Raw genomic sequence first — 57,671 nt, forward strand, 5'->3', positions numbered from 1 at the left:
ACTGCCGGGCCTGGCGCCGGACCGCGCCAAGTTCACCGCCGAACGCCTGCGCCGCGCCGTGCAGGATCTGCACTTGGCACAAGGCGATGCGCGCCTGCAGATTACCGTGAGCATCGGCCTGGACGGCTGCGACGCCGACACCGTGGCACCCTCGCTGGATACCTTGATGGCCCGCGCCGATCAGGCCCTGTACCGGGCCAAGGCCCACGGGCGCAACCGGGTCGAACAGGCCGAGGCCCAGCGCCATGTGGTCTGAATCAGCCGGCCAGCAAGTCCCAGGACAGCTTGGCGATCAGCACGCACAGCAGCACCAGGAACAACCCGCGAACAAAACCGGCGCCTTTGCGCACTGCCAGCCAGGTGCCGGTCAGGGCGCCGAGAACATTGCACGCTGCCATCGGCAAAGCGATGGCGTACAGCACATTGCCGGACGGCACGAAGAACACCAGCGCCGCGAGGTTGGTGGCGATATTCACCACCTTGGCCGAGGCCGAGGCGTGCAGGAAGTCCAGGGCGAAGAAGCGGATGAACAGGAAGATCAGGAAGCTGCCGGTGCCTGGCCCGAACAGGCCGTCGTAGAAGCCGATGGCGCCACCGATCAGCACCGCCAGGCACTGCTCCTTGCGGCCGATCTTGGCAGGCGTGTGCAAGGTGCCGAAGTCCTTCTTGCAGAAGGTGTAGATCGCCATCAGCACGATCAGCACCAGCACCGCCGGGCGCATCACGCTGGGCGGCACCAGCGACACCGTGGCCGCGCCCGCGAACGACATGACGAAGGCGCTGATTGCTGCCGGCACGATCAGGCCCCAGTCCAGGGTCACCTTGCGGATGAACGAGCGCGCGGCGAATGCCGTGCCGCATACCGACGCCAGCTTGTTGCTGCCCAGCAACGCCGCCGGCTGCGCCGTGGGCAGCACATTGAACAGCGCCGGGATCTGGATCAGCCCACCACCGCCCACGGCGGCATCGATCAAGCCGGCGGCAAAGGCGAACAGGGAAAGTACGGCGATATCCATCATGGCGCGGTTCCAGGCAGTGAAGACAGACTGCAAGGCTAATCAAAGCGCCGCGCTTGTGTTGAAATGCCATATTGCAAAAACTGCAACGAGGAACCCTCCATGGCATTGGACATGCTGCGCGAAATCCAGGCATTCGTCAGCGTTGCGCACAAGCGCAGCTTCGTCGCCGCGGCACGCGCCTTGGGCCGCTCACCCAGCGCCATTACCCGCGCGGTACAAACCCTGGAAGACAACACCGGGTGCAAGCTGCTCATCCGCAACGCCAACACCGTCACCCTCAGCGAAGCCGGCGAACGCCTGCTGCCACATGCCGAGCGCTTGCTGGATGTGCAACGCGATGCCACCGATGAACTGGCCGCGCTCACGGGCAGCGCCCAGGGCTGGATCCGCTTTGCTGTGCCGCAACTGCTCGGCGAGCATGTGCTGCCCGGCATGCTGGCAGCCTTTTCCCGGCGCCACCCGCAGGTGACCCTGGACGTGCAGTACCGTGACGAGGCCATCGACCCGTTGCTGGGCAAGCTCGATTTCGTGGTGCGCGGCGCGTTTGCGCAATCGAGCGAACTGATCGGCTACCCCCTGTGGCGCTACCGCCGGCATCTCTACGCCAGCCCTGAATACCTGGCCCGCGCCGGCACACCGCACGAGCCCGAACAGCTGGCCGACCACGCGCTGATCCTGCACACCGCGCCCCGTATTCTCAAGGCCTGGCACTTCTGCCGCGATGGCCACATCACCAGCATGCGCCCGCACCCCCGCTTGCGCTTGAGCGCGGGCGATGCGGTGTATCACAGCACCCTGGCCGGCGCCGGCATTGCCCGCCTGGCGGACTGGGTAGGCGAAGCCCAGGTACGGGCCGGGCGCCTGGTGCGGGTATGCCCGCAGTACCGGCTGACGTCCAGCACCGGGCAGGACCCACAGATGCACGCGGTGTACCCCGCAGGTGAGCTACCAGCGCGTGTGCGCGAACTGTTGCTGGCCTTGCGCCAGGCCGGTGAGGCGGCCATTGAACAGCCCTCATAAAGGCTGTTCAAATTCTGTCCAATTTAACAGAGCCCGCCATTTTCCTGGCCTACAGCGTTTTATCCACAGACCTACCCACGTTTTTTGTGGACAGATTTCCTCATGTAAAGAAGGACTTATCGCACCTCAAGCAAGGCCGCATTCGCAGCCCTTACCAGCTCGACCCATTCAAGCGCGCTGATCACGCCTGACTGCTCCAGCGCTTCGGCACTGCGCAAGGCTTTATCGTAATCATCCTCGTCGAGGATGCCGGCGGCGAGATAACGGCTACGCCACTCCAACATGGCTGAAGCGCCCTTCTTGCATTCCATCTATGTATCGGCTCCCAGGCAAATGGCCGGCTCGCTGTCGCGACCCATTGTGACGCGGGGAGACTACACGAGCCTTTTGCACTTGAGAACGACTTGCAGCTACCACCGGTCCAGTGGTGCAACCGGGTAGCACTACAGGGTGAAATCAGCTTGGCGGAATGGTGCCGAGCAGACCGATCAGAATGGTCAGCAGCAGAAAACCACCCAGAAACAGCGCGAGCTTGCCCATTGGAACCTCTTCAAAGTGATGTCGGGACACGCTCATTGTCGACCTCAGGCTGATACGGTTACAGATTCAGGTTTGACGAAAAAAAGCGGATCAGATGGCGCGGGGCCGTTCTGCTATCGCGCCTTGAGCGCTTTCTAAAAGGCGGGGGCCTCCTCCGTGTGGCGGTAATTGCTACATAAGGTTTCAGTCATGGCTGCCGCGCCTGGAGGGATGCCAGGGAAGCCTCGGAACGGGTCGGGACGCTGGAAAGCCAGAACATTCGGGGGGTGTGAAGGGGCGCCAGCTTTACGAATTGCAACAACTACCCTTCAAGTTTGTAGGAAGTGTTTCTTACTGCTGTAGGAAAAAGCCAAGCAACTCGCTTTTCCTGTATGAAAGCCCAGTTTGATCAGGGTTTTCGAGCTGCTACGGTCCGGTTTTCCTACAACGGCAAGGACGCCTTCAGCGCTTGAGAAACATATGGATACGTACACAGCCTCTGCCCTAAAGCTGCAAAAGACTCTGCTCACGCTGCGCCAGACGCGAGATCGCCTCAGAGCCGCGGGCAATGTTGAAGAAGCCGATGAACTTGCACTGAGAATCGCGCGCGTCGAAGAAACCCTTGCGCAGATGCCGTCGGCACTGCAATCACTGACCTTGCAATAAGCGCCTGCAGGGGCTGCCGCGATGCCAGCCCCTGCACGGCCGTCGATCAGGCCAAGGCCTCTGTTTGCTGTTGGCTGGCGCGGCGCTTGACCATCCGCTGCAACAGGCCGGACACGCCGAAGCCCACCACCGCCAGCACGCTCATCAGGCTGAACACGTAGGTGTAGCCCAGCTCACCCGGGTAGCGGTCGAGCAGCGAACCGTAGATCACGTAGGCGAACATCCCCGGCGCATAGCCGATCAGGCAACCAATGCCGAAGGCAGACCCGGTAATCCGCGAAGGAATGCCGACCTCGCTCATCGGCGCCCAGAACACCCCGCGCATGGTGAACACCACCAGGGCGAAGGTCAGCGTGGCGGCCATACCGGCATAGATGAAGCTCTCCTGGCGCGGGATGTTGAGGATGATCAGCATCAGCGGCAGCAACGCCAGGAACGCCCACTTCAGGTAACGGCTGGAACTCTTCAGCTGCTTGTCGGCAATGTAGCCGCCGGCCGGGCCGCCGAGCACCTTGAGGAAGTACTGGTTGATGATGCCGTAGGCACCCACCAGCGCCACCGGCAGGTGGTACATGTCCTTGAGGTAGGGAATGAAGTAGGTCAGGCCGCAATACACGATGTAGACCATGAACACGTTCAGGCTCACCAGCCAGATGCCTGGCGAACGCACCGCTTCGAGCAGGGCCTTGCTGCCGACCGGCTCACGGCTGCCTGCCACCTGCGGGTCGCCTTTGAGCAGGAACAAGGTGAGCACACCCACCCCGATATCAATCGACGAATAGAACAGGATGGCGGCCTTGAGCCCCACAGCGCCGGAGCCCAGGGCGACGAACACGCCCAGCGCGGAGAACGCCACCAGGGTGTCGACCACACCGCGCCCGCCTTCGAGGAAGCCGAACATGCGGCTTTGCTCGTTGTCGTTGCCGAGGTTGCGCACGGCCTTGAGCAACGACGGCCAGAACAGGCAGTCGGCACACACCGCCAGCAGGCTGAACACGATCAGCTGCTGGTTGAAGCCGGGGAAGCTGGCCAGGTACACGCCCAGGCCACCGGCGCCGATCAGCCCCAGCGGAATCAGCCGGCGGGTTTCGAAGCGGTCGGCGAGCAAGCCGCCGAGCACGAACAGGGCCGTGGCGACGATCGCGTTGGCACTGAGCAGCGTGCCGATCTGGGTGTGGGTCAGGCCCATGTGCTCTTGCATGGGGATGTAGAAGGCATCCTTGAGGCTGGACAGTTTGTAGATGGTGCCACCGCCAAGGACGAGGACCAGAAAGCGCAGCCACTTGGCTTTAGCCGGTGCTGTCATTGTTGTTCTCCACAGTTTCCGGGGTATGGGCGCCGTCGCCGACGGCGGATCGAATGTGCTCAGTGGTCTGCCAGGGCCAGTTCGGCCAGCAGGCGCAACTCGCCCAGCAGGCCACGCAGGTAGCGCACCTGGTTGTTGGCCCAGCGGTGTTCGTCGGTGAGCATTCGCTCCAGGCTGTAACCCGGCGGCAGCGGGGTTTCGCTCATCTCGCGATAGGGAATGAACGGGTCGCTGGCCTCGCCTGTCTGGCGGAAGGCAGGTGCGATGTAGTGGTTTTCCTGTTCGAGGATGAAGGCCACCACTTGCGGGCGCTGCTCGCCGAGCAACAACAGCTCCAACAGCATGCGGGCGCTGGGCAACTGGTCTTCGGCACTGCCCTGCAGCACCCCGTAGTGGCCAAAGCCGTTGGCCTCGGGCACCACGCGCACACCCTTGAGGTGCACCTGGCGAATGAACGGCGCAAGGTTGGCCAGGGCCGGCAGCGGTTTTTCGCAGGCGTTGATCATGTTGCCGAAATCGAACAGCGCGTTCAGCCGTGGGTGCCCTACCCGGCGCAGCAAGCTGGCGATCTCGTCGCTCTTGAGCTCTTCGTGCTGCTCGAAATCGAAGTGCAGGTCATGCTCATCGGCCAGCTGCGCCAGGCGCTGCAGGTCGTCCTCGATGATGCCCATGACCCGCGACAGGTGCCCCTCGTAACGCGAGTAGATGCGGATGTTGCGGCTGCCGATGGCACGGGCCACGGCCACCGCCTGGTCGACATCTTCGGGCAGCGTGCTGCTGATTTCCAGGTGCACGTCCAGGCCGTAGTCGCGGGCCTTGGCGGCAAAAGCAGCGAGGCGTTCGGCGGGCATTTGCGAGAGGCTGTTGTGCTCGCCGTCGAGCAGGTGCAGGGCCAGGCCGTCAAGCTCGTGCCGGTAGGCGAAGTCGAGCATGTCCTCGGGGCTGACACGGCCGTGGGTCAGGTTGGTCAGCAGTGGGTAGCCATGGGCGAACAGGCGCAGGCTGTCGAGGCGAGCCAGCAAACGCTGGGCAAGGTCTTGGGTGAGCACCGGGGGCGTGGTGGCCCCGGCGTTGTGGCCCATGAGGGCGGCGAAGCGGGCTTGGATAGCTGTCATTATTATCATTCCTGAGCGATGCCGGGGTGGCCGGCTGTGCTTTTATCGCTCTGGAATGGTGCTATCCCTATAGCCATTACTGATTTGTTGATATGACCACTTTGCACGCCCGCCGTCGTGCCCGCTTCACACCCCCAGGCCGAGCCGGCGCATACCCTGAGCCAGTTCCTGTACGCGCTGGCGGGCCTGCGCTTGCGGCGTCGCGGCGAAACCGAGCAGCAACCCCGGCGGCAGATACCGCTGCAGACAGTAGTCGCGCAGCGCGTAGGTGTAGACCTGGTGTTCGGCCAGGCCACGGGCCACGGCGTCGTCATCGACCTCTGCAGGCAGCCAGCCAATCAGGTGCAGGCCCGCCTCCACCGGCGCCACCGAAAGCAGCCCGCCCAGCTCGCTGTGCAAGGCTTCCACCAGGCAGGCCTGGCGCTCCTGGTACAGCGCACGCATGCGCCGGATATGGCCGAGGAAATGGCCGTCCTGCATGAAGTCGGCAGTGGTGGCCTGGTGCAGGGTCGAAGGGCTGCGGTCCATGACCGCGCGGATGGCGCAGAACGGCTCCACCAGGGCCTCGGGCAGAATCACGTAGCCCAGGCGCAATGACGGGTACAGCACCTTGCTGAAGGTGCCGACGTAGATCACTCGCTGCCAGGGGTCCATGGCGTACAGCGCCGGCAGCGAACGGCCCACGTAACGAAACTCGCTGTCGCAGTCGTCTTCGATGACCCAGCCCTGGCTGCGCGAGGCCCAGTCGATCAGCTCCTGGCGGCGTGCATGGCTCATGGTGGTGCCCAGCGGGTGCTGGCGCGACGGCGTGGTGAACGCCAGGCGTGCATCCGGGCATTCGCGCAGCCCCTGCTGCACGTCCAGGCCCTGCTCGTCGATGCGCAGCGGCACCAACTGGCAGCCCAGCGCCTGGAAGGCGATGCGCGCGGCAATGTGCCCTGGGTCTTCCATCCACACGCTGTCACCGGGGTTGAGCAGCAACATGCCGAGCAGGTTGAACGCTTGCTGAGCACCCGAGGTAATGACCACCTGGTCGACGCTGCACTCGATGCCACGGGCATCGAATACATACTCGACGATCGCCTCGCGCAGGCGTTGCAGGCCCTTCACTTCGCCGTAGCCCAGTTGCGCCTTGCCCGGCTTGCGCAGGTGACGGTTGACCAGGCGCTTCCACACCGGCATGGGGAAGGCATCGTAAGCCGGGTGGCTGGGCAGCAAGGACACCGGGCACTCCGGCGCCCAAGCGTTGTAGGACACACCGCTGAAATGCGTACTGCGCAGGGAGTGCACCGCCTGGCTCATGCTCGACAGGCGCGGCGGCTTGGCCGCCGCCCCAGCATCAGGGCCGCGCCCTTCCCACTCGTTGCCAACGTAGGTGCCGGCGCCGGTACGGGAGGCCAGGAAGCCCTCGGCGGTGAGCAGGTCGAAGGCGTTGAGCAAGGTGATCCGCGACAACCCCAGCTCCTTGCACAGGGTGCGGGTCGACGGCAGGCGAGTGCCGCCCGCCAGCCGACCGCTGAGGATCTGCTTGCGCACCTGCAGGTACAGCTGCCGGTACAGCGGCACTTGGCTGGTGCGATCCAGTTCGACGCCGCTGAGCAGCACGCCGCCGGGTGTTTTCATGTTGGCCTGGCCCTGTGGAGATGGTCGGCGGCCATTGTACGCCGGCCTTCACAGGTTGCGCCTCAGCCCACCTGACGCGCAGGCGCATGGCTGCGCTGCTTGTCCTCCCAGTCGCCCACCAGGCCCACCGGCACCTCTGCAGCGGCCAACGGCTTGCGCCCGCGCACCAGGTCAGAAGCGCGCTCGGCGAGCATGATGGTCGGTGCATTGAGGTTACCGTTGGGCTCGCTGGGGAACACCGACGAGTCGATCACCCGCAGGCCTTGCAAGCCGTGCACGCGCAATTCGGAATCGACCACCGCCAAGTCGTCCTCGCCCATGCGGCAGGAACCGCAGGGGTGCATGGTGCTTTCCATGTTGGCGCGCACGAAGGCATCGATCTGCTCGTCGGTCTGCACGTGTGCGCCCGGCGCCAGCTCCTCGCCGCGGAAGCGGTCCATGGCCGGCTGGCCGATGATCTCCCGGGTCAGGCGCACGCAACGGCGGAAGCCTTCGCGGTCTTCTTCGCGCTCCAGGTAGTTGAAGCGGATTTCCGGGTGCTGGTACGGGTCGGCCGACAGTGCCCGGACGTGGCCACGGCTCTTGGGCTTGTTCGGCCCGGTGAGCACCATGAAGCCGTGCCCCTTGAATGGCTTGTTGCCGTCGTAACGCATGGCGGCCGGCAGGAAGTGGAACTGGATGTCAGGCCAGCGCAGCCCCTTGGCCGAGCGGATGAAACCACCGGCCTCGAAGTGGTTGCTGGCGCCCAGGCCGTCCTTGAACAGCAACCAGCGCAGGCCGATCAGGGCCTTGCCCAACAGGCTCATCTTGCCGTTGAGGGTGACCGGCTCCTTGCACGCATACTGGATATAGATTTCCGAATGGTCCTGCAGGTTTTCGCCAACCCCCGGGAGGTCGTGGCGCACCTCGATGCCCGCCTTGCGCAGCACGGCCTCAGGGCCGATGCCGGAGCGCTGCAACAGGTGCGGGGAACCGATGGGGCCCGACGACACCAGCACCTCGCGGTTGCAGTACACCTTGTGGGTCTGGCCGCCCTCATCGTACTCCACCCCTACCGCGCGCTTGCCTTCGAGCAGGATGCGCCGGGTCATGGCGTGGGTGACCACGGTCAGGTTGGGGCGGCTCATGGCCGGTCGCAGGTAGGCGTTGGCCGTGGACCAGCGCACACCGTCCTTGACCGTCATGTGCATGGCGCCGAAGCCTTCCTGCATGTAGCCGTTGCAGTCGTCGGTCTTGATGTAGCCCGCCTCGGCGCCCGCCTCGATCCAAGCGCCGTACAATGGGTTCTGCATGTTGTTGCCGTTGTTGGTGGCCAGCGGGCCGCTGGCGCCGCGGTAGTCATCGCCACCGAACTTGTACTGCTCGGCGCGCTTGAAATACGGCAGGCAGTTGCGATAGCCCCAGCCCTTGGCACCCAGGCTTTCCCACTCGTCGAAGTCATGGGCATGGCCACGGATGTACACCAGGCCATTGATCGACGAAGACCCGCCCAACACCTTGCCCCGCGGGCAATGCAGGCGTCGACCGTCCAGGTGCTTTTCAGAAGCGGTCTCGTAGTGCCAGTTGTACTTCCTGGTGTTCATCGGCAGCGAGAAGGCGCTGGGCATCTGGATCAGCACGCTGCGGTCGCTGCCGCCGTATTCCAGGACCAGCACCGAAGTGCCCGCATCCTCGGTCAGCCGGCTGGCCAGGACACAACCGGCTGACCCGGCACCAATGATGATGTAGTCGTAGTGTTTATTCATTGCTGTAGCCCTTAGCACCAAGGCCCGCTGCCTCATGTGTGCGTTCATTGCCGTGGGGATAGCCGCCCCAGCCCAGCCGGGCGGCCAACATTCGGGTCAACCCGTAGTGGACCAGCCCGGCCAGCAGGCAGGACGGCAGCGAAGCGGTGACGAAGCGGAAGAAGTGGGTATTGGCCAGCGTCTGCGGGTTGAACACCACCACGTAGATCGCGAAGCCCGCCACCAGCGCGACCAGCGCAATGGGGTTGAAGCCCTTGCAGAAGCGCAGCGGCGACTCGCCTTGCGCGGCGTACAGGTGGCGCAGGTTCAGGCGCTGGCGGCGCAGGAAGAAGTAGTCGGCGATGCCGATGCCGGCCAGGGCGCTGTTGAGGGCGGAGGTCCACACCAGGAAGATGAAGAAGCCGTCGTAGATACCTGGCAGCAACAGCACGATGGCCACCGGGATCACGCAGAACAGCGCGATCAGCAAACCCCAGCGCATGGCCCGCAGGCGCTCCCCGGCCAACTGGCGCAGACCGATCACTGCGGTGTAGAGGATGTTGACCATGCCCGTGAGGTTGGCCAGCGCCAGGAAGCTCAGCGCCACCACGCCAAAGCCCAGGCCGCCGGCCAGGCGCATCCAGGTGGTAGGGTCGCTGCTACCCAGGGTCGAGGCAGCGAACAGGCTGACGGTTTCGCCCAGCGACGCCGCGCCGAAGATACCTACCAGGTTGGGCCAGAACGCCGTGCGCTGGTTGCTGCACAAACGCGACAGGTTGCCCAGATAAGGCCACCAGGAGAACCCTGCGGCGATGTTGATTTCGACCGCGATCATGAAGTTCACGTGAGGGTCTTCGAACGGCGGTTGCAAGGCCGGCATGGCCAGCAGCTCGCCGATGCTGAAGCGCTGGGCGATCAAGTACATCAGCGCCAGCATGATCAGGATCAGGCTGGGCGCAATCACCGCGCTCAGGCGCCGGATCATGTCCGGCCCGCGCATGGCCACTGCCGCCGCCAGCACAATGGCCAACAGGCCACCGGCGGTCACGATCCAGCCATCGCCGGCACCGGCCGGGCGCTGCTGCACCAGGGTGTCGAGGTTGTCCAGCGCACGCCCGCACATCAGGCCCAGCACCGCCAGCCAGCCCATGGTCAGCACCACCACCGACAGTACATAGACCAGCCGGCTGCCATTGATGCCGAACATGCTGCGCAGGAAGGTGAACTGCTCCAGCCCGTACTTGCCGCAGGGCAAGCTGGTGGAACTGGCGGCGAGGATCACGCCGATGATGTTGCCGATGACCACGGCGCAGATGCCCTGGCGCGGCCCGACGAACAACGCCGTGGCGCCACCGATCAGGAACACCCAGGTGGCCACGGCCAATGCCGAGTTGGCGTAGGCGAAGCCCCAGAAGCCCCAGACCCGTTCGCTGGGCAGCAAGGGTGTGTCGCCCCGCTCGGCGCCCAGGCGAAATTCCTGCTCACGGGAAGCGTTCATGGCTGGCCTCCCCACAGGTAGAAGCCGACGACCACGGCCACCGCCAGCAGCGCCACCGCGAAGCAGTCGGTGGCGGTCAACGCCCCCGGCCAGCGCTGGCCGGCTTGCAGTTCTTCATAGGCGCGCAGGCGCCGGTCCAGGTCTTGCGCACGCTCCACATCGACTTCGCTGCTCATGGGCATCACCTCGTAGGTTCTTGTTCTTGGAATATGATGCAAGCCGATTCGGCAGCGCCGCTGCCATGCGGCTACGGCGCTGCCGCCCTGTCGCTAGGGCAAGGTGATCCACACGGCTTTGGTTTCCAGCAGAAACTCCAGTTGCTCCGCGCCCATGTCCTTGCCATAGCCCGATTGCTTGTAGCCACCGAACGGCATGGACGGGTCCAGGGTGCTGTGCGCATTGACATACACGGTGCCCGCGCGCAGTTGCGGGATCAGGCCGTGGACGCGGCCAAGGTCATTGGAGTACAGCGCCGCCGCCAGGCCGAACGCCGAGTCGTTGGCCAGGGCCAGCGCCTCTTCCTGGCTGTCGAACGGTTGGGTCACCAGCACCGGGCCGAAGATCTCTTCCTGCACCACGCGCATGTCGTTGCGGCAGTTGGCGAAGATGGTTGGCTGCACATAGAACCCCGGGCCCGCGACAGGTTCGCCGCCGTAGTACAACTGCGCGCCCTCTTCTTTGCCCAGGGCGATATAGCCGAGCACGCTTTGTTGTTGCTTGCGCGACACCATCGGGCTGATGAAGCAGTCCGGGTCCAGGCCGGGTGCGATCTTCAGTGTCGCGGTGTATTCGGCCAGCGCCTGCAGAAACTGTGGGTAGATGCTGCGCTCGATGTAGGCACGCGTGCCCGCATCACACACCTGCCCCGAGTTGAAGAACACGCCGTTGGCCACCGCCTGCGCTGCCGCCGGGATGTCGGCATCGGCGAACACGATCACCGGCGACTTGCCGCCCAGCTCCAGGGTCAGGCGCTTCATCTGGTCCATCGAGGCCTTGCCCACCGAACAGCCGACCGGGGTCGAGCCGGTGAAGCTCAGCTTGTCGATACCCGGATGGCTGGACATCGCCGTGCCAACCACACTACCGCGCCCGGTGACGATGTTGATCACGCCTGCTGGAATGCCGGCTTGCTCGACCAGTTCGGCAAAGCGCAAGGCCGACAACGAGGTCAGCTCGGCCGGTTTCACCACCACCGTGCAGCCGGTCGCCAGCGCGGCGCCGAGCTTCCAGGCCATGGTCTGCAACGGGAAGTTCCAGGGCACGATCACGCCCACTACCCCGACCGGCTCCTTGCGGGTGTAGGCGAGGTAATTGCCTGGCAGCGAAGGCTCCACAGTGCGCCCGTGAATCTTGCTGGCCCAGCCGGCGAAGTAGCGGAAGGTGTCGATAGTGCCCTGGATGTCCACGGCGCGCGCCTGCTCCACCGACTTGCCCATGTCGATCGATTCGATCTGCGCCAGCTCGTCGCCATTGCGCTCGATCAGGTCCGCCAAGCGATGCAGCAGGCGTTCGCGCTCCAGGGGTTTGAGCTGGCTCCACGGCCCGCCGTCGAACTGCGCACGGGCAGCCTGCACTGCACGGTCGAGGTCGGCGGCGGTGCCCATGGGAATGCGCGTCAGCACAGCTTCGGTGGAGGGTTCGATCACCTCGCTGGTGGCGCCGTCGCTGGCCTCGACCCAGGCGCCGCCGATGAACTGGCGCTGGGGCTTGGACAGGAAGCGCTGAGTAGCCTCCAGCACACCGAATGCCTGCAGATAGTCTTTAACCTTGTTGTCCACGGTGTGTCCCCGATCAGCGAGCGCGGGCGCGCTCATGGAAGATGAAGCCGATGCTGTTCATCAGCAGTTGCGCGGCGAGGATCGAGGTAACGCCGGCCGGGTCGTAGGCCGGGGCCACTTCCACCAAGTCCATGCCCACTACCCTGCCCTGGCTGCGGCGCGCCAGGGCCTGGATGATTTCCAGCACCTCGTAGTAGAGGAATCCGCCGTGGCTGGGCGTGCCGGTGCCGGGGGCGATGGACGGGTCGAAGCCGTCGATGTCGATGGTGATGTAGTAGTCACGGCCTTCGGGAATCTTCGCCAGCACGCCTTCCGGGCCCAGGCGGCGCACGTCGCGCACCGAGAGGATCTGCGAACCGGCGTCACGCGCCGCGTCGTAGTCGTCGCGGTTGGACGACGACACATTACGGATGCCCATCTGAGTCATGCCAACGATGTGATCCAGCTCCGAGGCACGGCGCAGCGGGCTGCCGTGGCCATAGCGCACGCCATGGCGCTCGTCGACGAAATCAAGGTGGGCGTCGAAGTGGATGATGTGGATCGGCCCGCGCCCCTCGAACGCCTTGATCACCGGCGCGTGGATCGAGTGGTCGCCACCCAGCACCACCGGCATGGCGCCCGAGGCGAGAATCTGACGCACGGCAGCTTCGATATTGGCGTTGCTGCTGGCCATGTCGGTGTGGACGATGTCGGCATCGCCCACATCGACCATGCGCACCTGCTCCTGGGTCAGGTAGGTGACGTCATCCTCGTGGTCATATGCACCACTGTGGCCGAACGAGAACAGCGTGGATGCCTCGCGGATGCCGCGCGGCCCGAAACGTGCGCCGGAACGCCACTGGGTACCCATGTCGTTGGGTGCGCCGAGGATCGCCACATCGGCGTCGATGGCGTTCCAATCGGTACAGATGGGCGATTTGGCGAAAGTGCAATGCCCCACGAAGGGCAGGTTCAGGCGGCCGGATTCATAACCGTGCTTTGCCATGTTCGGGCTTCTCCACTTCTTGTTCTGTTCAGGAGACGGCGCCCGTGCAGGGCCGCCGTTGCAGCCACTATGGGCGCAGCCCGTCAGCGGAAAAATGCGCAACTGCAGATGCATACATCGGAGAAACCGAAGTATTGAAGGCTTTTGAAATCTGCAGGAGACCGGCATTGCGGTAGCACGCCCTGGCATGCTTACCTTGGCCAAAAACAATCGATCGGATGCTCATATCAGCTTCACCGATGTGACGCACCGACAGGAGGCCAGGCGTGATCCAGCTCCACGATGTCGATCTCAAGCTCCTCAGGGTGTTCGCCACCATCGTCCGCTGCGGTGGCTTTTCCGCCGCGCAGGCCGCGCTCAACGCTGGCCAGTCGACCATCAGCGAGCAGATGACCCACCTGGAAACGCGGCTGGGCGTGAAGCTTTGCCAGCGCGGGCGCAGCGGCTTTCGCCTGACCGAGCAAGGGGTGGCGATCCACGAAGCGGCATTGCGCCTGCTGGGCGCGGTGGAAAGCTTCTGCCTCGACGCCGATGTGCTCAAGCAGCACATCAGCGGCAAGCTCAATCTCGGCATCATCGACTCCACCCTCACCGACCCCGACTCCCCCGTACCGCGCACCACGCAACGCTTCGTCTCGCGTGGCCACGATGCTCACCTGAACGTCTACATCGGCACGCCTGCGGAGCTGGAAGAACGCGTGCTCGACGGCCGCCTGCACCTGGCCATCGGGCACTTCCCGATGCGCGTGCCAGGGTTGTCCTACCTGCCCCTCTACGACGAGGCGCTGGGCCTTTACTGCGGCCGCCGTCACCCCCTGTTCGGCAGCAAAGCCAGCAATGGCCGGCTGCTGGAAGACGTGCGCGCCTGCCGCCTGGTCGCCCGCGGCTACATGCAGCAGTACGACCTTGACCAGCTGGGCATGAGCAAGGCGGCGGCCACCGTGGAGAACATCGAGGCCGCAGCGATCCTGATTATTTCCGGGGCTTACGTCGGGTTTCTGCCGGTGCATTTCACCGAGCAGTGGGTGAAGAGCGGCGAGATGTGCAGGCTGGGCGCGAGCACCCTGGACCTGAGCTCGCCCTTCGATGTGATCACCCGCCGCGGCGTGGCTGCGCCGCCGATATTGCAGGCATTCATGGAAGACCTGGGGGCTTGCATGCAGCCGGTGACTTGAACCGGGGTTTGTATCTTCTTGTGTTCAAAGTGCGAGCTGATACACAAGTACGCGTGTTACCCGGCGCCACGACACAACCCGGATACAACGGTCTTCTTTACTGGCATGCATCCAATCAGCGCCAACGGTCATGCCAAGGAGACGCCCCATGCTCACTTCCCAACGCTTCAAACGTTCCGCCCTGCTCGCCTGCGCCCTGTTGCCAATAGGCCTGGTGAGCACTGCCGGAACCTACGCCGCCCAAACTGCGCAGCCCGAAAAACACGTAGCAGTGGCCGATGATTTCGGCCCTTTGAAACACATCAAGGCCGGCGTGCTCGACGTGGCCTACGTCGAACAAGGCCCGGCCGACGGCCCCGTGGTGATCCTGCTGCACGGCTGGCCTTACGACATCCACAGCTTCCAGGACGTCGCCCCGGCACTGGCCGCCAAGGGCTACCGCGTGCTGGTGCCGTACGTACGCGGCTATGGTGAAACCCGCTTCCTCTCTGCCAACACACCGCGCAATGCCCAACCTTCAGCGCTGGCCAGCGACGTCATTGCCTTCATGGACGCCCTGCAGGTCAAGCGTGCCGTGCTCGCCGGCTTCGACTGGGGCGCCCGCACTGCCGACATCGTCTCGGCCCTGTGGCCTGAGCGGGTGAAAGCGCTGGTCTCGGTCAGCGGCTACCTGATCAGCAGCCAGCAGGCCGCCAAGGCGCCCTTGCCGCCCAGCGCTGAGTTGCAATGGTGGTACCAGTACTACTTCGCCACCGCGCGCGGTGAGCTGGGCTACAGCAACAATCGCCATGCCTTCGCCAAGCTGATCTGGCAAACCGCATCCCCCCAGTGGGCCTTCGACGACGCCACCTTCGAACGCAGCGCCAAGGCGCTGGACAACCCCGACCAGGTCGCCATCACCGTGCACAACTACCGCTGGCGGCTGGGCCTGGCCCAGGGCGAAACCCGCTACGACCCGCTGGAAGCCAAGCTGGCTCAGTTCCCCAGCATCAGCGTGCCCACCATCACCCTCGAAGGTGACGCCAACGGCGCCCCGCACCCGCCCGCCGAGGCCTATGCCCAGCGTTTCACCGGCAAGTACGAATATCGCCTGCTCAAGGGCGGCATAGGCCACAACCTGCCGCAGGAAGCGCCCCAGGCCTTCGCCCAGGCGGTGGTCGATGCCGACCACCTGTAAGCGCAATCAATTGGCGGCGGGCAACACGCCCAACGGATCGACCGGTTTACCGTTCTGGCGAATCTCGAAGTACAGCTGGGTGCGGTCGGTATCCAGGTCACCGGCTTCGGCAATCTTCTGGCCCTTGCTGACGGTCTGGCCTTCCTTGACCAACAGCTTGCTGTTGTGGCCGTAGACACTGGCGTGGGCAGTGCCGTGCTGAAGGATGATCAGGTTGCCGTAGCCGCGAATGTTGGTGGCGAACGCCACCTTGCCGCCGAGGCTGGCAAACACCGGCTGGCCTGGGCTGGCAGCAATGCGGATGCCCTTGCTGAGTTTGTCGGCGGGCGCATAGCGGCCGATCACCACTGCGTTCTTGATCGGCCAGTCCCAGCCGCGCAGGGTCACCTTGGTGGCCGGAACGGTCGCGGTTCTGGATGCGCTACTGCTGGTGGTCTTGGCCGTGGCGGTGCCTGGGCCGAAGCGAATGCTCTGGCCCACGTTCACCGCATAGGGCGGGCTGATGTTGTTATAGCGCGCCAGGGCCTTGAAATCCCAGCCGTGCCGGGTAGCGATCGAGTAGAGGGTATCGCCGCGCTTGACCTTGTAGACGCCACTGACGACCTTGTTGGCAGATACGCCGGTGCTGGGTGGTTGAGAACTGCACGCGGAAATCGACAGCAGGACAGCGATTACAATGAACCTGAAAAACACACCACACCCTTTGAACAGAGACGCGATTGACGAAGCTGCTCACTATAAAGCACTGGGCGGCGTGTGCATGCCAGGTGATGTCAAGAAAAGTACACCTCTGGGCTAATCCTTAACCTGACAGACCCCATTGGCCCGGTTCTTACCGGTGTACGAAACATCCGGCGAGCCATCCGGGTTGATCGACAGCGAGATCGTCACACCGCTGCCCTTGGCTTCGAAGTAGTTGTCGTTGAACTTCTTCAAGGATGCTTCCTTGCCATTGATGTAGATCGGGCCACCCTTGTCGGCGTGGACTTCGATGTTTCCCGGGCAGGTGGCGTTCAGGAGGGGGATCTGCGCCTGGGCGATGGCGGGGGCGGCCAGCAAGAGGGCTAGCAGTAATGGCTTCATGTGATGCTCCTTGATCTGCGTACGCGAAAAAGAAAGTTATAGCGCATGAATGCCCTGCCCTGTGCTGCAACAGGCCGCTGTACGGCCTGTCGCGGCACAGGGTCGCGCCTGCCGCACGCATGCGGCGGCAACGGCTTTACCAGTTGTAGGTCACTGTCCCATACACGGTGCGCTGCTGCCCATATTGGCAACCCATGTTGCTGAAGCATCCGGACACGTACTTCTCGTCGAACAGGTTGGTGGCGTTCAGCGAGACCTCCATCCCGTCCAGCGACTTGTCTACCTTGCCCAGGTTGTATGCAACCAACGCGTCGACCACGCTGTAACTGTCAACCTTGAAGCTGTTGGCCGAGTCGCCATAAGTGCTGCCCACATAGCGGGCACCAGCGCCCAGGCGCAAGCCCTCCATCAAGCCGCTCTGGAAGATGTAGTCACCCCAGATCGAGGCCATGTGCTCGGGGATGCGGAACGGCGTGTTGCCCTTGTTGCCAGCCTCCGACTTGGTGACTTCGACATCGTTCCAGGTGTAGCTGCCGATCACATTGAAGCCTTTGGCAATCTCTGTCTTGCCCTCCAGCTCCACGCCCCGGGAGCGCACCTCGCCTTCCTGGCGCGAGAAACCGTTGACGTTCTCGGTGGCGTTCTGCTTGGTCAGGTCGAACACCGCCAGGGTGTACAAGCTGTTGGAACCTGGGGGCTCGTACTTCACACCCACTTCGTACTGCTTGCCGATCTCAGGGTCGAGTTGCGAATTGTTGGCCGTGACGCCCATGACCGGCAGGAACGACTCGCTGTAGCTGGCATACGGGGCAATGCCGTTGTCGAACAGATAGACGATACCGGCGCGGCCGCTGAACTTCTCGTCCTTCTGGGTCTGCGGGTCACGGTCGTCCTTCTGGTTGCTGGCCCAGTCGTAGCGGCCACCCAGCAGGAATACCCACTTGTCCACCTTGAGCTGGTCCTGCAGGTACACGCCGGTCTGCGAGAGCTTCTGCTCGTAGCTGGCCTGGCTGAACGGGATGAAGCTCAGCGGTTGGCTGTTGTTGGGATTGAACACATCGAAGGTGCCATTGATCAGGTTCAGCGCCTGATCCTGGTCGAACTTGCCGTTGTTGTAGTCCACGCCGGTCAGCAAGGTGTGCTCCACGGCGCCGGTGGCGAAGTTTGCCTGCACTTGGTTGTCCATCGTGAACAGGCGCCCGTCGCCCTTGCGCTCGTCTGCATAGCGCATGTATTGGTCGCCCACCGGCATCAGCAGGGCGATTTCTGCGCTGGACTGGCGGTAGTCGCTGTAGCGCACGTTCTGGCGAAGGGTCCACACCTCGTCCAGGTGGTGCTCGAAGACATAGCCCAGCGAGGTCTTCTCGTTGGTCATGTGGTCGAAGCCGGTGTCGCCGACGTAGGTGTCACGGTCGAGCCGGCCGCGCGGGTCATGGAACACGGTGCCTTGGGCCGGCAGCGGGTTGGCGAAGTTGCCGGTCTGCTTCTGGTACTCGGCCAGCACGGTCAGCTCAGTGTCGGCGTTGGGCCGAAAGCTGATGGCCGGGGCCACGTACTCGCGGCGGTTGGTGATGTGGTCAGCCTGCGCATCGGCCTCGCGGAACAGGCCGGTCAGACGGTAGCTCCACACACCCTCCTCGTCCAGCGCGTCGCCCAGGTCGAAGGCTGCCTGGTTGTAGTCGTGGTTGCCCGCCTGCAGTTGCACCTGGCGCAGTGGCTCGGTGGTCGGGCGCTTGCTCACCAGGTTGATCTGACCACCCGGATCGGAGGCGCCATAGAGTACCGAGCTGGCCCCGCGCAGCACTTCGATGCGCTCCAGACCATAAGGCTCGGGGGCGTCCCAACCGAGGAAGTCCGGCAGAAAGGTACGCGTGCCGTCGCGCAGCATGCGTCCGGTGCCCTGCTGGAAGCCGCGGATGGTCAGCTGGTCAGTCACGAATTGCGGGCCGGCCAGCTCGGCGTTGATGCCAGGGCTGTAGCGCAGGGCTTGGGCCACGGTCTTGGGCTGCTGGGCCTGGATCTGTTCACGGGTGACCACCGACACCGAATAGGGCGTCTCGAGTATCGGCGTGTCGGTCTTGGTGCCGGCCGATGCGCGCTTGGCCACGTAGCCGTCATCCGGCGTCACCGAACTGTAGGCCTGGCCAGAGATGCTGGTGCTAGGCAGCATCATTGCCGAATCGCCGCTGCTGCCCTGCAAGGTCACGTGGTTGCCGTCGATGCTGTAGGCGATCGAAGTGCCCTGCAGCAGTTGGCGCAGGGCCTCCTCTGGCTCCATCTGTCCCGACACGCCGCGGCTGCGCAGGCCCGACACGGTGTCCTGGTTGTAGATGATCTGCAGATTGGCCTGGTTGCCAAGGTCGTTCAGCGCCGAGGCCAGAGGCTTGGCCGGGATGTCGATGCGCACGGGCTCGGCCTGGACCGGCAGCGCGGCCACGATGGCCAGACCCAAGGTGGCGGCGGCGATGCACCGGCGCAGTCGGTGTGCCGGTAGATTCAACGTGAAGGCGCTCATGATACTCCTGATGATTATGGTTATGTTGGCATGTTGATTCGATTCTGCCGCCTGGCCAGCGGGCAGACCCCGCAGCGCTGCAACGGTAGGCGCTCACGCAGGCAACAGACTCGCCGCATGGCCCCGGCAGCATCGCGCCGCAAGGCTGCACGCATGGCTGTGCATGCATCCTGCCGATGGCAATCGCGAACATGCGCGCGTGCTTCCCCAAGCGCGCGGTCGGGCAGGTTGGCCTGGGCCATCTCCAGCACCCAGTCGATGCAGAGCGCCACGTTGCCCCACAGCAGCCGTGGGGCCAGCCCGGTGTGGGCGGCGAAGCGGCCGACCAGCGGGTGCAACAGCTGCTCGTGCAGCCGGTCCAGCAGGCGCGCGCCACTGCGTTCGGCGGGCGCTTCTTCCGTGTCTAATGGCAGGTGCAGCTCGGTCGGTGCACCTTGGGCGTCGATGGTCATGCGCAAACGGGCCGGGTCCAGGGTCGGTGGTTCGACATCGAAAAGACCGCCCAGCAGCAATGGCGGCAGCACCAACGCACAGCCCTCCTGGTGCCACTGCGAGGCAACCGCACGAGGGTCAGCCTGTGGCCAGTTGCGGGCATAGCGCGCCAAGGCGCCGCTCAGCAACTCAGGCTCCAGCCAGCCGCTGAGCGACGGTGCGTCGCTGTGCGGCAGCCTGCGCCAGCGAGCCGCCAGCGGCTGCATCTGGGCAGGCAGGCGCGCGAACAGCGCCGGGCTCACGTCAGCGCGGACTCGGCAGCGCCGACCGGCTGGCGCACGAGCCTGCCCTGCTCGATGCGCAGCAGCGTGTCGGCGGCATCGAAATAGCGGTCGTCGTGGGAAATCACCACGATGGTCTTGCCCAAGCGCTGCAGGTCAGGCAGCAGCTCGGTGTAGAAAATGCGGCGGAAGGTAGGGTCCTGGTCGGCGGCCCACTCGTCGAATACCAGCACAGGGCGCCCCTCGGTCCAGGCCTGCAACAGCGCCAGGCGCTTGCGCTGGCCAGTCGACAGGTCGAGGGTGGAAAAACGCCCATCCTCGATGCTCACCTTGTGAGCGATCTCCAGGCGTTCCAGGTAGCCCATGGCATCGGCCGGCACCTCGCCGCCGGCCTGCACAAGGTCGTCGAACAGGAAGAAGTCCGACAGCACGGTGGTGAACAGCTGGCGGTAATCGTCGCGTTGCAGCTCGCCGACCGGCGCGCCATCGAGCAGCACGCTGCCGCTCTGCGGCACGTACAGGCCCAACAGCAACTTGATCAGGGTGGTCTTGCCACCGCCGTTCTCGCCGACGATGAACACGATCTCGCCCTTGCGCAGCGACAGGTTCACAGGGCCGATGGCAAATCCTTGGGTGCCGTCGTCGGTGGCGTACTGGTAATGCACATCGCGCAGTTCAATGCTGTCGATGGCAGTCCGTGCAGGCGTGTCCTTGGCCTCGCGCAGGCAGGGTTCGGGCGAGGTGAACTGCTCCGAAAGTTCGGCCACCCGGCGAAACGCCACTTGTGCCCGACCGATGTTCGGCAACGTGCCCAGCAGGTGTTCCAGCGGGCCTTTCATGTACAGCAGCACCAGAATGAAACCACTGAGCGTGGCGGTGCTGGTGCTCGGCCAGAACGCCTGGAAGGCCAGTGCCACACCAATGACGATGAAGAACAGGGTCGAGCCGACCCCCTTGGCCACGACGAACTGGTTGATCGAGTTGACCTGTTTCTTGCAGATGGCATCGGCAGTGCCCTCGATGCTCTCGCCCAGCAGGCGCAGACGGCGCGGGCGGTTGATGCGCAGCTCCTTGGCACCTTCGGCGATGGAGCGGTAGTGCTTTTGCAAGTCGTCTTCCAGGTCGCGGGCTTCGAAGAAGCCCTTGATACCGCGGGACCGGGCATAGTACTGCGCCACCGAACCCAACAGGATGGCCAGGGTGGTGGTAAGGAACATCGCCGGAGACAGTTGCACCAGGTACACCAGGCAACCGAGGGTCACGCTGGCCGACACCGCCAACGGCGCGAAGGCGAAGGCGAAATCGCTGATGGTGTCGACGTCGTGGGTCAGCACCGGAATCAGCCGGTGGCTGCGGTAGCGCTCCAGTTGGTCGATCGGTGCGCTGAGAATCTTCAGGCCCAGCGACTTGCGCAGACGCGCGATCACATGTTGGCCGACGTAGTTGGTGCCGATGTCCGAGATGACCGAACCCAGCAGCGCCAGCAGGCACAACCCGGCAAAGCCCAGCAGCACGCCGCGGCTGGCACCGCCTTCGGCGTGCAGGGCGTGGTTGATGGTCGCCAGCAGCCCAGTGATGCTCAGGCCGCCGAGGATGCCCAGCACGGTAGAGACCAGCAGCAGCGGCCAGAACGGGCGCAATACCTGGGTCAGTTCATGCAGGTTGGATTTTCGGGGAGTGCTCATCGTCGCGGGTTCCAGGCAGGTCTTGCCCGAATGACGAATGAGGTTGTTGTTTGTTCAGCAAATTTTCAAAGTTTGCGGTCAACGCGCGGAAATCATGATCACGCCATCACCCCGGTGCAGCTTGACCGGCAGTACCCGTGGCAGGGCATTGACCAGCTGGCTCAGGTCGCGGGTATCGTAGATGCCGCCAAGACGCAGTTCGCCGACCTCGCTGCTGGCGTCCAGTTGCAGTGGCACATCGAGGTAGCGGTTGATCTGCGGCAAAGCGTCACGCAAGTTGATGTCATTGAGCATCAGCTTGCCATTGCGCCAAGCCTGGGCCCAGGCCGGGTCGGTGCGGCCCAATTGCAGCATGCGCCCATGGCGCACCACTGCCTGCATGCCGGCGGTCAGCTCGGCCCCCTGGTTGCGCCCCTCGCCGCCGTCGTTGCGGGTTACCAGCACAGTGCCTTCGGAGACGGTGACGGTGGTCTGCATCGGGGCGGTCCACACGTTGAAATGCGTGCCCGTGACCCGCACGCGGGCATTGTCGGTGCTGATCACGAAGGGCTTGTCGAGGTCGCGGTGCACGGCAAAGTAGGCCTCGCCATCATTGAGCAGCACCTGACGCTGGCCGCGGTAACCCAGGTACAGCAGGCCGGTGCGACGGTTGAGCTCTACCTCGCTGCGGTCCGGCAACTGAACCTGGCGTTGGCTTTGCTCGGCCATGTAGTAACGCACGCTGTCCGGTAACACACCCAGCGACCAGCCTGCGGCCCAGGTTCCGCCTACGGCCAGCAGCAACACCGCGGCGCGTGCCAGCCAGGCAGTCGGCCGACGTTTGCGCGCAGGCAACGCCACCGGCGTGGCGGCACGCGGTGGCAACTGCTCGCTTACCTGCCACACCCGGCACATTTTCAAGTATTCCTCGGCGTGCACCGGATCGGCGTCGTACCAGCGCAGAAACTCGCTGCGATCGGCATCGGTGCATTCATCGAAATGCAGACGTACACACCAGTCGGCGGCCATTTCGACGGGGGTCTTCGGGGCTTTGTCAGGCGCTTTCTCAGGGGCTTTCTTCGGAGCTTGGGGAGGGGTTGGCATGTGCGGTTGGCGGTGAAGAAATTTGCCTTAGCTTACTCCATGTCACTGCAGGTTGGTGGCCCAATGCCCCAATTTCGCGTTTTTGAGAATCAGCCCTGCATCCATTGCTGAACATCCCGTCGGCTCATTCGTCAACGCAGATGAACGCTCCTGCACCGCCTCTGCCGGCGGCGCAGCGCACCCCATCAAAGGAGGATTCGCGCATGCCCAGCACCAAGCCCTTCGACGTCATCGGCGTCGGCTTCGGCCCATCCAACCTGGCCCTGGCCATCGCCCTCGAGGAGCAGGCCGAGAACGGCGCCCGCCGGGCCCGCAGCTTGTTCCTCGACCGTCAGACCGACTATCACTGGCACGGCGACACCCTGGTCAGCCAGAGCGAACTGCAGATTTCTTTCCTCAAGGACCTGGTGACCCTGCGCAACGCCACCAGCCGCTACAGCTTCGTCAACTACTTGCAGCAGCATGGTCGCCTGATCGACTTCATCAACCTTGGCACCTTCTACCCCTGCCGCATGGAATACAGCGACTACCTGCGCTGGGTAGCCACGCACTTCAGCGACCAGTGCCAATATGGCGAACGCGTCGAGCGTATCGAGCCGGTGAACGCTGCGGGCGGCAACATCGAGCTGCTGGACGTGATCTCGGTCGACAGCCACGGCCGCGAGCATCGCCGGCGTACGCGCTCGGTAGTGGTTGGCACCGGAGGCACGCCGCGCATCCCCGCGGTGTTCAAAGACCTGCGCGACGACACCCGCGTGTTCCACCACTCCCAGTACCTGAGCCGCATCAACCAGCAGCGCTGCGCACGTGGCGAGCCGATGCGCATCGCCGTGGTCGGGGGTGGACAAAGCGCCGCCGAGGCCTTCATCGACCTCAACGACAGCTTCCCGAACGTACGCGTCGACCTGGTGCTGCGCAGCGAGGTACTCAAGCCTGCGGACGACAGCCCGTTCGTCAACCAGATCTTCGCCCCGGAAAACACCCACCTGTTCTTCGACCAGCCCGAAACCGAGCGCGAACGGCTGATCAACGAGTTCCATAACACCAACTACTCGGTGGTGGACCTCAACCTGATCGAGCAGATCTACGGCATCTTCTACCGCCAGAAAGTCTCGGGCAAACAGCGCCACGCCTTCCGTTGCCGCACCCAGGTGCTCGATGCCAGCAGCCAGGAGCACGGCGTGCGCCTGCATCTGCGCGATATCGCCACCGGCCAGGAAGAGGCGCACCACTACGACGCGGTGATCCTCGCCACCGGCTACGAGCGCAAGTCGCACAAAGCACTGCTGGCCCCCTTGGCCGACTACCTGGGCGACTTCGATGTCGAGCGCAGCTACCGCGTGCGCGCCACCCCGGCACTCAAGGCCGGCGTGTTCGTGCAAGGCTTCTCGGAGGCCAACCACGGCTTGAGCGACACCCTGCTGTCGGTGTTGCCAGCACGCGCCTGGGAAATCTCCGAAGCCCTGCTGGCGCACGCCGAAGCCGCCGAACAGCGCGCCGAGCACCAAGGCCTGAAGGAGACCGCTGCATGAACATGAGCACCGGCCAGCTTCACCCGGCCCAACCCCGGAGCAAGCCCAAAGGCGAGTTGTACCGGCGCTTCGACGAGCAGGTGGGCGCGTGGTTCTCGCTGCGCACCCTCGACATCGATGCGGACCTGCAGCGCTTCAATCGCTGGCAGAACAGCCCTCGGGTGGCTCATTTCTGGGAAGAAACAGGCAGCCTCGAGGCACATCGCGAGTACCTGCAGAAAGTCGCCGACACGCCGCACATCTTCAGTGTGATCGGTTGCTTCGACGACGAGCCGTTCGCGTACTACGAGGTGTACTGGGCCCAGGACGACCGCATCGCGCCGTTCTACCCGGCAGGCGAATTCGACCGCGGTATCCACATGCTGGTGGGCGAGGAGCATCATCGCGGGCCTGCCAAGGTCGATTGCTGGCTGCGCTCGCTGGTCAGCTGGCTGCTGCTGGACGAGCCGCGCACCACCCGGGTGGTGGCCGAACCCCGCGCGGACAACGCGAAGATGATCGGCTACATGGAGTCGGTGGGGTTCTCCAAGCGCAAAGAGTTCGACTTCCCCCACAAGCGCGCCGCGCTGATGCTGCTCGAGCGCAGTGATTTCGGGCCTTTGCTGGCGGGCTGACCCCCAGGAGCGAGGGCTGCCTGGCAGCCCTCGCCCACCGATCCCGCCATACCTGCCCAGGTTCAATCGCGCAACGCTTCCCCCAGGCTCTGCGCCAACTGCGCATACACCTGATCAATCCCCGGCATCACCGCCCCCATGCGCAACAGGTCGTGGGTCGCCGCATAACGCCGGCAGGTCACCGCCACCCCCGCCTGATCCAGACGCTCGGCATAGGCCTGGCCCTCATCCAGCAGCGGGTCGTATTGGGCCAACGCCACGAACGCCGGTGCCACGCCTTGCAGGTCGTTGCACAGCAACGGCGAGAAGCGCCAGTCAAGGCGATCATCCGCCGTCCGTTGGTAGTGGCTGTAGAACCACTCCAGCGTCGCACTCTCCAGCAGGTAGCCCTCGTCGAACAGCGCGTTGGACACCGTGGTGCGCGAAGCATCGGTGCTGGGGTAGCACAACAGCTGCAGTCGAATCTGCGGCGCGCCCGCCCTCGCCGCCTGGATCGCCAGCACCGTGGCCAAGGTGGCACCGGCACTGTCGCCGCCCACCGCCAGCCGCCCCACATCCAACCCATGGGCCGGGCCCTCGGCCAGCAGCCAGGCCAGGGCGTCCTCGGCATCGTGCACGGCGGTCGGGAAGCGGTGCTCAGGCGCCCGTCGGTAGTCCACCGCCACTACCGCGCAAGGCGTGCGCCAGGCCAGCTCGGCGCAGATGCCGTCGTGGGAATCCAGGCTGCCGACCACGTAGCCGCCACCGTGGAAATACAACAGCACCGGCCACGGCCCCTCATTGGCCTGTTGCGGCAGGTACAGGCGCATACCCAACGCCGCGCCGTCGCGGCTGCGGGCGCTCAGCTCATGGCGCTCCACCTGCTGCGGCCAGGCCCACACCAGGCCACGGGAGGCCTGCTCGAAATCCGCGCGGGCCGCCTCGGGCGTCAGCGCATGCAGCGGCGGGCGGCCGGCGAGCCGGCCCTCCTCCACCAGGTCCAGGAACGCGCTCAACTCAGGGTGCAGAGACATGCTTGTAAGTCCTTGAAGGGTGAGCGAGCGGCTCATGCCGGCCGCTCGCACAGGTTGATCAGTTCGTGCAACTGGGCCTGGAAGGCATCCATCAGGCCTTGCACGGTTTCCGGGCGGTAGCGCTTGCAGCTGTAGATGCAGCGCATGTTCAACTGGCCGTGCTCGACCTGGCCGATGATTTCCAGCCAGTTGGCCAGCGGTGCCAGCGGGCTGTGGAAGTCGCCCAGGCTTTCGGGGGCGGCACCGAACAACGCCTGCCCGTCGGCCCTCTGGTCCAGTTGCCCCAGGTAGTTGAAGGTAATACGCGGCTGCGCAAGGCCTGCCAGGGCTTCGCGCACCTCGGTGCGGCCCAGGTAGCGCAGCACGCCATAGCCCAGGCCGCGCCCCGGCACCCGCGCCAGTTGCTCGCGCACTGCCCGCAACGACTCGCCCGGCGTGCCGCTGCCCGGCTGCAGGTGCAACGGGAACAGGCTGGTGAACCAGCCCACGGTGCGGCTCAAGTCCAGTTCGTCGTACAGGTCTTCGCGGCCATGCCCCTCAAGCTGCACCAGCATGGAACCGGCCTGGCTCCAGCGGCACACTGCCCGCGACAGCGCCGTCAGCAGCAAGTCGTTGATCTGCACCTGCAGGGCCGCTGGCGCGGCCTTGAGCAAGCGCTGGGTCGCTTCGGCGTCCAGGTGCATGTGCGCCTCGGTCCGCGTGCCCACCAGGTTGCGCCCGCGCGGGTTGTCCACGGGCAGCTCGGCCGGCACATCGCCGCCCAGTTGCTGCTGCCAATAGCCCAGCTCGGCTTCGCCCTCTGGGCTGCGCGCCAGCTGTTGCAGGCGTTGGGCCCAATCGCGGTAGCGACTGGACGGCGTTGGCAGCTGGGCCGACTGGCCGCTGCTGGCGGCCTGGTAAGCCGCCAGCAGGTCTTCGACCAGTACCTGCCACGACACCCCATCCACTGCGAGGTGGTGCACCACCAGCAGCAGCCGCTCGCCGCCTTCGGCCAGGCGTGCATGCAACACCCGCAACAGCGGCCCCTGGGTCAGGTCAAGGCTGCGCTGGGCGCGCTGGATAGCAGCCTCCATCGCGGCGCTGTCGGCCAGTTGTTCCTGCCACAACACCGGCACCTGGGCAGCCTCCTCGAGGCTGGCGTAGCGCTGCGACCAACCGCTTGCGCCTTCGACGAAGCGCAGGCGCAGTGCCTCGTGGCGCACCAGCAGTTGCTGCACGGCCAGTTGCAGCGCGTCCTCTTGTAGCGGTTGCAGCACGTCCAGCAGCAGCGCCTGGTTGAAGTGTCCGCGCTCCGGCATCGGCACCTCGAACAGCCATTGCTGGATCGGCAGCAGGTTGAACAGTTCACCCTCGGGCAATACCACCTCGGCCACCGGCGCGACCGCAACTTGCTCGGCCTCGAGCAACTGGGCGATCGTCGGCCGGCGCATCAGGTCGCGCAAGCGGATTTCCCGCTGCAACCCTGGGTGGTTACGCACCCTCGACACCACTTGCAGGCTGAGGATCGAGTCGCCGCCCAGCTCGAAGAAGTTGTCCTCGACCCCGACCCGCTCGACACCCAGCACCGCTTGCCAGATACCGGCCAGCACGTGCTCCTCTTCGGTGCGCGGGGCGACGAAGGTGCTGTCCTGGCCGATCACTGGCGCCGGCAGGGCGAGCCGGTCGACCTTGCCGTTGGCGTTCAGCGGCAGTGCCTCCAGCACCACCACGTGGGCCGGCACCATGTAGTCGGGCAAGCACGCACGCAGGCGCTGGCGTAGCGATTCGCCCAGCGTTTCGCTGGCCTCGGCAGCCACATAGGCCACCAGTTGCTTGCCACCCTGGCTGTCGCGGGCCACCACCACCGCACTGTGCACGTCCGGTTGCTCGCGCAGGCGTGCTTCGATCTCACCCAGCTCGATGCGGAAGCCGCGTACCTTGACCTGGTGGTCGAGGCGGCCGAGGTAGTCGAACGTGCCATCGGCGCGGCGACGTACCAGGTCGCCGGTGCGATACAGCCGCCCGCCCGTGCTGAACGGGTCGGCGACGAAGCGCTCGGCCGTCAGGCCAGGGCGGCCATGGTAACCGCGGGCCAGGCCTTCACCGCCGATGTAGAGCTCGCCCGCCACCCCTTCGGGCACCGGGTTGAGCTCGACATCCAGCACGTGCAAGGTGCGCGCACCGACGCGCTCGCCGATGGGAGCGTAGGCGGCGCCGCAGACGGTATCGCCCTCGGCCTTCCACAGCAGCGGCGTGATCACCGTTTCGGTCGGGCCATAGCCATTGATGATCGCCCGCGGGCGCAAGGCTGCGCGGGCACGCTCGAAGGCTGCATCCGGCACCGCGTCGCCACCGAAGCAGTAGACCCGCACCGGTGGCGCCGTGCCGTCGGCCTCGGCCTGGCTGGCCAGGGCCTGCAGGTAGGCCGGTGGGAACGCTGCCACGGTGACGCCGTGGCGGGCCATGGCGGCCAGGGTCTGTTCCGGGGTCCACAGCTCGTCGTCGCGCACCAGTACGCTGCCGCCGAACAGCAGCGGCACCAGCCAGCGCTCATGGGCGCCGTCGAAGGCAAACGACATGAAGTGCAGCTCGCGGTCCGACGGGCTCATGCCGTAGCGCTCGCCGATCGCCTCGCAGTGCATGGCCAGCGGGCCGTGAGCCACGGCCACGGCCTTGGGCTGGCCGGTGGAGCCGGAGGTATAGATCAGGTAGGCCAGGCTGTCGGCATGCAGTGCTACGTCAGGGGCCGTGGCCGGCAGGTCATCCAGCAGCAGGCTGTCGAGGTCGGCGCGGGGCACGTCGGCCAGTGCCGGCAACTGCTCCTTCAGGCTGGAATGGGTCAGCAGCAGGTGCATGCCCGAATCGCGCATGATGAACGCAAGGCGCTCCACCGGGTGACGCGTGTCCAGCGGCAGATAGGCAGCGCCGCACTTGAGCACCGCCAGCAGCGCAACCGGCCAGTCGGTAGAGCGCGGCAGCGCCACGCCCACCACTGTTTCCGGCCCCGCCCCTTGTGCGCGCAGCCAGTGCGCCAGGCGGTTGGCCCTGGCCTCCAGCGCGGCGAAGCTCAGGCGCTGCTCGCCGCACAGCACGGCGTCCCAGTCAGGGCTGCGGCGTGCCCATTCGGCGATGCCCTGGGTCACCCTCGGCAGGTTGCGTCGGGCCGGCAGGCGATTGGCCTCGGCCCGCGCCTGCAGTTCGTCCTCATCGAGCATGGCCAATGCGCCCAACGGGCGGTCGGCGCCCTCGCAGAAGCCTTCGAGCAACTGTTCCAGATGGCGCCGTATGCCCTCTACCTCGGCCAGGTTGAAGTGCTGGCGCAGGAACATGTACTCGATTTCCAAGGTGTCACCGAGGGTGACCATGAGGTCCATGGCGTAGTTGGTCACGCCATGGCCGCGCACGGTTTCGAACTGCAACTCACCGTCGTCCCACTCGCTGAGCAGGCTGTCTACCGGCTGGTTCTCGAACACCACGATGCTGTCGAACAGCGCCTGTCCGCCGCGGCCGGCCCAGCGCTGCACTTGGCTCAGAGGCGTGTGCTCGTGCTCCCGGGCTGTCAGGTTGTAGGCCTGCAGTTCCTGCAGCCAGTCGCCCAACTGCTGCTCGGGGCGTGGCGCCTGGACGATCGGCACGGTGTTGATGAACAGCCCCAGGGTGTCCTGGGCCCCCGGCAGCTCTGCCGGGCGGCCCGACACGGTGGCACCGAAGGCCACGCAGCGCTGCCCGGTGTAGCGCTGCAGCAACAGCAACCAGGCCGCCTGCACCAAGGTGTTGAGGGTGACACGCTGGCTGCGGGCGAACTGTTTCAGGCGCTCGCTGCGCACCGAATCCAGGTGGCTGTAGATCGCCTGGTGGCCTGACTCGCCACGCTCACCGGCCAATGCCTGGGCGAGGAAGGTGGGTTCTTCCAGCGCTTGCAGGCGCTCACGCCAGAATCGCTCGCTGACCAGCGGATCGCGGGTCTGCAGCCAGTCAAGGTAGTCGCGATAGCGGCCTGGGGCCGGTAGTGGCTGGCCCAGGTAGCGACGCAGCACCTGGCCGATCAGCAACGACAAGCTCCAGCCGTCCAGCAGCAAGTGGTGGTAGGTCCACACCAGCCGGTAACGACGCGGGCCCAGTTGCACGAACAGCAACCGCTGCAATGGCGCCTGGGCCAGGTCGAAGCCACGTTCGCGCTGCTCGCGAGCGACCGCCTCGGCCTGTTCGGTGGTGGGCGTGCGGCCTTGCCAGTCAAGCTGCTCCACCGGCAGGCTGACGCTGCGGTGGATCACCTGCATGGCATCGGCGAAGCCTTGCCAGACGAAGCTGGCACGCAGGCTGTCGTGGCACCCGCTGACCTCGTTCCAGGCGGCGATGAAGCGCGCGGCGTCCAGGCCGTCGATCACTACATCCAACTGGTTGACGTACAGGTCGGTGCCACTGTCCAGCGCGTGGAACAGCATGCCTTGTTGCATCGGTGACAACGGCATGATGTCTTCCACAGTGTCCAGCGAGGCCGGCAGTGCCGCGCGTTCGGTTTCGCTCAGGCTGGTGAGGTCCAGGCGGGTCACGGACAACGCGGTGGCGTGCTCCAGCGGCTGCGCCTGGGCGGCCAGGGCGCGCACGCTCTGGTGCATGAACAGGTCGCGCGGGGTCAGTGCCAGGCCCACTTCACGGGCGCGGGCAACCACTTGCACCGAGACGATGGAGTCGCCGCCCAGCTCGAAGAAGTTGTCCTCGGCACCTACCTGCGGCAGGTTCAGCACCTGTTGCCAGATCGCGGCCAGGGTGCACTCCACATCGCCCTGCGGCGCCACGTGCGCGCGCACCTGCAGCTCCGGCTCAGGCAGTGCCTTGCGGTCGAGCTTGCGGTTCGGCGTCAGCGGCATGCGCTCCAGGCGCATCAGCCGCGCCGGCACCATGTAGTCTGGCAGTTGCGCCTGCAGCCGCTCGCGCAGGGGCGCCAGCAGCGCCTCGTCGTCGGCCACCACGTAGCCCACCAGTTGCCCCTGGCGCGCCACCACGGCGGCTTCGCGCACACCCGGTGCGGCCAGCAGGCAGGCTTCGATTTCCCCCAGTTCGATACGGAAACCGCGGATCTTCACCTGCTGGTCGATGCGACCCAGGTATTCCAGTGCGCCATCGGCGCGGCGGCGCACCAGGTCGCCGGTACGGTACAGGCGCTGACCGCTGCCGAACGGGTCGGCCACGAATCGCTCGGCGGTCAGGCCTGGGCGGTCGTGGTAACCACGGGCCAGGCCTTCGCCGCCGATGTACAGCTCGCCCGCCACACCCAACGGCAACGGTTCGAGGTCGTCATCCAGCACATGCAACGCCGTGTGGGCCAGGGCTTCGCCCAGCATCACCGGCTGCTGCCCTTGCAGGTGGCAGCGGGCCGACCACACCGAAGTTTCGGTCGGGCCATAGAGGTTCCACAGGCCGCCCGCCACGGCGATCAGACGCTCGGCAAGGTCCGTCGGCAGCGCTTCACCGCCACACAGCACCTGGCGCCCGGCCAGCGCCGGCAGGCGTGGGTGGTCGGCCAGCATGCGCCAGGTCGAGGGCGTGGCCTGGATCGCGGTGACCTGCTGCTGTTCGATCTGCGCCCACAGGCGCTCCGGGTCGCGCGCCGTGTCACGGTCCACCAGCACCACGCTGGCGCCGAGTGTCAGGGGCAGGTACAGCTCCAGCACGGCAATGTCGAACGACAGCGACGTCAGCGCCAGCATGCGCCCATCGGCGGCCAGGCCCGGGGCCTGCGCCATGCTGGCCAGGAAGTTGCCCACGCCCGCGCGGCGCACGGCCACGCCCTTGGGCTTGCCGGTGGAACCGGAGGTGTAGATCACGTAGGCCAGGTGGTCGCCCCGGGCCTGCAGCGACGGGTTGCTGTCACGGCCATCTTCGGCCATTTGATCCAGCCACCAGCACTCGGCTGCGGCGCCCAGCGCCTGCAGCGCCGGTTGCAGTGAGCGTTGGCTCAGCAGCAGCGGCGCGCGGCTGTCGTCGCGCATGTGACGCAGACGTTCGGCCGGGAACTCGGGGTCCAGCGGCACATAGGCGCCACCGGCCTTGAGCACCGCCAGCAACGCCACCAGCAGTTGCGGGGTACGTTCCAGGCAAACACCTACGCGCACATCCGGGCCTACGCCGGCAGCCTGCAGGCGGTGGGCCAGCTGGTTGGCGCGGCGGTTCAGCTCGGCGTAACTCAACGCCATTTCGCCCTGACGCACGGCAATGGCTTCAGGCACACGGGCAGCCTGCTGCTCGAACCGCTCGACCAGGTCGAAGGCGCCGATGCCGTGGCTGCTGGCAGCACCCGCCGCCAATAGCGCCTGGCGCTCGGCACCGGTCAGCGAAGACACCTGCGCGAGCGGCAAGCCCGGCTGCTCCAGCAAGGCTTCCAGCAGGTGCAGGAAGTGTCCGGCCAGGCGTTCAACGCTGGCCCGCTCGAACAAATCACTCGCATAGTTGAAGGTGAAGGTGAACGCCCCCTCCCCCTGCTGGTCGACGAACAACCCCAGGTCCACCTGGGCGGTGCGTCGCTCCTGATCCAGGCTGCTCATGCGCAGCCCGGCCAGCTGGTCGCGCAGTGCCACGTCGTGGCGTTGCAGGCTGAACAGCACCTGGAACAGCGGGTTGTGGCTGAGGCTTCGCTCCGGTTGCAGCGCCTCGACCAGTTGCTCGAAGGGCAGATCCTGATGGGCCTGGGCCGCCAGCACGGTATCGCGCACCTGCTGCAGCAGCGCACTGAACGGCTGCGTCGTGTCGATGCGGGTGCGCAGCACCTGGGTATTGACGAACAGGCCGATCAACCCCTCGCACTCGGCGCGCGTGCGGTTGGCCACCGGCACACCGACGCACAGGTCGTCCTGGCGGGAATGGCGCTGCAGCAGCACATTGAAGGCCGCCAGCAGCAACATGAACGGCGTCACCTGCTGCGCCTGGGCCTGCTGCTGCACGCGCGAGGCAAGGCCGGCCGCAAGTGTCTGGCTGACGCTGGCGCCGCGGTAGCTCTGCTGTGCCGGGCGCGGGTGGTCGGCGGGCAGTTCGAGGATGCGTGGGGCATCTGCCAACTGCGAGTGCCAGTATTCCAGCTGGCGTTTGCCTTCTCCGCCCGCCAGCCAGTCGCGCTGCCACAAGGCATAGTCAACATACTGGATCGGCAACGCTGCCAGGTTGGCCGGCTGGCCGCTGCACTCGGCCGCGTAGAGCTGGCCCAGTTCGCGTACCAGAATGTCCATCGACCAGCCATCGCCGACCATGTGGTGCAGGGTCAGCAGCAGGTGGTGGCGCTGGCGGTCCAAACGCAGCAAGCGGCCACGCAGCACCGGGCCGTGCACCAGGTCGAACGGTGCCTGGGCCTGGGCTGCGCGCAATGCCTGGGCCTGGCTGGCCGGCTCGGCGGCGCCGCGCAGGTCGCTGTACGGCAGCTGGAAGTCGCCCGCCGGCAATACGTGCTGATACACCTCGCCGCCCTCGCTTGGGAAGCAGGTACGCAAGGCCTCATGGCGCGCCAGCAAGCCGTTGAAGGCGCGCTCCAGGGCCGTGCGGTCCAGTTCGCCGTCCAGCTCCAGGGCCACCGGCATGTTGTAGGCATCGCTCTGTGGGTCCAGCTGCCAGAGGAACCACATGCGCTGCTGGGCAAACGACAGCGCCGGCTGTGCCGTGCGCTCACGGCGTTGCGGCCCACCGGCCACCTGACCGCGGCTGCGCGCCAGGACCTGGGCCAGGCCGGCCACCGTCGGGGAGTCGAACACTGCACGCAGGGCCAGCTCCACGCCGAACACTTCACGCACCTTCGATACCACGCGCACGGCCAGCAGCGAATGCCCGCCGATCTCGAAGAAGTCGTCGTCACGCCCCACCCGCTCCACACCCAGCAAAGCCTGCCAGATGCCCGCCAGGGCCGTTTCGCGTTCGCCCTGTGGGGCACTGAACTGACGCGCCTGCCATTGCGGGGCCGGCAATGCCTTGCGGTCCAGCTTGCCGTTGGGGCTCAGCGGCATCGCCTCCAGGTATACCAGCAGCGCCGGCACCATATAGTCCGGCAGGTGCTCGCGCACGCCTTCGCGCACCGCATCCAGCAGGCCCTGTGGCTCGGCCTGCGGCGCATCGCTGGTGAGATAGGCCACCAACTGCGCACCACCGGCCTGCTGCCAGGCCAGCACGACTGCCTCGCGCACCCCCGGCTGCTCCAACAGACGCGCCTCGATCTCGCCCAGTTCGATGCGCAGGCCGCGCAGTTTGACCTGATGGTCGATGCGACCGACGTAATCGATCACGCCGTCCGCACGCCAGCGCGCCAGGTCACCCGTGCGGTACATGCGCTCGCCCGGTGCGCCGAACGGGTTGGCGACGAAGCGCTCGGCGGTCAGCCCGGCGCGCCGCAGGTAGCCGCGGGCCAGGTTGTGGCCGGCGATGTACAGTTCGCCCGCCACCCCAACCGGCACCGGCTGCAACTGGGCGTCCAGAATCATCAGCTGGGTATTGGCGATCGGTCGACCGATCGGCACGCTGTGCCGGCCCGGCTCATCCAGGCAATGCCAGTAGCTGACATCGATGGCCGCTTCCGTGGGCCCGTACAGGTTGTGCAGCGCGCCGCCATGGTGCTGCTGGAATTGCTGCTGCAATTCATGGGGCAACGCTTCGCCGCTGCACATCACCTGGCGCAGGCTGGTGCAGGCCGCCAGCTCGCCGGCAGCGATGAACGCCTGCAGCATCGACGGCACGAAGTGCAACGTGGTGATGCCCTGCTCGACGATCACCTGGCGCAGCTGAGCCGGGTCGCGGTGGGCGCCGGGGGCAGCCATCACCAGGGTGGCGCCGGTGAACCAGGGCCAGAAGAACTCCCACACCGACACGTCGAAGCTGAATGGGGTTTTCTGCAGCACACGGTCGTCGCCGCCCAGCGCGTAGGCGTCCTGCATCCATTGCAGACGGTTGAGCAGGCCGGCGTGATGGTTGCCCACGCCCTTCGGGCGGCCGGTGGAACCGGAGGTGTAGATGCAATAGGCCAGGCTGTGCGGCCGGTAGTCGATGACCGGTGGGTGATCAGGCTGGGCATCGACCTCTGCCCAGTCGCGGTCCAGGCACCACACCTTCGCCTCGCTGGCCGGCAGGCGGCTCAACAGCGCGTGCTGGGTCAGCAACAGCGGCACCTGGCTGTCTTCGAGCATGAAGGTCAGGCGCTCGGCCGGGTAGTCTGGGTCCAGCGGCAAGTACGCGCCGCCGGCCTTGACGATGGCCAGCAGGGCGATAGCCAGTACCGCCGAACGCTCGGCGAACACCCCGACTCGCACATCGCAGCCCACTCCTTGGCTGCGCAGCCAGTGGGCCAGGCGGTTGCTGCGGGCTTCCAGCTCGGCGTAGCTGAAGCGGCGTTCGCCATCGACCAAGGCGCAGGCCAGTGGCGTGCGTTCGGCCTGCTGGCGGATCAGCTCGGGCAGCATCGGCCGGTCGGCGTAATCGCGGGCAGTGGCGTTCCAGCCGTGCAGCAACTGCTCGCGCTCGCCTTCGGCCAGCAGCGCCAGGCGCTCCAGGGCCTCGTCCGGGTTCTGGGCGATGGCCGCCAGCAAGTGCTGGAAGTGCCCGGCCAGGCGCTCGATGGTGGCCTGCTCGAACAGGTCGGTGGCATAGCCGAAGCTACCCGACAGCTGGCCGTCGGCGTGCTCGCGGGTGTCGAGGACCAGGTCGAACTGGGTGCTGCGCCGGGCGCTGTGCAGCGGCTCGACGCCAAGGCCAGGGAGCGCCAGGCTGTCCAGCCCGATACTGCGGTCGTGGTTGAACAATACCTGGAACAGCGGGTTGTGACTGAGGCTACGCTGCGGTTGCAGGGCCTCCACCAGTTGCTCGAAAGGCAGGTCCTGATTGGCCTGGGCATCGAGCACATGCTCGCGGGCCTGGGCCAGCAACTGATTGAACGAGCCCTCGCCGTCCACCTGCAAGCGCAGCACCTGGGTGTTGACGAAGAAGCCCACCAGGTGCTCGGTCTCCTGCTGCTGGCGCCCGCCAATGGGCAGGCCGATGCGCAGGTCGCACTGGCCGCTGTAGCGCATCAGCAAGGTGCCGAAGGCCGCCAGCAGCAGCATCGAAAGCGAACTGCCGCGTGCCTGCGCCAATTGCTGCAGCTGTTGCGCCAGGGCCGGTGCCACGGCAAATCCGACACTGTCGCCGCGCAGGCTCTGCTGCGCCGGGCGCGGATGGTCCAGCGGCAGCTCCAGCAGCGGGTGCTCGTGGCCCAGATGGGCGCGCCAGTAGGCCAACTGACGCTCGCATTCGCCGCTGGCCAGCCACTGACGCTGCCAGACCGCGAAGTCGGTGTACTGCACGGTCAGCGCCGGGAGTACCGCGTCTCGACCTTCTTGGGCGGCCTGATAGCAGGCGGCGAACTCGTCCAGCAGCAGCTTGACCGAAGCGCCGTCGGCGATGATGTGGTGCAGGGTCAGCACCAGCACATGCTCTTCGCTGCCCAGTCGCAGCACCTGAATGCGCATGAGCGGGCCACAGGCCAGATCGAAGGGCGCAGCGCCCTCCTCGGCCAGGTAATCCATCAGCCGTGCTTCGCGGGCATCGGTCGGCAAATGCTCAAGGTTCACCTCCTGCAGCGCCAGCGCAGGGTTGGCGAGCACCTGCTGGCGCACCTGCTCGCCATCGTCGATGAACACCGTGCGCAACGCCGCGTGGCGCGCCTGCAGCTGCTCGAACGCCGCACGCACTGCAGCCAGCGCAAGCGGGCCACGCAGGCGCAGGCCGCCGCTGATGTTGTAGGCCGCGCTCTCCGGGGCCAATTGCCAGAGGAACCACAGCCGCTGCTGGTTGAACGACAGCGGCACACCGCCTTCGTGGGCCACGGCCTGCAACGCCGGGGCACGGGCCTGGGTGCCTGCAGCCAGCATGGCCAGCGCCAGGTCACGCAGGCACGGGGTGTCGAACAGCTGGCGCACCGGCATGTCGATGCCCAGGCGCTTCTTCACCCGCGCCACCACCTGCACCGCCAGCAGCGAATGGCCGCCCAGCTCGAAGAAGTGGTCCAGCGCACCGACCTGCTGCAACCCCAGGACCTCGCCCCAGACCTGGGCCAGCAGTTGCTCGTGCTCACCCTCGGGGGCCTGGTAGCCGTTGTTGTCGCGCTGCCATACCGGCTCCGGCAGTTGGTTGCGGTCCAGCTTGCCATTGGCATTGCGTGGCAGCTGGGCCAGCACCATCACCCGCGCTGGCACCATGTAGTCGGGCAGTTGCTCGCGCAGCAGCTGGCGCAGTTCGCTGCCCAGCTGCGGGTCGTCGGCGGCCACGTAGGCCACCAGTTGCTTGCCGCCCACGGACTCGCGGGCCACCACCAGCGCTTCGCGCACCCGCGCATCGGCGCGCAGGCGCGCCTCAATCTCGCCTGGCTCGATGCGAAAACCACGCACCTTGATCTGGTGATCCGCGCGGCCCAGGTAGTCGATGATGCCGTCGGCACGCTGGCACACCAGGTCGCCGGTGCGATACAGCCGCCCGCCCGGGGTGCCGAACGGGTCGGCGATGAAGCGCTCGGCGGTCAGTCCCGGGCGCTGGAAATAGCCCCGGGCCAGGCCTTCGCCCCCCAGGTAGAGCTCACCGCACACGCCGGTGGGCACCGGGTTCAGGTCGCCATCAAGCACCCACACGCTACGTGCGCCGACGCGGTCGCCGATGGGCGCGTAGCCGGCCTGGCAGTGGTCGGCGGGGCCGGCCTTCCAGATCATCGGCGTGACCACGGTTTCGGTGGGGCCATAGCCGTTGATGATCCAGGCCGGACGCAGCACCTGGCGCACCTGCTCGAAGCTGGCATGGGGCACGGCGTCGCCACCGAAGCAGTACACGCGCACCGCCGGCACATCGTCGCGGCCTTCGGCGTGCTCGGCAATCTGTTGCAGGTAGGCCGGCGGGAACGCCGCCACTGTCACGCCGAAGCGGCCCATGGCCTGGTAGGTCTGTTCCGGGGTCCACAAGCTGTCATCGCGCAGCACCAGGCTGGCGCCATGGGTCAGGGCGGTCAGCCAGCGCTCGTGGGCACCGTCGAAGGCGAACGACATGAAGTGCAGCTCGCGGTCGGCGGGGGTCATCTCGTAGCGCACGCCGATGGTGCGGCAGTGCATGGCCAGCGGGCCATGGGCCACGGCCACGCCCTTGGGCAGGCCGGTGGAGCCGGAGGTGTAGATCAGGTAGGCCAGGTTGCCTGGGTGCGGCGCCACGGCCGGTGCTTCGGCCGGCAGCGCGTCCAGGTCGAGCAGGTCGAGGTCGAGCCGCTGTACACCTTCGGGCAACGCTGCTCGGCGCGGATCGCGGCTGTCACTGATCAGCCAGGCCAGGCCCGCGTCGCGAATCTGATAGGCCAGGCGCTCCTGGGGGTAGTCAAGGTCCAGGGGCACGTAGGCGGCGCCGGTCTTGAACACCGCCAGCAGCGCCACCAGTAGCTGTGGCGAGCGCGGCAGGCCCACGCCCACGCGCAGCTCCGGGCCGACGCCCTGGGCGCACAGCTGCTGGGCCAGCTGGTTGGCACGGCGATCCAGCTCGGCGAAGCTCAGTACCTGCTCGCCACAGCGCACCGCCGGTGCGTCGGGTGTGCGCTGGGCCCAACCGGCGATCAGTTCGTGGACCAGCGGCTCATGGGCCGTGACTTCGGGCAGGGCGTTCCACGCCTGCAACTGCGCCCAGGCCTCTGGTTCGTGCAGTTCGAAGTCACACACCCGGGCTTGGGGTTGCTCGGCGATCTGCGCCAGCAAGGCCTCGAAATGCCGGCGCCAGCGCTCGATGCTGGCGGCGCTGAACAGGTCGGTGGCGTAGCTGATCTCGCAACGCAGCCGGCCGGCGGAATCCTCGGCGGTGTCCAGGGCCAGGTCGCAATCCACCGCGCGCATCAGCGGTGCCAGCGACTCCATGGCCACGCCATCGAGGGCCTGCAGGGCATCGGTGTCATGCCACTGGTGGTTGTAGATCACCTGGAACAGCGGGTTGTGGCTCAGGCTGCGGGTCGGCGCCAGGGCCTCGACCAGCTGTTCGAACGGCAGGTCCTGGTGGGCCTGGTCGGCCAACGCGCCCTGGCGCACCCGGGCCAGCACACTGTCGAAGCTGTCGCGGCCATCGAGTTCGGTACGCATCACCAAGGTGTTGACGAAGAAGCCGATCAGGCGTTGGCTTTCGCCGTTGCCACGCCCGGCCACCGGCACGCCGACGCGCAGGTCGGGCTGCCCGGTGTAGCGGTACAGCTGTACCTTGAACGCCGCCAGCAACAGCATGAACAGTGTCGCGCCATGGGCCTGGGCGACCTTGCGCAGCGCCCCGGCCAACGCCTCGGGCAGGTCGAAGCAGAGCACCGCGCCCTGCCCGCTGGGGCGCGCCGGGCGTTGGTGATCGGCGGGCAGTTCCAGGGTCGGCGCCTCGCCACCCAGGCGCTGCAGCCAGTATTCCAACTGGCGCTCGCCCTCCCCGGCCGACAGCAGCTTGCGCTGCCAGGCGGCGCAATCGGCGTATTGTGCGGTCAGCACCGGCAGTTCGCTGCCAGTGCCACGGCAATGGGCGTTGTAGCCGCGGGTGAACTCATCCACCAGCAGGTTCATCGACCACCCATCGGCGACGATATGGTGCACGCCCAGCAGCAAGCGGTAGTGCTCGGCGCCCAGGCGCAGCAAGGTCACCCGCAGCAAGGGGCCCGCCGCCAGGTCGTACGGGGTGATGGCGCAGGCCATGCCCAGTTGCTCGGCACGGGCCTCGCGCTCGGGCGCCGGCAACGCGGTCAAATCTTCATAGGCCAAATCCAGCTCGGCCTCGGGCTCGATCAGCAACTGCGGCTGGCCTTCCACCTCGTGGAAACGGCTGCGCAGGTTCTCGTGACGGGCGACGATGGCGCGCAGCGAGGCGGCCACCGCCTCGGGGTCTACTGGCCCGTTCAGTTGCACGGCGCGGTGCAGGTTGTAGGTCGCTGCCTGGGGATCGAGCTTCCAGATGAACCACTGCCGGCTCTGCGCCGCCGACAGCGCCAGGGCGCCATCGCGGGGCAGGCTCGGCACCGGCAGCCGGCGCACGTTGACACCGGCGGCCACCAGCTTGGCCAGGAACAGTTGCTGCTTGTCCTGCGGCAGTTGCGACAGGCGAGCGCCGATGGCCAGCAACTCGCGGTCCTGCGCCGCTACCTTGGGTTCGAGGACACTACTCATTCAGCCTGCTCCAGTTCTTCCAGCAAATCGTTCATGAAATCCACTTCCAGCAAATCGTCAGCGGCCGGCGGCGCGCTCTCCAGCCGTGCGGCAAGGGCGCCGACGCTGGGGTGATCGAAGAACTCGTGCATCGCCAGGTCCACGCCCAGCACCTCGCGCACCCTCGACACCAGCCGGGTGAGCAGCAGCGAGTGGCCGCCCAGTTCAAAGAAGTCGTCGGTGCTGCCCACCCGCTCCAGCCCCAGGACTTCGCACCAGATCGCCGCCAGCTGGCGCTCCAGCGCGGTGGCCGGCTCCACGTGCTGACGGGCCTGCCAGTCGGGGGCAGGCAGGGCCTTGCGGTCGAGCTTGCCGTTGGGGGTCAGCGGCATCTGCGCCAGCACCAGCACCTGGGACGGCACCATGTAGTCCGGCAGCGCCGCCTGCAGCGCCTGCTTGAGCTGTGCCGCCAGCTGCGGCGCATCGTCCGCCTCTGCATAGCCCACCAGCACCGTACCGGCCGGGCCCGGGCGCGCCACCACCGCCGCCTCGCGCACACCGGCGCAGCGACGCAGGCAGGCCTCGATCTCGCCCAGCTCGATACGGTGGCCGCGGATCTTCACCTGCTGGTCGATACGCCCGATGTACTCCAGCGCTTTGCCGCGCCAGCGCACCAGGTCACCGGTGCGGTACAAACGCCCGCCCGCGGTACCGAACGGGTCGGCGACGAAGCGTTCGGCGGTCAACCCCGGACGGCGGTGGTAACCACGGGCCAGGCCCGCACCGCCGATGTACAGCTCGCCGGCCACGCCGTCGGCGGCCGGCTCCAGGCTGTCGTCCAACACATGCAGCGAGGTGCCGGCGATGGCTTCGCCGAGCAACACCTGCGCTGCCTGCTGCCCCAGACGCATGCGCGCCGACCAGATGGTGGTCTCGGTGGGGCCGTAGAGGTTCCACAACTCCCCCACCACGCCTTGCAGCCGCGCCGCCAGGTCACCGGCCAGTGCCTCGCCGCCGCACAAGGCGCGCAGCCCTTGCAGGCTGGCGAAGCGCGGGTGTTCGGCGAGCATGCGCCAGTTCGACGGCGTCGCCTGCACGCAGCCCACGCCCTGGGCTTTGATGAAGTCCAGCAGCCGGCCGGCGTCGCGCGCCATGGTACGGTCAGCCATGACCACGCTGGCGCCTTGCAGCAGCGGTAAGTACAGCTCCAGCGCGGCGATGTCGAACGACAGCGAGGTCAGCGCCAGCATCTTTTCGCCGCTGGCCAGCCCTGGCGCCTCGGCCATGCTCAGCAGGAAGTTGGCCAGCGCGCCGTGGCGCACCGCCACACCCTTGGGCAGGCCGGTGGAGCCGGAGGTGTAGATCACATAAGCCAGTTGCTCGGGGTCGATGCTCGGCAACGCTGTCGACTCGTCGCCAGCCAGTGCCAGCTGATCGAGGCACCAGCGTTGCTGGCCGGCGGCCGCCTCTGGCAGTTGAGGGAGCAATGCGCTGTGGGTGAGCAGCAGCTGTGCGCCACTGTCGTCAAGCATGTGACGCAGGCGCTGGGCCGGGAACTCCGGGTCCAGTGGCACGTAGGCGGCGCCAGCCTTGAGCACGGCAAGCAGGGTCACCAGCAGCTGCACATCGCGCTCCAGGCACACCGCCACCAGGCTGTCGGCACTCACACCGTGGGCCAGCAAGTGCCGGGCCAGGCGTGTGGAGGCTTGATCCAGGCTGGCATAGTCAAGGCTTGCCAGCCCATCGCTCACCGCGCACGGCGCGCCGGCACGGCGCACTTGGTCAGCGAACAGTGCTGGCAGCGTCAGCCCGGCACCCAGCACCGGCTGTTGCACGCTACGGGCCAGGGCATGGCTGCGGGCCTCTGCCGACAACATGGCCAATTCGCCCAGGCGCCGCTGTGGATCCCCCGGGATGCTGCGCAGCAGCTCGCCCAGGTGCTCGGCCAATTGCGTCAGCGTGGCGTGGCTGAACGCCTCGGCGCGTGCCGCCAGGTTCAGTTGCAAGCGCTCACCCGGGTTGACGGTCAAGGTCAGCGGGTAGTGAGTGGACTCGCGCTGGCTGACGCCAGTGATGCCCAGGCGCTGTATGGCCTGGCTGCGCAGGGCCGCATCCACCGGGTAGTTCTCGAACACCAGCAAGGTGTCGAACAGCGATTGCCCGGCAGTACCGGCCCAGCGCTGCACGTCGTAGAGCGGCACATGGGCGAGCTCTTGCAATGCCAAGGTTTCGTTCTGCAAGCTCTGCAGCCAGTCGCCCAGCGAGTTGTGCGCCACCGGCTCTGCGATCAACGGCAGGGTATTGATGAACAGCCCCAGCATGTCGCCGCTGCCGGCCAGTTCCGCCGGGCGCCCCGACAGGGTGGCGCCGCAGCAGACTACGCGTTGCCCGCTGTGGCGTTGCAGCAACAGCAGCCAGGCGGCCTGGACCAGGGTGTTGAGGGTGACCCGCTGGTTGCGGGCAAAGTTTGTCAGGGCCTCGGTCAGCGCCGCGTCCAGCTGCACGTCCAGGCTGTGGTAGCCGGTGCTGCCCGCAGGTACCGATGCGTTGCCGGCCAGCAGGGTCGGTGCATCGAGCTGCGCGGTGCGGGCTTTCCAGAAGGTTTCGCCGCGTTGCGAGTCCTGACGCTGCAGCCAGGCGATGTAGTCGCCATAGCGGCCAGCCGGTGCTTGCGGGGTTTCGCCCACGTAGTGACCCAGCCATTGCTCGATCAACCGCGCGCTGCTCCAGCCGTCCAGCAGCAGGTGGTGGTAGGTCCACACCAGCCGATGGCGACCGTTGGCCAGGCGCAGCAGCGCCACCCGTTGCAGGGCCGGCTCGGCCAAGTCGAATGGCAGGGCCCGCTGCTGGCTGGCGAAGGCTTCCAGTGCCTCGGGGCTGCAATCGTGGCCGCGCCAGTCATGCTCTTCCCACCGCTGGGGCACCTGGCGATAGACCAGTTGCAGCGGCTGCGTCAGGCCTTCCCAGGCGAAACCGCTGCGCAGGATGGGGTGGCGCTCGATCAGTTGCTGCCAGCCCGCGCGCAGCTGCTGCGGCTCGACATCGTCCAGGTCGAAGGCCAGCTGGTTGATGTATACGCCCTCACCGGCGCCGCTCAGGCCATGGAACAGCATGCCCTGCTGCATCGGCGACAAGGGGTAGGCGTCTTCCAGGTCTTCGCGGGCCATCGGCAACCGCGCCCGGTCGGCGGCGCACAGCTGCTCCAGACCGTTGCTGACCACGGCCGTACCGGCGGCGGTCAATTGCCCGGCCACCTTGGCCAGGCGGCGGATAGTCTGCTGCTCGAAAAGATCACGCGGGGTCAGTGCCAGGCCCGCTTCACGGGCGCGGGCAACCACTTGCACCGAGACGATGGAGTCACCGCCCAGCTCGAAGAAGTTGTCCTCGGCACCTACCTGCGGCAGGTTCAGCACCTGTTGCCAGATCGCGGCCAGGGTGCACTCCACATCGCCCTGCGGCGCCACGTGCTCGCGCACCTGCAGCTCCGGTTCAGGCAGTGCCTTGCGGTCGAGCTTGCGGTTCGGCGTCAGCGGCATGCGCTCCAGGCACATCAGCCGCGCCGGCACCATGTAGTCCGGCAGCTGCGCCTGCAGGCGCTCGCGCAGGGGCGCCAGCAGCGCCTCGTCGTCGGCCACCACGTAGCCCACCAGTTGCCCATGGCGCGCCACCACGGCGGCTTCGCGCACACCCGGCGCGGCCAGCAGGCAGGCTTCGATTTCCCCCAGCTCGATACGGAAACCGCGGATCTTCACCTGCTGGTCGATGCGACCCAGGTATTCCAGTGCGCCATCGGCGCGGCGGCGCACCAGGTCGCCGGTACGGTACAGGCGCTGACCGCTGCCGAACGGGTCGGCCACGAATCGCTCGGCGGTCAGGCCTGGGCGGTCGTGGTAACCACGGGCCAGGCCTTCGCCGCCGATGTACAGCTCGCCCGCCACACCCAACGGCAACGGTTCGAGGTCGTCATCCAGCACATGCAACGCCGTGTGGGCCAGGGCTTCGCCCAGCATCACCGGCTGCTGCCCTTGCAGGTGGCAGCGGGCCGACCACACCGAAGTTTCGGTCGGGCCATAGAGGTTCCACAGGCCGCCCGCCACGGCGATCAGACGCTCGGCAAGGTCCGTCGGCAGCGCTTCACCGCCACACAGCACCTGGCGCCCGGCCAGCGCCGGCAGGCGTGGGTGGTCGGCCAGCATGCGCCAGGTCGAGGGCGTGGCCTGGATCGCGGTGACCTGCTGCTGTTCGATCTGCGCCCACAGGCGCTCCGGGTCGCGCGCCGTGTCACGGTCCACCAGCACCACGCTGGCGCCGAGTGTCAGGGGCAGGTACAGCTCCAGCACGGCAATGTCGAACGACAGCGACGTCAGCGCCAGCATGCGCCCATCGGCGGCCAGGCCCGGGGCCTGCGCCATGCTGGCCAGGAAGTTGCCCACGCCCGCGCGGCGCACGGCCACGCCCTTGGGCTTGCCGGTGGAACCGGAGGTGTAGATCACGTAGGCCAGGTGGTCGCCCCGGGCCTGCAATGGCGGGTTGCTGTCACGGCCATCTTCGGCCAGTTGATCCAGCCACCAGCACTCGGCTGCGGCGCCCAGCGCCTGCAGCGCCGGTTGCAGTGAGCGTTGGCTCAGCAGCAGCGGCGCGCGGCTGTCGTCGAGCATGTGACGCAGACGTTCGGCCGGGAACTCGGGGTCCAGCGGCACATAGGCGCCACCGGCCTTGAGCACCGCCAGCAACGCCACCAGCAGTTGCGGGGTACGTTCCAGGCAAACACCTACGCGCACATCCGGGCCTACGCCGGCAGCCTGCAGGCGGTGGGCCAGCTGGTTGGCGCGGCGGTTCAGCTCGGCGTAACTCAACGCCATTTCGCCCTGACGCACGGCAATGGCTTCAGGCACACGGGCAGCCTGCTGCTCGAACCGCTCGACCAGGTCGAAGGCGCCGATGCCGTGGCTGCTCGCCGCGCCGGCTGCCAGCACCTTGGAGCGCTCGGCAGCGGTCAGCAGCGGCAGTTGGCCCAGCTGTCGCTCGGCGCTTTCGCACAACGCCCCCAGCAATTGCTGCAGGTGCCCGTTCAGCCGCTCGATGGCCGGCGCGTCGAAGCGCGCGCGGTCATAGCTGTAGCAGAAGCTCAATGCCTCGCCCTGGTTGACCAGCAGCATCAGCGGATAGTTACCCTGCTCACGGCTGACCAGATTGGCGAACCGTGGTCCGTCGCCCTGGCCGCCCAGCATGGCAGTGTCCAGCGGGTAGTTCTCGAATACCAGGACCTGGTCGAACAACCCCTGCCCGGCCTGACCGGCCCACCGCTGGATATCGTACAGCGCGCTGTGCTCGTGCTCGCGCACCGCCACGCCCAGGGCTTGCACCTGCTCCAGCCACTGGCCGACGGTGAGCTGCGCCACGGGGCTGGCCACGACCGGCAGGGTGTTGATGAATAGGCCCAATTGCTGCTCGATGCCCGGCAACTGCGCCGGGCGCCCGGCGACGGTGGCGCCAAAGGCCACGCAGTCCTGCCCGGTGTAGCGCTGCAACAGCAGCAGCCAGGCGGCCTGCATCAGGCTGCTCAAGGTCACCTTGTGCTGGCGGGCGAACTGCCGCAGGCGCTCGCTGGCAGTGGCCGGCAAGGTCGAGCGGTGCTCGGCGGTGCCGCTACCCGGCTGCTCCAGCGCCACGGCACCGGCCAGGGCGGTCGGCGCCTGCAGCGGCGCCAGTTGGCCGCGCCAGAACTGCTCGCTGGCATCCGCGTCGCGTTCGGCCAACCAGGCGATGTAGTCGCGGTACTGGCCCAGCGGTGTCGGCAGCGCCTGGCCTGCGTAACGCTGCATCACTTCGGCGAACAGCTGCGCCTGGCTCCAGCCGTCCAGCAACAGGTGGTGGCAGGTCCACACCAGGTGATGGCGGCCGGCGCCGGTGGCGACCAGCAGCAGGCGCATCAGCGGGGGATGCTGCAGGTCGAAGGGGCGTCGCTCGGCGACAGCCAGGGCTTCCAGGTCGCCACCACTGGTTTCGTGCCAGGCCAGCTCGACATGGCGCAGCACGGCTTGCAGCGTTTGACCCGCCGCGGTACCGACAAAGACGGTGCGCAGCGCAGCATGGCTGTCCAGCGCGGCCTGCCAGGCCGCGCGCAGGCGCGCCGTGTCCAGGCCTTCGGCATCCATGCGCACCTGGTTGATGTAGCTGCCGTCGCCAGGTTGATACAGGCTGTGGAACAGCATGCCCTGTTGCATCGGCGACAATGGGTAGAGGTCCTGCACCTGGTCGATCGGCAGCTCCAGGGCGTCGAGCTGCGCCTGGTCGAGGCCGGCCAGGGGGAAGTCCGACGGCGTGGCACCGCCGGCACCGGGGGCCAGGCAGTGGGCGACCAGCGCCTGCAATTCGTCCTCGAACAGCGCCACCAGTTGCGTCAGGCCCTGGGCATCGAGCTGTTGCGGGCTGAAGGTGAAGCCCATTTGCAGGCGGCCGTCGTTGACGCCGCCGTCGATGGACAGCCAGTTACCCAGCGGCGCGCCAGGGTCCTGGCTGTCGCCGCAGGACTGGTCGGCCCGGCGCATGCCGGCGCCGAAGCTGGCATCGAACTGCCCCAGGTAGTTGAAGGTGACGCGTGGCTGCGGCCGCGCCGCCAGTTGCGCGCGCACTTCGGCCGGAGCCAGCTGTTGCAGGAGGCCGAAGCCCAGGCCGTTGTCCGGAACCTGGCGCAACTGCTCCTTGAGGGTCTTGAGGGTGTGGCCAAGGTCGTCGCCGGCGGCCAGGCGTACCGGATAGGTCGCGGTGAACCAGCCTACGGTGCGGCTCAGGTCGAGACCGGCCAGGTGCTCTTCGCGGCCGTGGCTTTCCAGCTCCACCAGCAGCTCGTCCTGCGCGCTCCAGCGCCGCCAGGCCCGCGCCAGGGCGCACAGCAGCAGGTCGTTGACCTGGGTGCGGTAGGCGCCCGGGGCATCGCGAAGCAGCTGGCGCGTCAGTGGCTCGTCCAGTTGCATCGGCAGCGTGATGGCTTCGCCCGCCGGCGCAGGGCCGTCATGGCGGATACCGGGGAAGTCGGCCGGGGCTTCGCCCAGTTGCGCCAGCCACCAGGGCAGTTGCGCCAACGTCTCGGCAGCCTGGGCGCGCTGGCCCAGAAAGCGCGTCCAGTCGCCGAAGGCATGGCTGCGCCGTGGCAGGCTGGCGGCCGGGTTGGCCAGCAGCTGTTGCAGATCCTCCAGCACGATGCGCCACGACACACCGTCCACCACCAAGTGGTGCGCCACCAGCAGCAGTCGCTGGCCGGCGCCGCGCACGTCGATCAGCACCGCGCGCAGCAGCGGGCCGGTGGTCAGTTCGAGGCTTCGCTGGGCCTGGTCGGCAATGGTCAGCATGGCCTGCTCGTCCTCGGCCTCGCGTACCCACAGCTCGACCGCCTCGGCTTCCTCGTAGGCGGCCTGCCAGCCTTGCTCACCCTCGGTGAAGTGCAGGCTGAAGGCGTCGTGGTGGGCAACCACGGCGTTCAGCGCATGCGCCAGCTGCGTGGCAGCCAGTGGCACCTCGAGGGCCAGCAGCAGGGCCTGGTTCCAGTGCCCACGCTGCGCCATCGGCGTTGCGAAGAAGCGCTGCTGGAACGGCGTCAGGGCAATAGCCCCGCGCTCGGCACGCGCCACACCTGCACCCTGCTCTGCCAAGGGCGTCACTACCTGGGCCAGCTGGCGCAAGGTCTGGTGACGGAACAGCTCGCGGGGACCGAACTGCCAGCCAGCCTGGCGTGCGCGGCTAGCCACCTGGATAGCGATGATCGAATCGCCGCCGAGCTCGAAGAAGTTGTCCAGGGCGCCCACCGGGTCGATACCCAGCACTTCGCTCCAGATGCTGGCCAGGGCCTGCTCCACTTCGCCCTGCGGGGCGTCATAGGCTCGCTCGACCAGCACCGGTTGCGGCAGGGCCTTGCGGTCGAGCTTGCCGTTGGCACTCAGCGGCATCTGCGCCAACACGATGACCTGCGCCGGCACCATGTAGTCGGGCAGCGCTTCGCCCAGGCGCAAGCGCAAGGCATCGGCAAGACCGTCAGCGGCGTCGGCCACCACGTAGCCCAGCAGTTGTTTGCCGCCAGCAGTGGCCTCGCTGACCACCACCACCGCCTCGCTGACGGCCGGATGCTCGAGCAGGCGAGCCTCGATTTCGCCCAGCTCGATGCGCAGGCCGCGGATCTTCACCTGGTGGTCGATACGCCCCAGGTACTCCACGGCGCCGTCGTCGCGCCAGCGCGCCAGGTCACCGGTGCGGTACAACCGCCCGCCGTGGCCGAACGGGTCGGCAACGAAGCGTTCGGCGGTCAGGCTTGGGCGGCCCAGGTAGCCGCGAGCCAGGCCCACGCCACCGATGTACAACTCGCCTGGCAAGCCGCTGGCCACGGGCTGCAACTGACCGTCGAGCACGTACAGGCGCAGGTTGGCGATGGGCCGGCCGATCGGCACGCTGCCCAGGCCCGGGGCGTCGTGGCAGGCCCAGTGGCTGACGTCGATGGCCGCTTCGGTCGGGCCGTAGAGGTTATGCAGGCCGGCGTCGCTCTGGGCCAGGAAGCGCTGTTGCAGATCCAGCGGCAGTGCCTCGCCGCTGCACATCACCAGGCGCAGGTTGGGGCAGCCGGCGAGGGATTCGCTGGCCATGTAGGCTTGCAGCATCGACGGCACGAAGTGCAGCACGCTGATGCGATGGCCTGCGATCAGCGCCTTGAGCTCGGCGGGGTCGCGGTGGGCACCGGGCGGCGCCATCACCAGGGTGGCGCCAGTCATCAACGGCCAGAAGAACTCCCATACCGAGACGTCGAAACCGAACGGCGTCTTCTGCAGCACCCGGTCGCGAGCATCGAGGGCGAACGTGGCCTGCATCCACTGCAGGCGGTTGCACAGGGCGGCGTGGCTGTTGCCCGCGCCCTTCGGCCGGCCGGTGGTGCCGGAGGTATAGATGCAGTAGGCGAGCTGGTCGGGCTGGCTGAGCAGGCTCGGGTTACTGTCGGGGCTGTCGGCAAAGCGCGCGGCGTCGCCGTCCAGGCACAGTACTTCGCGATCCCCGGCTGGCAGGCGTGCCAGCAGGTGCTGCTGGGTGAGCAACAGGCTCGCACCGCTGTCCTCGAACATGAAGGCCAGGCGCTGGTCGGGCTGGTCCGGGTCCAGCGGTACGTAGGCAGCGCCGGCCTTGAGCACGGCCAGCAGGGCCACAACCATTGCCTGCGAACGCTCGGCGAAGATCCCCACCAACTGCTCAGGCCCCACCCCACGGCTGCGCAGGTAATGGGCAAGGCGGTTGGCCTGGGCGTTGAGCTCGGCGTAGCTGAGTTCGACGCCGTCGGCGATCAGTGCCGTGGCCTGTGGCGTGGCGGCCGCCTGACGTTCGATGAGCACCTGCAGGGACTGGGGCTGGCGGTAGTCGACGGCGGTAGCGTTGAAGTCTTCGACCACCTGGCGCTGCTCGTGGCTGTCGAGCATGGCCAGGTCGCCCAAGGCGGTATCGGGGCGCGCGGCGCAATCGGACAGCAGGCGCAAGAAGTGCCCGCGCAGGCGCTCGATGCGCGCCGCGTCGAACAGGTCGGTGGCGTAGGTGAAGGCGCCGCGCAGCAGGCCGCCGGCCATTTCCTCGGTGTCCAGGCTGAGGTCGAACTTGGCCACTTCGGGGGTGGCCACCTCAAGCCAGGCGTTCAACCCAGGCAGACCGGCAAGGGTAGCTTCGCCGCGCTGCTCGTGGTTGAACATCACCTGGAACAGCGGGTTGCGGCTCAGGCTGCGCTCCACGCCCAGGGCATCCACCAACGCTTCGAAGGGCAGGTCCTGGCAATCCTGGGCGGCGGCCGCCGCCTGGCGGACGTTGTCCAGCAGCGTGCGAAACGGCAGGCGCGCGTGGGGCGTGCTGCGCAGCACCTGAGTGTTGACGAAGAAGCCGATCAACCCCTGGACTTCCGCACGTTGGCGGTTGGCCACCGGTACGCCGACCAGCAGTTCCTGCTGGCCGGTATAGCGGTGCAGTACCGCCTTGAAGGCCGCCAGCAGCACCATGAACAGGCTGGTGCCGCTGGAAGCGGCCAAGGCCTTGAGCTGTGCGCTCAGCGCCTGGGGCACCTCAAAGCCCAGGCTCGCGCCACGCTGGCTGATTTCAGCCGGGCGCGCGCGGTCGGCGGGCAACTCGAGGATCGGCGGGCGCTCACCCAGCGTGGCACGCCAGTAGGCCAACTGCCGCTCGCCCTCACCGGCTTCCAGCCAGTTGCGCTGCCACAGGGCGTAATCGGCGTACTGCACGGCCAGCGCCGGCAACTGCGGCGTTTGGCCCTGCAACTGAGCGGCGTAGCCTTGGGCAAGCTCGTCGAGCAGGATCTGCATCGACCAGCCGTCAGAGATGATGTGGTGCATGGCCAGCAGCAGGCCGTGGCGCTGCTCGCCCAGGCGCACCAGCGTGACGTGCAGCAGTGGCCCCTGGTGAAGGTCGAAGGCCTGGCCGGCGGCAACCTGCAAGGCGGCTTTCAAGGCCGCTTCAGGGTCGGCGCTGGCGCTGACGTCGCGCTGAGCCAGGGCAACGCCTGCGGCGGCGCTCACCACCTGGGTCAGCTGGCCGTCCGTTTCGGCAAAACGGGTGCGCAGGATTTCGTGGCGCGCCACCAGGGCATCCAGGGCTGCTTGCAAGGCAGTGACATCCAGCGCGCCGTCCAGGCGCAGGACACCCGCCTGGTTGTAGGCTGCAGAGCTGCGGTCGAGCTGCCACAGGGTCCACAGGCGGCGCTGGGCATAGGAGGCAACCACGGGTGCCTGGGCGTCCGCGCGCGGCGGGATCGGCAGGCTTTCCAGGCTCATGCCCTGGGCCTTGAGCTTTTCGCCCAGGGCGCGGCGTGCGGCCGGGTCCAGCTCGGCGAAGCGCCGGGCCAGGGCGAGGGAACGGTCCGCGACAGTCATGGTGCCTCCACTTCGGCGAACAGGTTTTCCAGGGCGTCCAGGTCGTTGCCTGGGGCCTGTTGCAGCTCGGCGACCTTGGCGGCGAAGCGCTCCAAGGTTTCGCCCTCGAAGAACAACCGCAGCGGCAGTTCGATGCCCATCTGCTCCTGCAACCGCGCACGCAAGCGTGTGGCCAGCAGCGAGTGCCCGCCCAGGGCGAAGAAGTTGTCCTGCAGCCCTACCCGCTCGACCCCGAGCGCCTCCTCCCAGACACCGGCGAGAAGGCGTTGCAGCTCAGTCTGCGGCGCCTGGTAGGACTGGCCAGCCACGGTCTCGGCAGCCAGCGCGCGGCGGTCGACCTTGCCGTTGGGCATCAAGGGCAGGCGTGCCAGGCTGCGCAGCGCAGTGGGCACCATGTGCGCCGGCAGGCGCCGGGCCAGTTCGGCCTGCAGGCGGCCGGCCAGGTGCCCGTCGTCGTCACCGACCACGAAGGCCACCAGTTGCGCACCACCGGCGCCCTCGCGGACCACCACCGCCGCCTCGGTAACGCCGGCGCAGCTGGCCAGCACGGCCTCCACCTCGCCCAGTTCGATACGGAAGCCGCGGATCTTCACCTGTGCATCCACCCGCCCGAGGAATTCCAGCTGGCCATCGGCGCGCCAGCGCGCCAGGTCGCCAGTCTGGTAGCCACGGCTGCCATCGGCCAGGGTCGGGAAGCGCTCGGCGGTGAGTGCCGGGCGGGCCAGGTAGCCGCGGGTGACGCCGGGACCGGCCACGTACAATTCGCCCACCTGCCCCACGGCGACCGGCTCGCGGTTGGCGTCGAGCACCAGCACGCGCATGCCCGGTGCCGGGCGGCCGATGGCAACCGGGCCTTGGTCGGCGTTCCACGCCGTGCACCAGACGCTGCCTTCGGTGGGGCCGTATTCGTTGCTCAACAGCACGCCGGGCAGGCGCGCATGATGGCGCGCCAGTAGCGTCGGCGTGCACGCTTCGCCAGCCACCACCACGGTGCGCAGGGCATGCTGGCCCAGGTGTTCGAGCACTTCGGCGTGCAGGCCCGGCAAGGCCAGGTAATGGGAGATGCCGTGTTCGCCCAGCAGCGCGGCGATGGCTTGTGGATCCTTGGCCTGGGCAGCGGTCGGCAGGTGCAGGCAGCCGCCTTGGCCAAGTGTCCAGAACAGCCCGGCCACCGAGCTGTCGAACGACAGCGACGACAGCAGCAGGAAGGATTCGAGCGGCGCTCGGTAGTGAACGAAACGCGCCAGGGTCGAGGCCAGGGCGTTGGCATGGCTGACCGCGACGCCCTTGGGCGTGCCGGTGGAGCCAGAGGTGTAGATGACATAGGCCAGATCGTCGCCGGCGACTGCCGCCGACAGCGGCTCAACCGGCCCCTGCCAGACCGGCGAAGCATCGGCCAGCGACAGCACTGGCAGGCCGGACGGCAACGCAATGTCGGCGGCCGGTGCGTCCAGGGCCAGCAGGCAATGGGCGCCGGAATCGGCCAGCATGAACCCCAGGCGCTCGGCCGGGTAGTCCGGGTCCAGCGGCAGGTAGGCGCCTCCGGCCTTGAGGATGCCGAGCAGCGCCACCAGCGCCGCCAGCGAACGCGGGGCGTACACGGCGACGATGCTGTCGCGCCCGACACCCTGCGCCTGCAGCGCGTGGGCCAGTTGGTTGGCGCGATGGTCGAGTTGCGCGTAGCTCAACACCTCATCGCCCTGGCGCACGGCGGCACGCTGGCCTTGCCGACCGACCTGCTGCTCGAACAGGCGGTGCAGCGCACCTGGGGATTCCAGCGGCATGTCGGCGCCACGTTCGAAGGCTTGGATGCGCGCACGACCCTTTTCATCCAGGAGGCTGACCTGGGCCAGACGCTGCTCGAAGTCGCCAAGCGCATGAGCGGCGAACACCCCGAATTGCTCGAGCCACAGCGCGGCCACCTCGGCTTCCAGCGAGCCTGTGGCGTAGTGCAGATGCAGGTCGCCGGCTACGCGGGTGAGGCTCAGCGGCGCCAGCATGCAGTCATCCAGTTCCAGTTCGACGCCATCGAGTACCGCAACGCTGGCAGCGAAGCCGTAGCGGGCGGCGGGGTTTTCGATGGCCACTTCGTCAAGGCATTCCAACCACGAGCGGGCCTGTTCCAGGCGGCTGCGGAACTCTTCAAGTGCCTGGGCCAGGCTGGCGTCTGCGGGGAACGCCAGGTTCACCGGCAACTGGCGCTCGAAGCGCCCGAGCATGCCATCGACTTGCGCGTTGCGCCCATCCACGCTGACCAGCAGCGATACTTCGTTCTGTTCGCCAAGGCGGCACAGCAAACCTGCCCACAGGAACAGCAGCAGGTCGTCGGCGGCCAGCCCTCGCTCGGTGGCGCAGGCGTCAACGGCCTGCAGCAGGGCATCGGCTGCCAGTTGTACCTGCGCGACGTTCAGCGACTTCTGGCCGGGCAAGCCGGTTTTCTCGGCGCCACAGGCCAGGGCATCGCGGCTGCGCTCGAACGGCAGCGGCGCCCGCGGCGCGGTGGCGTCCAGCACGCCGCGCCAATAGGCGCCACCGCGAACGCCCATGTCCTCGCCGGCCAACTCGCCCTGCCACGAGGCATAGTCGATGTACTGCAACGCCTCCTCGTCGACCGGCGCCAGGCGACCGGCGTAACCTTCGCGCAGTTCGCGGGCCAACTGCTGCAACGCCTGCCCGTCGACGCTGGCCAGGGCCACCCCCAGGCGCACGACGAAGCTGTCGCTGCCAACCTTCTCCACGGCGGCAACGAAAGGTACCTGCTCCAGCGTTTCGCGGTCGGCAGATGCCTGCAATGGCACCGGGGCCTCCTGCTCCACCACCTGCACCGGGCGGCGCAGGCCGTCCAGGCGCAGGTAACGGGTGCGCAGCACTTCGTGGCGGCGTTGAAGCTCGACGAGCACCTGGCCCAGGCGGGCCTCGTCGAAGTTACCCGGCACGCGCACGCGGGCGAAGGCCGCCAGTGGCTGGTCGTTGCGGGTGAAGACGGCGCCCTGCTGGGCTGACAGGGGGAAAGCGTCTTGATGGGCAGGCAGTTGCATGTGGGGGAACCTCAATCTTGTGCCAGGTCGGCGCTTTTCTGAGCAATCGCCATGGCGGTGAGAATCTTGCGCGGGCCGGTGAATGCGTTACGGGCATGCAGCGAGAGCATGTTGTCGAGCAGGACCACATCACCCTTCTGCCAGGGGAACTCCACCATCACGTCCCGGTAGGCTTGCTGCAGGTGGAGGATGACGTCGCCTGGGATCGGCGCGCCGTCGCCGTAGAAGGTGTTCTGCGGCAGGTCGTCGGCGTCGAACTCGGCAATCAGTGCGGCGCGCAGGGTTTCGGGCAGCGTCAGGGCATTGAAGAAGGTGCCGTGGTTGAACCACAGCTGCTCGCCACTGCGCGGGTGACGGACGATGGCCGGGCCCACCTGGCGGGTACGCAGGCGGTTGCCGGGCTTCCATTCCGGGCGGATGCCGATCCGTGCACAGTAAGCTTCCACCTCGGCGCGGTCTTCGCTCTGGAACACGGTCTGCCAGGGCAAGCCCATGCCGTCGCCGTAGTTGCGCACGTACATGATGCGACGCTGGCGGAATTCCTCGCGCACCGCCGGGTCGATGCGCTGCAGCAAGGCGCGGGTGTCACCCAACGGGGTCTCGCCACCGGTCAGCGACGGCAGGTCGCAGTAGAAATACAGGTGCAGCGGGAACACCGGCGAGTAGGAGTGCTCGTTGTGCGGGAAGATGCGCTCGTCACTGGGATAGTCGGTGGAGCTGTAGACATTGAACTGGCGGCTGATCTGGGTGCGTGGCGAAGCGCGGAACAGGTATTCCAGCGCACCGCCCGACATCGCCTTCACGCAGCGGTCGAAGCCGTCGATGCCGTCCACGTCGAACCCACGGAACAGGATGGCGCCGTGCTCCAGCAGACGCGCCTCGACCTGTTCTCGGTGCTGCGCCAGCCACGCCACCAGGTCAGTGCCGGCGAAACGTGGCCGGCACAGGGCCGGCAAGGTGTGCCCTTCGAGCAAGGGGGTGAAGACGACCCGCTCGTCCTGGCCGGCGGTGATGCTCCTGCGTGCACGGCCCATGCTGGGCAGTGCCGTGACCTTGGCGTCGTTCATCATTGCTCCTCAACACTGTGTGCGTTAGCGGTGGGCTGCACGGCGCGCCGGCGCATCGGGCGCTGGCTGTCGAGCAACTGCCGGCGCTGCTGGCTGTCGGCGCTGCGCGCCGCGCGGCGCACCTGGGCGGCGGCTTCCAGCAAGTCGGCCTGGGTACGGCCGGGCTTGCCCAGCCAGCAGTCGAGCACCGCCTGGATCTGGGCGAACAGCTCGGCCAGCTCGCCAGGCTCGAACAGGCCCTGGGGCACCTCGAAGCGGGCCTCGAGGCGGCTGGCGCTGCTGTAGAAGCCGAGGATCAGGTCCAGCTCGGCGGCCTGGTGCTCGGCGGCCAGCGCCTCGACCCGTACATCCTGCAGGCGCGGCAGCGGTGGCTCGCCTTCCTGGTAGTTGAGCTTGATGCTGAAGAAGGGTGAACGCCCGGCCCGGCGCGGTGGACGCAGCGCCTCCACCAACTGCTCGAACGGCAGGTCCTGATGCCCGGCAGCGCCCAGCACCACCCTGCGACACTGCTCGAGCAGCGCATCGCTGCTGGCAGCCATGTCCAGGTCCACTTGCAGCACCAACTGGTTGATGAAGAAACCCACCAGCGGTTCGGCGGCCGGGTGGCTGCGGTTGGCGATATCGCTGCCCAGGCGGATGCGCGACTGGCCGCTCTGCTCGCGCAGGCTGATGGCGAAAGCACCGAGCAACAGCATGAACGGCGTCACCCCGTTGGCAGCGGCGAAGGCACGCAAGGCGCTGGTCTGCATGGCGCTGAAGGTGAACTGCTCGCACTGCGCCATCGCGCCCTGGCCACGCGGGCGCTGGCCGTGCAACTCGAGCCAGCTGTGTTCGCCGGCCAAGGCTTCGCGCCAGTAGGCCAACTGCCGTGCCTGCTCGGGGCCGGCCAGCAGCGCGCGTTGCCAGCGGGCGAAGTCACCGTAGCCAACCTCCAGCTCACGCAGTGCTGCGTCATGGCCGGCCAGCCGCGAGGCATACAGCGCTTCCAGCTCGTCCACCAGATTGCGCATCGACCAACCATCCACGGCGATGTGGTGAGTGGTCAGCAGCAGTACGTGCTCGCGGGCCTCCAGGCGCAGCAGGCGCACCCGCTGCAGCGGTCCGCTGGCCAAGTCGAAGGGCTGCCGCGCTTCCTGCGCCGCGCGCCGACGGGCCTCGGCCAGGTCAGCCACATCCTCGACGGTGAAGTCCAACGCCAGGGTGTCGTGCTGCATCAGGCGCACACGCTCGCCTTCGGGCTTGAAGGTAGTGCGCAACACACCGTGACGCTGCTGCAGTGTGGCAAACGCCTCGCGCAGCGCTTCAACGTCCAGCGGGCCGCGCAGATGCAGGGCCATCGGCACGTTGTACACCGAGCTGTGCGGTTCCAGCTGCCAGGCGAACCACAGGCGCTGCTGGGCGAACGATGGCACCAGGGCGGCATCGGGGTCGGCGACGAGTTGCGGCTGGCCATGGGCGGCAGCGACTTCGGACACTTGCTGGGCGAAGGCGGCCAGAAGCGGATTGTCGAACAGGCAGGCCAGGGGCAAGTTCACCCCCAGTTGCTCGCGCAGGCGACCGATGATCTGGGTGGCGGCAATGGAGTTGCCGCCAAGGGCGAAGAAGTTGTCATCGGCGAACACTTCAGCCTGGCCAAGCACTTCGGCCCAGACAGCACCCACCTGCTGCTGCCCCTCCCCTTGCAGTGGCTGGCCTTGGCGCAACGGCGGCTGGTCATTGCGACGCAGGTGGAAGCAGTCCAGCTCGCCGCGCTCCAGCATCTGGCGGCACGCCGAACGCTGCAGCTTGCCACTGGAGGTCTTGGGCAGTTCGCCAGGTTGCAGCAAGGCGACCCACACCGGCGCCTGCTGGCAGACGTCGGCCAGTACCCGGTCGATCTCGGCGCAGATCTGGGCGGCGGCGATCTTGCGTTGGGTGGCGCGGCCGATCTCCACGGCGATACCCATGCCCTCGCCGTCGGCCTGGTCGACCACAAAGGCAGTCACCCGGCCCTTGCGCGCGCCTTCGACGTTGTATTCCACCGCACGCTCGAGGTCTTGCGGGTAGATGTTCTGGCCGCGGACGATGATCATGTCCTTGAGGCGCCCGGTGATGAACAGCCGGCCCTCGCGCAAAAAGCCCAGGTCGCCGGAGCGCAGCCAGGTGCGCCCATCACGCTCGACGAAAGCCTTGGAGGTCGCCTCGGGGTTGCGCCAGTAGCCTCGGGCGACGCTGGCGCCGCTGATCCAGATCTCGCCAATGCAGCTGTCAGGCTGATGCTCGCCGCTGTGCGGATCGACCAGGACCACGTCCAGCCCAGGTTGGAGGATCCCGCTGCTGACCAACAAGCTGCCCTCCCCCAGTTCGGCGCGGTGCTCACCGAGGGCGTGGCTGTCGAAGCTTGCACTGACGAAAGGCTCGTCGGCGGTGGTGCCGGTGACGTAAAGGGTGGCCTCGGCCAGCCCGTAGCACGGCAGGAACGCCAGCGGGTCGAAGCCGCAGACGCTGAAACGATTGGCAAAGGCCAGCAGGCTGTCCTGGCGGATCGGTTCGGAGCCGGAGAACAGCACCCGCAGGCTGCTCAGGTCGAGGCTGGCCAGCACGCTGTCGCTGGTGCGCTCGGCGGCGAGGCGGAAGGCGAAGTCCGGGGCGCCGGTGTGGGTGGCTCGGTAGTGGCTGATCGCCTCGAGCCAGCGTGCGGGGCGCTCGACGAAATGCCGCGG

28 protein-coding genes and 1 pseudogene (2 of these 29 cut by a window edge) are annotated in these 57,671 nt (G+C 67.0%); 7 read left to right on the forward strand and 22 right to left on the reverse strand.

The window, feature by feature from the left end; all coding sequences use genetic code 11:
• A protein-coding gene (locus tag KU43P_RS17400) for a diguanylate cyclase (protein WP_317658660.1) crosses the window boundary here: on the forward strand, positions 1–256 show its 3' end. It extends 1,166 nt beyond the left edge of the window; only the last 256 of its 1,422 coding nucleotides appear in the window; its start codon lies off the left edge, out of view; the stop codon is at positions 254–256.
• Position 257: 1 nt separating this feature from the next.
• Here KU43P_RS17400 and KU43P_RS17405 read toward each other — a convergent pair whose 3' ends face one another.
• The gene (locus KU43P_RS17405) at positions 258–1,019 is read right to left on the reverse strand and encodes a sulfite exporter TauE/SafE family protein (protein WP_317658662.1); all 762 of its coding nucleotides are present in this window, start codon (positions 1,017–1,019) and stop codon (positions 258–260) included.
• A 99-nt stretch (positions 1,020–1,118) separates the two neighbouring features.
• On the opposite strand from KU43P_RS17405, the gene KU43P_RS17410 reads away from it, so the two are divergent.
• Entirely contained in the window at positions 1,119–2,039 is a 921-nt protein-coding gene (locus tag KU43P_RS17410; protein ID WP_317658664.1) for a LysR family transcriptional regulator, read from the forward strand.
• Between the two features lie 116 nt (positions 2,040–2,155).
• On the opposite strand, the gene KU43P_RS17415 is transcribed toward KU43P_RS17410, so the two are convergent.
• Positions 2,156–2,350, reverse strand: coding sequence for a hypothetical protein (locus KU43P_RS17415; protein ID WP_317658665.1), 195 nt, complete (start codon positions 2,348–2,350; stop codon positions 2,156–2,158).
• 688 nt (positions 2,351–3,038) lie between these two features.
• On the opposite strand from KU43P_RS17415, the gene KU43P_RS17420 reads away from it, so the two are divergent.
• Positions 3,039–3,224, forward strand: a complete 186-nt coding sequence (locus KU43P_RS17420; RefSeq protein ID WP_317658666.1) for a hypothetical protein — start codon at positions 3,039–3,041, stop codon at positions 3,222–3,224.
• 46 nt (positions 3,225–3,270) lie between these two features.
• Here the strand turns inward: KU43P_RS17420 and KU43P_RS17425 are convergent, their stop codons facing one another.
• The 8 genes from KU43P_RS17425 to speB form a co-directional block, all read right to left on the reverse strand.
• Complete coding sequence (locus KU43P_RS17425; protein WP_317658667.1) at positions 3,271–4,530, reverse strand: MFS transporter; 1,260 nt, start codon at positions 4,528–4,530, stop codon at positions 3,271–3,273.
• Positions 4,531–4,589: 59 nt separating this feature from the next.
• Entirely contained in the window at positions 4,590–5,645 is a 1,056-nt protein-coding gene (locus KU43P_RS17430) for a sugar phosphate isomerase/epimerase family protein (RefSeq protein ID WP_317658668.1), read from the reverse strand.
• Positions 5,646–5,771: 126 nt separating this feature from the next.
• Positions 5,772–7,268 carry a PLP-dependent aminotransferase family protein gene (locus KU43P_RS17435; protein WP_317658669.1) on the reverse strand — a complete coding sequence of 499 codons (1,497 nt, stop codon included), beginning with the start codon at positions 7,266–7,268 and terminating at the stop codon, positions 5,772–5,774.
• Between the two features lie 62 nt (positions 7,269–7,330).
• Positions 7,331–9,013 (reverse strand): choline dehydrogenase, encoded by a 1,683-nt coding sequence (gene betA / locus KU43P_RS17440; RefSeq protein WP_317658670.1) that lies wholly within the window; start codon positions 9,011–9,013, stop codon positions 7,331–7,333.
• A complete protein-coding gene (locus KU43P_RS17445) occupies positions 9,006–10,490 on the reverse strand; it encodes a purine-cytosine permease family protein (protein ID WP_317658672.1) in 1,485 nt (494 codons plus the stop codon). Before KU43P_RS17445 ends, betA begins: the two co-directional genes overlap by 8 nt.
• Positions 10,487–10,666: a hypothetical protein gene (locus tag KU43P_RS17450; RefSeq protein WP_317658673.1), complete on the reverse strand. Its 180-nt coding sequence runs from the start codon at positions 10,664–10,666 to the stop codon at positions 10,487–10,489. The genes KU43P_RS17445 and KU43P_RS17450 overlap by 4 nt, the downstream gene beginning before the upstream one ends.
• Before the next feature lie 93 nt (positions 10,667–10,759).
• Positions 10,760–12,268: an aldehyde dehydrogenase family protein gene (locus KU43P_RS17455; protein ID WP_317658675.1), complete on the reverse strand. Its 1,509-nt coding sequence runs from the start codon at positions 12,266–12,268 to the stop codon at positions 10,760–10,762.
• A gap of 13 nt (positions 12,269–12,281) precedes the next feature.
• Positions 12,282–13,253 carry an agmatinase gene (gene speB, locus KU43P_RS17460; RefSeq protein ID WP_317658676.1) on the reverse strand — a complete coding sequence of 324 codons (972 nt, stop codon included), beginning with the start codon at positions 13,251–13,253 and terminating at the stop codon, positions 12,282–12,284.
• 266 nt (positions 13,254–13,519) lie between these two features.
• Here speB and KU43P_RS17465 point away from each other — a divergent pair, with 266 nt between their 5' ends.
• Both KU43P_RS17465 and KU43P_RS17470 read left to right on the forward strand, forming a co-directional pair.
• On the forward strand, positions 13,520–14,428 hold the full coding sequence (locus KU43P_RS17465) for a LysR family transcriptional regulator (RefSeq protein WP_317658678.1): 909 nt from the start codon (positions 13,520–13,522) through the stop codon (positions 14,426–14,428).
• Between the two features lie 148 nt (positions 14,429–14,576).
• Positions 14,577–15,605 (forward strand): alpha/beta fold hydrolase, encoded by a 1,029-nt coding sequence (locus tag KU43P_RS17470; protein WP_317658680.1) that lies wholly within the window; start codon positions 14,577–14,579, stop codon positions 15,603–15,605.
• 6 nt (positions 15,606–15,611) lie between these two features.
• Here the strand turns inward: KU43P_RS17470 and KU43P_RS17475 are convergent, their stop codons facing one another.
• From KU43P_RS17475 to KU43P_RS17500, 6 genes are all read right to left on the reverse strand, one after another.
• Complete coding sequence (locus tag KU43P_RS17475) at positions 15,612–16,298, reverse strand: peptidoglycan DD-metalloendopeptidase family protein (RefSeq protein ID WP_317658682.1); 687 nt, start codon at positions 16,296–16,298, stop codon at positions 15,612–15,614.
• A 102-nt stretch (positions 16,299–16,400) separates the two neighbouring features.
• Positions 16,401–16,688, reverse strand: a complete 288-nt coding sequence (locus KU43P_RS17480) for a hypothetical protein (protein ID WP_317658683.1) — start codon at positions 16,686–16,688, stop codon at positions 16,401–16,403.
• A gap of 136 nt (positions 16,689–16,824) precedes the next feature.
• Positions 16,825–19,203 carry a TonB-dependent siderophore receptor gene (locus tag KU43P_RS17485; protein ID WP_317658684.1) on the reverse strand — a complete coding sequence of 793 codons (2,379 nt, stop codon included), beginning with the start codon at positions 19,201–19,203 and terminating at the stop codon, positions 16,825–16,827.
• A 20-nt stretch (positions 19,204–19,223) separates the two neighbouring features.
• Entirely contained in the window at positions 19,224–19,937 is a 714-nt protein-coding gene (gene fhuF, locus KU43P_RS17490; RefSeq protein ID WP_317658685.1) for a siderophore-iron reductase FhuF, read from the reverse strand.
• Positions 19,934–21,601 carry a cyclic peptide export ABC transporter gene (locus KU43P_RS17495; RefSeq protein ID WP_317658686.1) on the reverse strand — a complete coding sequence of 556 codons (1,668 nt, stop codon included), beginning with the start codon at positions 21,599–21,601 and terminating at the stop codon, positions 19,934–19,936. Before KU43P_RS17495 ends, fhuF begins: the two co-directional genes overlap by 4 nt.
• Before the next feature lie 78 nt (positions 21,602–21,679).
• Complete coding sequence (locus tag KU43P_RS17500) at positions 21,680–22,609, reverse strand: FecR family protein (RefSeq protein ID WP_317658688.1); 930 nt, start codon at positions 22,607–22,609, stop codon at positions 21,680–21,682.
• A gap of 278 nt (positions 22,610–22,887) precedes the next feature.
• Between KU43P_RS17500 and KU43P_RS17505 the strand changes: the two genes are divergently transcribed.
• Positions 22,888–24,216, forward strand: coding sequence for a lysine N(6)-hydroxylase/L-ornithine N(5)-oxygenase family protein (locus tag KU43P_RS17505; protein ID WP_317658689.1), 1,329 nt, complete (start codon positions 22,888–22,890; stop codon positions 24,214–24,216).
• A pseudogene (locus KU43P_RS17510) lies at positions 24,213–24,830 on the forward strand (GNAT family N-acetyltransferase); the annotation flags it as partial. The gene KU43P_RS17505 and the pseudogene KU43P_RS17510, both read left to right, overlap by 4 nt.
• Positions 24,831–24,892: 62 nt before the next feature.
• Here KU43P_RS17510 and KU43P_RS17515 read toward each other — a convergent pair.
• The 6 genes in view from KU43P_RS17515 to KU43P_RS17540 are tightly spaced (at most 32 nt apart) and all read right to left on the reverse strand, a layout consistent with a single transcriptional unit that may run on beyond the window.
• The gene (locus KU43P_RS17515; RefSeq protein WP_317658690.1) at positions 24,893–25,843 is read right to left on the reverse strand and encodes an alpha/beta hydrolase; all 951 of its coding nucleotides are present in this window, start codon (positions 25,841–25,843) and stop codon (positions 24,893–24,895) included.
• 32 nt (positions 25,844–25,875) lie between these two features.
• The gene (locus tag KU43P_RS17520) at positions 25,876–39,981 is read right to left on the reverse strand and encodes a non-ribosomal peptide synthase/polyketide synthase (protein WP_317658691.1); all 14,106 of its coding nucleotides are present in this window, start codon (positions 39,979–39,981) and stop codon (positions 25,876–25,878) included.
• On the reverse strand, positions 39,978–50,864 hold the full coding sequence (locus KU43P_RS17525) for a non-ribosomal peptide synthetase (protein ID WP_317658692.1): 10,887 nt from the start codon (positions 50,862–50,864) through the stop codon (positions 39,978–39,980). Before KU43P_RS17525 ends, KU43P_RS17520 begins: the two co-directional genes overlap by 4 nt.
• Complete coding sequence (locus tag KU43P_RS17530) at positions 50,861–53,902, reverse strand: non-ribosomal peptide synthetase (protein WP_317658693.1); 3,042 nt, start codon at positions 53,900–53,902, stop codon at positions 50,861–50,863. Before KU43P_RS17530 ends, KU43P_RS17525 begins: the two co-directional genes overlap by 4 nt.
• Before the next feature lie 11 nt (positions 53,903–53,913).
• Positions 53,914–54,969, reverse strand: a complete 1,056-nt coding sequence (locus KU43P_RS17535) for a TauD/TfdA family dioxygenase (RefSeq protein ID WP_317658694.1) — start codon at positions 54,967–54,969, stop codon at positions 53,914–53,916.
• On the reverse strand, positions 54,969–57,671 hold the 3' portion of the coding sequence (locus KU43P_RS17540) for a condensation domain-containing protein (protein WP_317658695.1). 702 nt of this gene lie beyond the right edge of the window; 2,703 of the gene's 3,405 nt are visible here — the last part of the coding sequence; the start codon falls outside the window, past its right edge — the gene reads right to left on this strand; it ends in the stop codon at positions 54,969–54,971. Before KU43P_RS17540 ends, KU43P_RS17535 begins: the two co-directional genes overlap by 1 nt.

It is taken from the genome of Pseudomonas sp. KU43P (assembly GCF_033095865.1).
Lineage (GTDB): Bacteria > Pseudomonadota > Gammaproteobacteria > Pseudomonadales > Pseudomonadaceae > Aquipseudomonas.

Bases quoted from the DNA above. Each gene is read 5' to 3' on its own strand.
- KU43P_RS17405 (WP_317658662.1), bottom strand. From the start codon at position 1,019: ATGATGGATATCGCCGTACTTTCCCTGTTCGCCTTTGCCGCCGGCTTG.
- KU43P_RS17410 (WP_317658664.1), top strand. From the start codon at position 1,119: ATGGCATTGGACATGCTGCGCGAAATCCAGGCATTCGTCAGCGTTGCG.
- KU43P_RS17415 (WP_317658665.1), bottom strand. From the start codon at position 2,350: ATGGAATGCAAGAAGGGCGCTTCAGCCATGTTGGAGTGGCGTAGCCGT.
- KU43P_RS17420 (WP_317658666.1), top strand. From the start codon at position 3,039: ATGGATACGTACACAGCCTCTGCCCTAAAGCTGCAAAAGACTCTGCTC.
- KU43P_RS17425 (WP_317658667.1), bottom strand. From the start codon at position 4,530: ATGACAGCACCGGCTAAAGCCAAGTGGCTGCGCTTTCTGGTCCTCGTC.
- KU43P_RS17430 (WP_317658668.1), bottom strand. From the start codon at position 5,645: ATGACAGCTATCCAAGCCCGCTTCGCCGCCCTCATGGGCCACAACGCC.
- KU43P_RS17435 (WP_317658669.1), bottom strand. From the start codon at position 7,268: ATGAAAACACCCGGCGGCGTGCTGCTCAGCGGCGTCGAACTGGATCGC.
- betA (WP_317658670.1), bottom strand. From the start codon at position 9,013: ATGAATAAACACTACGACTACATCATCATTGGTGCCGGGTCAGCCGGT.
- KU43P_RS17445 (WP_317658672.1), bottom strand. From the start codon at position 10,490: ATGAACGCTTCCCGTGAGCAGGAATTTCGCCTGGGCGCCGAGCGGGGC.
- KU43P_RS17450 (WP_317658673.1), bottom strand. From the start codon at position 10,666: ATGAGCAGCGAAGTCGATGTGGAGCGTGCGCAAGACCTGGACCGGCGC.
- speB (WP_317658676.1), bottom strand. From the start codon at position 13,253: ATGGCAAAGCACGGTTATGAATCCGGCCGCCTGAACCTGCCCTTCGTG.
- KU43P_RS17470 (WP_317658680.1), top strand. From the start codon at position 14,577: ATGCTCACTTCCCAACGCTTCAAACGTTCCGCCCTGCTCGCCTGCGCC.
- KU43P_RS17480 (WP_317658683.1), bottom strand. From the start codon at position 16,688: ATGAAGCCATTACTGCTAGCCCTCTTGCTGGCCGCCCCCGCCATCGCC.
- KU43P_RS17485 (WP_317658684.1), bottom strand. From the start codon at position 19,203: ATGAGCGCCTTCACGTTGAATCTACCGGCACACCGACTGCGCCGGTGC.
- KU43P_RS17495 (WP_317658686.1), bottom strand. From the start codon at position 21,601: ATGAGCACTCCCCGAAAATCCAACCTGCATGAACTGACCCAGGTATTG.
- KU43P_RS17500 (WP_317658688.1), bottom strand. From the start codon at position 22,609: ATGGCCGCCGACTGGTGTGTACGTCTGCATTTCGATGAATGCACCGAT.
- KU43P_RS17505 (WP_317658689.1), top strand. From the start codon at position 22,888: ATGCCCAGCACCAAGCCCTTCGACGTCATCGGCGTCGGCTTCGGCCCA.
- KU43P_RS17515 (WP_317658690.1), bottom strand. From the start codon at position 25,843: ATGTCTCTGCACCCTGAGTTGAGCGCGTTCCTGGACCTGGTGGAGGAG.
- KU43P_RS17520 (WP_317658691.1), bottom strand. From the start codon at position 39,981: ATGAGTAGTGTCCTCGAACCCAAGGTAGCGGCGCAGGACCGCGAGTTG.
- KU43P_RS17525 (WP_317658692.1), bottom strand. From the start codon at position 50,864: ATGACTGTCGCGGACCGTTCCCTCGCCCTGGCCCGGCGCTTCGCCGAG.
- KU43P_RS17530 (WP_317658693.1), bottom strand. From the start codon at position 53,902: ATGCAACTGCCTGCCCATCAAGACGCTTTCCCCCTGTCAGCCCAGCAG.
- KU43P_RS17535 (WP_317658694.1), bottom strand. From the start codon at position 54,969: ATGAACGACGCCAAGGTCACGGCACTGCCCAGCATGGGCCGTGCACGC.